This window comes from Breznakia sp. PFB1-19 (genome assembly GCF_029893935.1).
Classification (GTDB): Bacteria; Bacillota_I; Bacilli_A; order Erysipelotrichales; family Erysipelotrichaceae; genus Breznakia; species Breznakia blatticola.
In genome coordinates, this window is the sequence record NZ_JARXXJ010000010.1 from 1 (window position 1) to 57,671 (window position 57,671).

The window sequence follows — 57,671 nt, forward strand, 5'->3', positions numbered from 1 at the left end:
CCTCCTTTCAATTGTCCCGAAACATAAAGTCACTTATATTATACCTTGTATCATCTGATTGCAACGAGGTGTTGCAATTAAAAAAATAATTGAGGCTTTCTTACAATAGGTGAATTTTCTTCTTGATTTTTAATTTTAGAAATGATATTATTACGAAGCAGTTAAAAGTACGAAAGGAGGTTTTCAAATGTCAAGAAAATGTGCAATCACTGGAAAAGGGCCATTATCAGGTAACAAACGTTCACACTCATTACGTGCAACTAGACGTAAATGGAACGTAAACCTACAAACAGTTAGAGTGATGGTAGATGGAAAACCAAAGAAAATTAAAGTTTCCGCTCGTGCTTTAAAAACACTTAAAGCAAAACAAGCTATCTAATGAAACAAAAAGCGTGTTCATAATTGAGCACGCTTTTTTCTATGTATTTGCATCATCGCTTTCAATCACAATGACACGTCCACTATGCACTTCAAGTACCGCATATGGTTCTATAATCTCATTACTAACCGTATAAACATCTTTGCTGGAAAGCTTTCGATGCACTAATGGATATTTCACACCTTGCAAAGTAACTTCACTATCCTCGCAAGCAAAGAATGAAAGATATGTCGTACGTTTATCCATACGATACTCTCCTACTTCTAAAGGGTAGATATAATTTTGTGTATCAAAAATCGCAAAGTTCAGTTTTTGATATGCCATCAAATTATAGATTGCAATAAAGTGATCCATACGCCCACCAATCACACCAGTAAGCGCAACTTCATCATAATGTTCAAGTGCAAACTTTAGTGCATGTTCACTATCACTGTCATCTTTTTCACTTTCTAACTGAATAAGAGTTGTAGCTTCCTTAAGTTGTGCGAATTGTTCACTTGAAATAGAATCAAAATCTCCAATTGCATAATCCATTGGAATATTTTTCTCAAGTAAACTCAGAGCTCCTCCATCTACACCAATATAATGTACATCTTTATTGTAATGTACATCTTTTGTCATGTTTGCACAAAGGATTACACGTTTCATACTAATGATTGGATCCTCTCTTCAATATCACCTTCGAATACATAAGATCCAGCAACAAGTACATCAACACCAGCCTTTTTACAAAGTTCTCCAGTATCTTTATTAATTCCACCATCCACTTCAATTACATAATTCAAATTGTGTTCTTTTCGGTATGTATCAAAATATGCAATTTTATCTAATGCTTCAGGCATGAATGATTGTCCACCTTTTCCAGGTTCCACACTCATTACCAATACCAAATCAACAGAAGCTAAGTATGGCAAGATATTGGCAATTTGCGTACCTGGACGCGCAGTGATACCTGCCTTGCATCCTTGTTTTTTTATACTAGCAATCAATTGATGAATTTCATTTTCACTATCAAGGGATTCAACATGAAATGTAATCATATCCGCTCCTGCATCAATCATTTGTTTTGCTACTTTTACTGGTTGGTCCACCATAATATGAACATCCATAAATAAATTGGTTGCTTTCTTAAATCCTTTTAACACATTTGGTCCAAAGGTAATCGCATCAACAAAGTGACCATCCATCACATCAAAATGAAGCCATGGTGTGTTTGCTTTTACAACTTGTGCAAGTTGCGTTTCAACCTTTGCATAATCCAATGATAACACTGATGGTGCTACAATAACTTTTTTCATCTTTATTCCCCCTACCGTTTATTTTGAATCATCTTCATCACTTCTTTATAGTGATCATAACGATACTTTACAATTTCTTTATCTTCAACAGCTTCCAATACTGCACACTGTGGTTCATTTATATGAATACAATCATTGAACTTACACTTTCCCACATATGGCACAAAATCAGGTACGGTATGCGCAAAGATATGTACATCCATATTTTCTAAATCCAGTGATGAGAATCCTGGTGTATCAGCTACCCATCCATCATTGATTTCAAATAGTTGAGTATGACGGGTTGTATGTTTTCCACGTCCTAGTGCTTTTGAGATTGCTTGCGTTTTAATTTCTAAGCGATTATCAATACGATTCAACAAACTTGATTTTCCAGCTCCACTTTGTCCGGTTAGAACACTAATCTTCCCTTTAAATGCAGCCTCAATATCTTTTGTGTCAAACTCTTTACCGCTAACATATACTTCGTATCCACCTTTTTTGTAGTCTTCGATGTATCCATATACAGGATCACTTTCATCTTCAATCATATCCATCTTCGTGATAACTAAAACAGGTGTGATTCCTTCATAAGAAATCAAGAAAATCAAACGATCAATTAATACAGTAGAAAAATCGGGATCTTTGGCACTCATCACAATAATTGCCTGATCTACATTTGCAATCAATGGACGCACAAGTTGATTTTTACGTTCATGTATTTTTTGAATTCCATAAATGTCATCCATTTTTTCAAAATCTACAATATCACCAACAACAGGACTAACCCCTTTTCGTAGTTTTCCCATTGCTTTTGCATCATAGGTAACTCCATCGCTATAAATCTGATATTGGTTTGAGATAATTCGAATGATTGTTCCTTGTTTCATAGATCCCCTTTTCTTAATTAGTCTTGATAGTAATACAATGTTACAGTTGCACCATCTTTAATAGTCGAACCAGATTCTGGACTTTGTTTGATTACGGTGTTAATTGGACTATCGTCTCCATCTGGACGATCGATTACCTCCAGTTTTACAGAATACCCAGAGTTACTCAATTCACTTTTAGCAGCTTCAATTTCCCAGCCAATAACACTTCGTAAAGTAGCATCACCTTCACCTTTAGAAACAACAAGGGTAATTGTTGCATTCTTACCAGGTTCTACTAAGTCACCTTCTGATAAGCCTTTTTGTTCAATAATTTGTCCTTCTGCAAAATCAGAAGATTCTTTTTGCTCAACAGTAACCACAATTCCTTGTGCTTCAAGAATTGGTTTTACTTCACTAAGTTGTTTACCAACATAGTTTGTAATCATGAAGTACTTTCCTTTACTTACGGTAAAGGTAATTGTCTTCTTCTCGTTTGGTTTAATTTTTGTGCCTTCGCTAAGTCCACTTTGACTAAGAATGGTTCCTGCTTCATCATCTTCAGTAAATTCTTCTTTGACTTCCACTGTAATGTTGTTGGCTTCTAATTTTGATCGAATATCATCGATATTTTTACCAACATAGTTTTCAATTACAAAATACGTTCCACCACTAATTGTTATGTTAATCTTTGAACCTTTTGCAACTTTGTCTCCTGCTTTTTTCGATTGCTTGAATACTTCACCTTCTTGAATCGAATCATCTTCAGTTACTTCCGTAGTCACTTTACCAAGTTCAAGACCATACTTTTTCAATACATCTTCTGCTTGATCTTTTTCATATCCTTCTAGATTTGGCATTTCTATATATTCAGTAGGTCCAAATCCATCAATTGCTCCTGAGAAATATACACCTGCTGTAGTTGCACATGCAAGTAAGAATACTAGAGCTGCAATTGCAATGATTTTTGCTTTCTTTGATAGCTTTTTCTTTGCTGGTTTTACTTCTTGAGCAGCAGTTTGTGCATCATTTTGTGCAGGTATTTTTGCTTTTGCGGTTTCATCAAATACCACAGTTCCATCATTTGGTGAATCTGAGTCATCAAAGACAACCTTTGCGACATTGGCCATTTCTGGTGCCAAACATACTTCTAAATCAAAAAGCATATCATTTGCTGAAGCATAACGGTGCTTTTTATTTTTAGCTGTTGCTAGAATGATGATGTTTTCCACACTTTGAGGAATTTTCTTATTAAAATCACGTACGCTAGGAATGTCTTCACGCATGTGCTTCATCGCAATTTGTACTGGGTTTTCACCATTGAATGGAACATCTCCAGTAAGCAATTCATAAAATACGATTCCTAGTGAGTAAATATCCGTTTGTACAGTTGCTATTTCACCTCGTGTTGTTTCTGGCGCAATATAATGTGCACTTCCTAAAACAGAATCACTTTGTGTTAATTGCACTGCATCATGAGCTAATGCAATTCCAAAATCCGTAATCTTTACGGTTCCATCGTCTTTTACCAACACGTTTTGTGGCTTGATATCGCGGTGAATAATATTATTTTCATGTGCGTGTGCAACTGCGCTCGTCAGTTGCTTCATAATTGAGACTGCTTCATCAACTGGCAAAGCACCACGTTGGCGAATCAATTGTTTCAATGTTTTTCCACGTACATATTCCATTACGATATAACTTCGTCCATCATACTCTCCAACATCATATACTTCTACGACATTTGGATGGTGCAATTTACTTGTTGCACTTGCTTCTCGTTGAAAACGGACTAAGGCTACTGGATCTTTTCCTGCATCTCCTCGTAAAACTTTAATCGCTACTTCGCGATTTAGTATTGTATCAATTGCTAAATAAACATCTGCCATTCCACCTGATCCGATAGAAGAAACAACCATATAACGGTTGGCAATCATCGTTTGTTCACTCATTATGCACCCTCCTTTTCCGCAACGATAATCGTTACGTTATCATAACCACCAGTTTCATTACTTGCTAAGATTAGTTCATGTACTTTATCTTCAATCGAGATTTCTTGTTGTAGAATACTTTGGATTAATGCAGCAGACACAAATCCATGTAGCCCATCACTTGAAACCATAATTGATTGATAATTATTTTTTATTTTATTGATTGATGGATCCACTTTATTCCATACACCTAATGCGCGTGTAAGCATACTACCTTTTGGATGTGAACTTGCTTGTGAAACACTAACTTCACCTGCTTGTACCAAATCACTTGCTAAGTTATGGTCTTCAGTTAAGGCAATCAATTCTCCATCGTACATAGCGTACACTCGTGAATCTCCACAGTGGAAAATAAACGTTTCATTTTGCGAGAATAAGACACCTGCTACAGTTGTCCCCATTCCTTTATAATCCACGTTTGTAGTACTTGCTCGAAATACTTCATCGTTTGCTTTTTCAATTGCATAGCGTAACCACTCTTTGGTTTGATTTATGGTTTTACTGATTTCTTTATTTTCAAATTCTTTAGCAAGTACTTCTTTTGCCATAAAACTTGCAACGTCACCAGCATTTCCACCACCAATTCCGTCGCAAACAATCATGATGGATTCTTGATTCGCATTTGTTCCATAGAACAAACTATCTTGATTCATTGTTCGAACCTTACCACGATCGGTCGTTCCATACATTCGTATCATTGTTTACCTTCTTTCATTTCATTAGCTCTTAATTGTCCACAAGCAGCATCAATGTCTCCACCATGCTCCTTACGAATCGTACAACGTACCCCAAGTTTCATAAGTTCATCATAAAATGTCATTGCATGTTCTCTACTAACTCCTTGAAAACCTTGTTCATCAACACTATTATAAGGAATTAAATTCATATAGTAGTGATGTCCTTTCAATAGCTTAGCTAGTTGTTTAGCATGCTCTTTACTATCGTTTACACCTTTCAATAATATATATTCAAAAGTTAAGCGACGATTGTTGTATGTTTCATATACATCAAGTGCTTTCATCAACTCTTCTAATGGATACGCTTTATTAATTGGCATTAATTTATTTCGCAATTCATTATTTGGTGCATGTAGACTAATTGCTAGATTGTATTGTTTTTGTTCTTTTGCAAACCGTTCAATCATTGGCACAATTCCACATGTACTTATCGTAATATGACGTGCCCCGATTGCTAAACCATTATCATCATTCATAATGCTTAGAAACTTCATCACATGATCATAATTATCAAATGGTTCTCCAGTTCCCATAACAACAATATGACTGACACGATCTTCGTCTTCATCAAGTTCACGTTGAACATACATGATTTGATCAACCATTTCCGCAGTCGTCAAATTTCTTTGTTTTTTGAGTAGTCCACTCGCACAAAAAGCACAAGCCATATTACATCCAACTTGTGTTGTGACACAGACACTCTTTCCATAATCAAAACTCATCAATACCGTTTCAATTAACGCATCATCTACTAAAGCAAATAAATACTTTCGTGTTCCATCTTTCGATACTTGTTTTTTCACTAAACGTAAGTTCGAAATACTGTATTGCTCATTAAGGATTTGTCTTGATTCTTTATTTATATCACTCATTGCATCGAAGTTTGTTACATGTTCGCGGTATAACCAACGAAAGATTTGCTTTCCTCTAAATGGTTTCCATCCATGTGTTTTTGCCATCTCTTGCATTTCGAGTGCATCTAAATTGTAAATACTATCTTTCATATTTCTACATTTACCATTCTTTCCTATCAATGAAATCGTCCTTATTCTTCCATTTTTCGCATCTTACATATAAAGAAACCATCGCTATCATACGTGAATGGGAAAATCGTTTCCTCTGAAAGAATTTCCATATCTGGATGTGCTTCTATAAATGATTTAATCTGTAATTCATTTTCCTTTTTATTTAAGGTACATGTTGAATACACCATTTCACCACCTGGTTTTAAAACGATGTATGCTTGTGCTAAAATTCCTTTTTGTGTTTTGATAATACCATCCATATCTTCAGGTTCCATAAACATCTTAATCTCATTTTTGCGTTTTAAGGTTCCATATCCACTACAAGGTGCATCAACTAATATTTTATCAAAACGATTTGCTTCAAAGTGTTCACTTGCCTTTGTTGCATCCATTACTTGATAATCCACATTAATACATCCAAGTCGACGCATTGTTGCTTTTACTAATTCTAAACGGTGTGGATGTATATCAGTCGCGATTATTTTCCCACGATTTTTCATAAGTGCAGCCATATGCCCAGTTTTACTTCCCGGTGCACTACACATATCAAGGACAACATCATCTTCTGTTGGATTAAGTGTTAAAGCAACCATTTGACTAGCTTCATCTTGGACACTTGTACGTCCATATTTAAAATCTTCTGTAGCTGCAATACTTCCTTTTTTAAAATATAAAGCAACTGGTGAAAGTCTACCTTCTGTATATTGATTACTTTGCATCAATTCCTCTTTGGATGATTTAATGGTATTGATACGTACTGTCTGGTTAGGAATATGTAAGGAATCTTCGCATAATTGAATCGTTGTTTCCATTCCATATTGTTTTGCCCACATACGAACAATCCAGGTTGGAAATGATGTGCGAATTGCTAATTCTTCAAAATCATCACCTTCAATTGTGCGTTTTCCTTTACGTTGTACTTGGCGTAAGATGGCGTTCACAAATCCAACATATTTTCCTTCGTATTTTCCTTTTGCGATTTCTACTGCATCATCAATGATGGCGAAATCTGGAATACGGTCCAAAAAGAACATTTGGTAAACACTCATATCAAGCAACAACTTGATTTCTCGTTTTACTGGTTTTTCTGTATAGTCTTTCCATTGGTAATTGATGTATCGATAATTTTGCAATGTTCCATATACAATATTAGAAATAAGTGCTTTATCGCGATCATCAAATCCAACAAGTTCTTTCTTTAATAATAAGTTACTGTATTTACCATGAATGGCAATTTCAATTAACAGTTCAAATGCTTTTTTTCTAACGCTCATAGCCACCCTCATCCCGTAGGATTCGCCTTTCATTTTTTCTTACCTATCATACCACAAAACCATCCTTTATAGATAGCAAGCGATAGTTATTCCAAAAACAATGGATTGATATCTATTTCCAATTTGCTCTTGCATTTATTTCTTAATAATTCATTTTTTATAAAGTGCACAGATGCGATTAATTCATCAAGATTAGCACACTTTAAGATTTTACGAACACGTAATGTATCTTTTCTTTTTTGTAATTGCACTGCTCGTAAATGATGCACACTTGGATAATCAAACACTTCAAAACAAGTATCAATATCCTGATAAATTTGGTCCACTTTATCATTGGTAAAGATCAAACTTGCTAAATACGTGTATGGTGGATATTTCCCCAAATGACGAAATTGCATCTCTTTTTTAAAGAATGTATCGTAGTCTTGATTTTGCGCACAACGAATTGCATAATGCTCTTTTTGGTATGCTTGCATGATAACTTCACCAATTTTATCACCACGTCCACTTCGTCCACTTGCTTGTACAAGCAAATCAAAAGTGACTTCTACACTACGGAAATCTTCTCGTTGCAAACTTGCATCTGCATTTACAATACCAACAAGTGTCACATTTGGAATATCTAGTCCTTTTGCGATCATTTGCGTACCAACCAAAATATCATATTTATGTTGCTCAAATTCTCTTAATACAACTTCATGCATATCTTTTCTTCGCATCGTATCCTGATCCATTCGCACGACACGTGCTTGTGGAAATAATTCATCTAGATATTCTTCTAACCGTTGGGTACCAAAACCTGAAGTGGATATATTTTTGCTTCCACAACTCGAACAAACAAAATATGCTGGTTCATGATATTCACAGTAATGACAAACCAAACGATTGGTTTGTTTATGATAATTCAGTGCAATATCACAGTGTGGACATTTTTTAACTTCCCCACAATCTAAACAACGTAAAACCGGAGTATATCCTCTACGATTTAGTAGTAAGATTACTTGTTCATTTTTTTCTAAGCGCTCATAGATTGCATTTTTAAGTGAAACGGAAAGTAGTGCATCGTGATCGTGCTTCATACTTTCTTTCATATCCACAACATGCACAACTGGCATATTCTTATGAATACGTTCCTTTAATTCCAATAATTGGTAATTTCCTTTATATGCACGTGCATACGATTCTAATGAAGGGGTTGCACTTGCTAGTACAATTGGACAATCATGATATCTTGCACGCTCAATTGCTAAATCTCTACAGTGATAGCGTGGTTGACTATCTTGTTTGTAACTTGCATCATGCTCTTCATCTAATACAATAAGTCCTAGTTGTTCAAAAGGCATAAATACAGCACTTCTTGTTCCGACAACAATTTGTACCTTCTTTTCTTTTACTAACTTATATTGTTCATACTTCTGCTGATTATTTAAATTGGAATGATAAATAGCTACACTTTTTCCAAACCGACAGGTAACACGTTCTACCATTTGTGCAGTCAATCCTATTTCAGGAACTAATATCAACACTTGTTTTCCTTGTGCTAATACTTCACTAGCTAATTGTAAGAAAATCTCTGTTTTTCCACTACCCGTTACTCCGTGTAGTAAATGCACATGATGTCCTGCAATTGCCTTAATTTTATCAAGTGCTTGTTGTTGGGCTTCTTGAAGTTTGAAATGATCACATGCAAGATTGATTTGCTCAACTTCTGCTTGCTTTTCTTCTTCTTGCAACACAACAATACCTAACTCAATAAACCGCTGCAAACAACTGTATCGTTTGTTAAAATCTTGTCGTTTTATCTTTGGATGCTCTTGAAGATAGGCTAATGCTTCTTTTTGTTTTTGTCCTTTTACTTCTTTATCTTGTTGGTAGATCACATACACTTCTTTACGTATGTTTTGCTTTGTTGATTTTGGTTTTAATTTACTTGGCAACATTGCTTGAAAACAACTCATAACACTTGCTACACAGCGATTTGCCATAAATCTAGCCAAATGAAAAGCTTCTTCGTTCAACAAAACATCTTCATCAATAACACTATCAATTGCTTGTACCTTATATGGTAAAGCAAGAAGTTCTGCTTTTGACATCTCGTATACGCGATCGATGATTCCAACGATTTTCCTTCCAGCAAACATGATGTAAACACGCATCCCTTTTTCTACGTTGTATTGATTCACTTTGTATAAATAACTTTGATCTACAGCCATTGCTGTATATTCAATGTAAATATCTGCTACTTTTTCCATGAAAATATCTTACCACAAAAAAGAAGAATAGATGATTCTATTCTTCCCCATTTGTATTTGAAACCACTTCTTTTAAACTTGCAGCTAATCCTGTTAGTTTTTGAATTTCGCTTGGAATAATCAATTTTGTTGATTTACCGTTTGCAACTTTAGCAAGTGCTTCAAGTTCTTTAATTTTTACAGTTGCTGCATTTACATCAGCTTTTGATAATGCACTAAGTCCATCAGCAGTTGCTTGTTGTACTTCACGAATGGCTTTTGCTTGCCCTTCTGCTTCTAATACCATAGCTGCTTGACGACCTTCTGCTTCACGAATTTGACGCTCTTTAAATGCTTCGGCTTGAAGAATTGTACTTTCTTTTTCCCCTTCAGCAATAAGAATTTGACTTTTCTTTTTCCCTTCCGCTTGTAAAATTGCTTCACGACGTTCACGTTCTGCTTTCATTTGTTTTTCCATCGCATCTTGAATTTCACGCGGTGGCAAAATGTTTTTTACCTCAACACGGTTTACTTTAATTCCCCATTTATCAGTCGCTTCATCTAAGATTGCACGCATTTGTGTATTGATTACATCACGACTTGTTAATGTTGCATCTAAGTCCAATTCCCCAATTAAGTTACGTAATGTTGTAGCTGTTAAGTTTTCAACAGCCATCATTGGGTTTGTAACTCCATATGCATATAGCTTTGAATCCGTAACTTGGAAATATACTACTGTATCAATTTGCATCGTTACGTTATCTTTCGTAATTACTGGTTGCGGAGGAAAATCCACAACATGCTCTTTTAATGAGATTTTTTTAGCAACGCGTTCAATCAGTGGAACTAAGAAGTGTAATCCTGTTCCCCAAGTCACGCGGTATGCCCCTAAACGTTCAATAACATAAGACTCCGATTGTTTTACCACACGTACGTGTGCTCCTACCAATGCGATAATAACAATGATAAATACTAAAATCATAATTAATTCCATTTTATTTTTTCTCCTTATTTACGAGTACTGTAACACCTTTAATTTCGTGTACATACACTTCATCATCCTTTTTCAATGGCTGATGTCCGATGTTTTTGGCTGCCCAATCAACACCATCAAGTTGTACTCGACCCTCTTTTGTAAGTTCATTAAAGTCATGTAATACAATTGCCTTTTTACCTATCACATCATCTACGTTTGTTTTGATTAGATTTGGTTTGATTTTCTTCATCGCATATGGTCGTAATAACGCCATCGTTACTAACGAAACCACAATGAAAGCAATAAGTTGACCAGTAAAATTCACACCTGCCAAACTTAAAAATACGCAAACCAAACTACCTGTTGCAAACCAAATGGCGACAAGTTGTAAAGATGCCGCTTCTAATGCACATATGACAAGAAAAGCAATCATCCACCCTATTACGTATGATTCCATATGAAACCTCCTATGACCATTTTATGACATAATTAGCCAAAAGTACACAAAAACCATGCAATCACTCCAGTTGGAATCATTACATGGTCTGTTTTAAAGATTGGAATATCCCATCAAATATGTATCAACTGCTTTGGCTGTTTTCTTTCCTTCTTGCATTGCCCATACAACTAATGATTGACCTCGCTTTGCATCACCAGTAACAAATACACCATCAATTGCAGTAGCTGTTCCGTCAGTTGTCGCTAGTACACCACGTTCTGTTTGATCAAGCATAAATGCATTACTAACTGCACTCTCTACCCCAACAAAACCAGCAGCAATAAAAACAAGATCACAGTCAACGACGCGTTCACTATTTGCAACATGAACTGGTTGCATACGCTTGTTTTCATCAAGTTGCCATGCAACATCTACAATAATCGCTTGGCAAACTTCACCACCTTCGTTTTTAACAAACTCTTTGATTGTCGCTTCATAGACACGAGGATCTTGACCAAAAACTGCAATCGCTTCTTCTTGCCCATAGTCAGTCTTTTTAACCTTTGGCCATTCTGGCCATGGATTGTTTTCTTGACGTGTGCTTGGTAACTCTGGCATCATTTCGAGTTGCTTCACTGATGCACAATGTTGACGAATTGCTGTACCAACACAATCATTTCCAGTGTCCCCACCACCAATTACAAGTACGTGTTTGTTATTTGCATCAATAGTAGGTTTTGCATCGTCTGCATCAAGTACATGCTTTGTAACTGCTTGCAAATAATCAACAGCAAAATAAATACCTTTAGCTTCTCGATTTACAACGGATAAATCTCTTGGTTTACTTGCACCAACCGCCAAAACTACAGCATCGTATTCACTTTTCAACTTGTCCGCAGCTTCTAGTGTATCAATACTTGTTGAAAGGACAAATGTGATTCCTTCTTCTTCCATTAAAGCAATACGACGATTTACATATTGCTTGTCTAGTTTCATGTTAGGAATTCCATACATTAACAATCCACCTGCACGATCACTTCTTTCATACACAGTAACTTCATGACCACGACGATTCAACTGCCATGCTGTAGCTAATCCACTTGGACCACTCCCAACAATGGCAATCTTTTTTCCACTTCGCTTACTTGTTTTCTTAGCTTTTATGATTTGTTGCTTAAAGCCATACTCAATCAAGAATTTTTCATTTTCACAAATTGTAACCGCATCACCATGTAATGAACAAGTACATGCTTTTTCACAAGGTGCAGGACAAACCCGACTTGTGAATTCGGGAAATGGATTTGTTAGCAACAAACGTTTTAATGCCTCATCATAATTTCCACGATACAACAAATCGTTCCATTCTGGAATCATGTTGTGCAACGGACAACCACTTGACATACCTGCAATTTCTTGTCCAAACTGACAAAAAGGAACACCACAATCCATGCAACGACTTGCTTGTTTTTTACGTTCTTCTTCATTGATTGGAAGATGAAACTCAGCAAAATTACAAATTCTTTGTTTTGGACTTATATCGACACTATCTTTTCTACCATATTCCAAAAAACCACCAATTTTTCCCATGGTTATGCTCCTTTCTTTTCATAGAAGGCTTCAATTTGCGCTTCTTCAAGTGATAATCCACGTTCTTGATGTTTGTGGATTAAACTTGTCATTTCCTTATAATCGATCGGCATGATTTTCTTAAAACGGTTATGATACTTTTCATAATTTTCAAGAATATATTTTCCTTTCTCAGAATTTGTATGTGCAACATGTTCTTCAATCATCCCTTTAATCTCTGCTAAATCATGTTGTGATGTAACAACTTGTAATTCAACCATCTCTTTGTTGATTTTGGCATAAACTTCATTGTATTCATCAAGAACGTATGCATATCCACCACTCATACCAGCAGCAATATTTCTTCCACATCGTCCTAAGATGCATACACGACCACCTGTCATGTATTCTAGTGCATGATCACCGACACCTTCAACGATAGCTTCAACACCAGAGTTTCTAACACAAAAACGTTCTCCAGCCACACCAGCAATGTATGCTTTTCCAGATGTTGCACCATAGAAAGCTACATTCCCAACAATAATATTTTCACAAGCTGTAAATGTTGCTTCTTTAGGAGGCATAAGCACTAATTTTCCTCCAGATAATCCTTTACCAAAGTAATCATTACTATCTCCAGTTAGTTTTAAAGTAAGTCCTTGAGGAATAAAGGCACCAAATGATTGTCCTCCTGCACCACTAGCTTCAACAACATATTGATCTTCAGATACACTTGTTCCAAGCGTACTAGTGATATGACTACCAAGCATTGTTCCAAATGCACGATTCAAATTATCAACTTCAACTTTTGTGTTAGCTTGTTTGTTTTCTTTGATTGCACTAGCAAATTCTTCGATCAACTGTGCATCCATGGTTTTTTCAAGTTCGAAATCGTAACGATCTTTCGCATCAAAGATGACAGTTTTCCTTTCTTTATCTACTTGCGTAAGTAAATTTTGCAGGTTTATGTGATGCATTTGCGCTTTTGATAGATTTTTTTTCACTTCTAATAATTCATTATGTCCGACCATTTCATCAATCGTTCTAAAGCCTAACTGTGCCATGTATTCACGCAATTCTTGGGCAACAAAACGCATAAAGTTAATAACATATGCAGCTTTTCCTTCATAACGTTTTCGCAATATAGGATTTTGAGTCGCAACACCCACAGGACATGTATCTAGGTTGCAGACACGCATCATCACACAACCAATCGTAACTAGTGGTGCTGTCGCAAAACCAAACTCTTCAGCCCCTAACAAAGCGGCGATGGCAACATCCTTACCTGTTAACAATTTTCCATCGGTTTCTAGACGCACACGACTACGCAAACCGTTTAATAATAAGGTTTGATGTGCTTCGGCAAGTCCAAGTTCCCATGGAAGACCGGCATTATAGACAGAGTTTTTTGGTGCTGCACCAGTTCCGCCATCATAACCTGAGATTAACACAACTTCACTACCAGCTTTTGCCACACCTGCCGCAATCGTTCCAACTCCGGCTTCAGATACTAACTTGACTGAAATACGCGCCTCTTTATTGGCTGACTTACAATCGTAAATCAATTGAGCTAAATCTTCGATCGAATAAATATCATGATGTGGCGGTGGTGAAATTAACTGTACACCTGGTGTGGAATGTCGAGTTTTTGCGATCCAAGGATACACTTTACCCGCTGGAAGTTGACCCCCTTCTCCTGGTTTTGCACCTTGTGCCATTTTAATCTGAATTTCTTTTGCATTGACTAAATATTCACTAGTCACTCCAAAGCGTCCCGAAGCAACTTGTTTAATTGCTGAACATCGATTTGTACCAAAACGTTCCGGGTCTTCTCCACCCTCTCCGGAGTTACTTTTTCCATGAAGCGTATTCATCGCAATTGCAAGTGTTTCATGTGCTTCTTTTGAAATGGATCCATAGGACATTGCCCCTGTTTTAAACCGTTTTACGATTTCATCGACAGACTCAACTTCATGAATATCAATTGGTTGAGTTTCTTTGAAAGATAACAACCCACGAAGCGTGCTGACTTCCATTTCCTTTTCAATTGTCTTCGTAAATTCTTTAAATATATGATAATCACCAGTTCTTGTTGCTTTTTGCAACGTGTGAATGGTTTTTGGGTTATACAAATGACTTTCATGACCACTACGGTATTTATGCATACCACGACTCTCCAGTGTTGCTTGCACGGCTAAGCCAAGTTCATCAAAAACAGCTTGATGTAACTCATTTTGACGTTTTTCAATGTCTTTTAGCTCAATTCCACCAATACGGCTTACCGTTTTAGTAAAGTAGGTTGCAATGACATCTTCACTAATTCCAAGTGCCTCAAACACCTGACTTCCTTGGTATGATTGAATGGTTGATATCCCCATTTTTGATGCAATTTTCACAATTCCATGAAGAATTGCATGATCATAATCATCGACTGCAGCATAGTAATCTTTATCCAGCAGTTGATCATCAATTGCTTGAGCAATCGTATCGTGTGCCAAATATGGATTAATTGCACTTGCACCATAACCAAGTAATGTCGCAAAGTGGTGCACTTCTCTTGGTTCAGCGCTCTCTACAATCAATGCGGTTAATAAACGTTTTTTGGTGCGAACCAGGTGTTGGTTTAAAGCACTCGTCGCTAACAAGGAAGGGATTGCCAAATGGTTTTCATCAACCCCACGATCGCTTAATACTAGTAAAGTCGTTCCTTTACTTATGGCTTTATCTGCTTCATTGCACATGGCTGCAATAGCCTCTTTTAAACTTGTATTTTTATAATAAAGCATCGAAATGGTTTCGCAAGTAAAGCCATCTTTATGTAAGCTTTTAATTTTTAGCATATCGTTGTTGCTTAAGATTGGATTGTGAATTTTCAGTAAACGGGCATTTTGTGCAGTATCTTTCAACAAGTTCCCATCACTTCCTAAGTACACACTTGTACTCGTTACAATTTGTTCACGAATCGCATCAATTGGTGGGTTGGTAACTTGGGCAAATAACTGTTTAAAATATGAAAATAATGGTTGATATGTATGATCTAATACTGCTAAAGAACTATCCGTTCCCATCGCAATAACAGGTTCATTACCATGCAAGGCTGTAGGAATAATGTAGTCTTTTATATCTTCATAACTATAGCCATGCACTTTTTGGAGTTGCTCTAGTTCTTGTCCTTTGTATTCGATTGGTTTTTGATTTGGAATTTTAACATCTTTCAATTCAAGTAGGTTGGATTCCAACCATTCCCCATAAGGATTCCTTGTTGCATAAGTGTTCTTAATTTCATCATCATCAATCAGACGTCCAGTTTTTGTATCAACAAGTAACATTTTTCCAGGTTGCAAGCGACTTTTCTTTTCAATCATGCTTGGTTCAATGGTAAGTGCTCCAACTTCACTACTCAAAACAAGGTAACCATCCTTGGTAATATAATAACGTGATGGACGTAAACCATTACGATCAAGAATTGCTCCCATCACATCACCATCAGAGAATAAAATAGAAGCTGGACCATCCCATGGTTCCATCAAACATGCACTGTATTGATAGAAATCTTTTTTCTTTTGGCTCATACTTCGGTCATGTTCCCATGGTTCTGGAATGTTCATCATGATTGCTCTTGGTAAATCCATACCTGCCATGACCATAAACTCTAGTGCATTATCTAACATCGCTGAGTCACTTCCTGTAGCTTCAATAACCGGCATGATTCGTTTCATATCATCAGCAAGTTCACTTGAAACCATATTTTCTTCACGACTTAACATCTTATTTACGTTACCCTTAATCGTGTTAATTTCACCATTATGGACGATGAAACGATTTGGGTGGGCACGATGCCATGAGGGCATGGTATTTGTTGAAAAGCGAGAGTGAACCAGTGCAATTGCACTTTTAAAATCCTTATCTTGTAAATCTTTATAAAAGGTTCTAAGTTGTCCTACCAAAAACATACCTTTGTACACAATAGTGCGACTACTCAAAGAACATACATATGTTTCAGGACTGCTTTTTTCAAAAATTTTACGAACGATATACAACTTGCGATCAAAGTCGATTCCAGGATTCAAATTTTCTGGACGTTTGATAAAACACTGTACGATGGTTGGCATAACTTCTAACGCTTTATGTCCTAACACACTTTCATCGACTTTTACATCACGAAAACCTAAGATTTCTAACCCTTCTTTATTAGCAACAATCGTAAAAAGTTGTTTCGCTTTTTTGTATGCAAGTGCATCTTGTGGAAAGAAAAACATTCCCACTCCGTAATCACTTTTTGGTAAATCAAAAGAACACACTCGCTTAAAATATGAATGCGGGATTTGAGTAAGAATTCCTACCCCATCTCCAGTTTTTCTATCTGCATCCATTCCAGCACGATGTTCTAAGCGTTCAACAATGGTCAATGCATCATCAACGGTACGATACGTTCTATCACCGCGAATGTTGACAACTGCTCCAATACCACAGTTATCATGTTCAAAACTTTCATCATATAATCCGACATGTTTCATGTTTCATTCCCCCAATTAAAAAAGACGTTCTATGCAAAAAAGTGCATAAAACGTCTTTGTTTGTATTTTATTTTACCAAACCCTTTGTGATTGTCAAGAAAATTTTTACATTGCTATGAAACAATTTACATTTTCACTTCATAGACCTTGGTAAACACCTCTTGTTGAATTTTTTGGTACAAGTCATCATCAAGTGGTTTTGGATAACTCATGAAGCACAATGGATGTATATTTTTCTCAGTATTTATTTGCGGTTGTAAATATGTTGATTCATGGATTTGAAATTGATTTCGCTTATAAAATGCAACACGTCGAGCACTTGTATGATCAAAAGGTTCTTCTACTTCCAGAATCAGAGTTGTATGTAGATATTTCTCTTTTAAGGCATCTAGCATTTTCGAACCAATGCCCATTCCTCTTGTGTGTTTAGCCACTGCAAAATTTTCCACAAAGATACAATCTTGTAATTGCCAAAGTAAAAATACACCTACTAGTTGTTGGTCCTCGTATGCACCAAGTAATTCAACAAATGATGTTTTCATCTTTTCTTCAATGTATACGTATGGACGTAGCTCACTTATTGGAAATGCTTCTTGTAATAACGGATATGCTTCATCCAATGATTTCATTTTTAATAACTCCATAAGTACCTCATAAGCTATTGTATCAAATCTATTCAAAACAACAAGCAACAAACTCATGTTGTTCTATATATTTTATATTTCATAATCGTTTGAATGGACAACCGTGTTGGATTTGTTATGATATGGGTGAGAAATTACGAGGGGGGTTCACATGAAAGGAAAAGTCAGACTTATATTATTGGCATTTGCAGTCACTTTAGCTACTATCAGTATTGTGCAAACAGAATTAGTTATGTACGCAAGCGAAATCGAACATCAATCGAGCTTGCATATTGCAAATATTGCAAATAACTTCAATTTGATTTCACTGTGTATGGTGCTAATCATGGTTAGCGTCATTGCAATCGCTGGTTACTTTGCACGCAAGTATAAAAAGGAAAATAAGCACTCGTCAAATTAAACTGACAAGTGCTTATTTTTTATTTTTCTAATACGCTTGCGCAACGTTCACATAAACCATCTTCAGCATGTGAATCTGTAATGTTCCAACATCTTGGACATACACTACCTTCGCATTTTTCTACTTTTACTTCAATTACTTCGAATGCTTCAAATTCATCATCAGTAAATGAAACTTTTGATACAGTTAACCATTGGTGAATTTTATCACCTAATACTTCTTCAAGTAATGCTTTATCTGTATCTTTTGCATGTAAAATCACATGTGCTTCTAGCGGTTTTCCAATGACTTTGTCATTTCTTGTTTGTTCAATTGCTTTGAACACATCTTTACGAATCGCAAATAAGCGGTTCATTTTCTCTTTAATCACTTCATCATCAGCGATACGTTCGCTTTTGTTGAATGCAGTCAAGTGTACTGTACCTTCATATGCTGCAAAGTGATCAGAGATCTCTTCTGCTGTATGCACTAAGATTGGTGACCATAATTTTAATAATGTATCACACGCTTTATATAATACCGTTTGTACTTGGCGACGACGTGTATCATCTTTTTTCTCGATATATAGAATATCTTTTGTGAAATCTAAGTAATATGCACTTAACATGTTTGTCATGAACGTTGTAAGTTTTGATGTAATTGTTGAGAAATCAAATTTTACATATAACTCTTTTACTTCATGGTTTAGTTCATTTAATAGAACTAACATGTGTTTGTCTACAAGTGTCAATTTATCTTCAGGTACCATATCTGCTTGATTAAAGTCAGCTGGATTAATGTTTCCTAAGATAAATCTAAACGTATTACGAACTTTACGATATTGTTCAGATACTTGTTTTAAGATTGCATCTCCCATACTTACATCTTGTTGGTAATCCACAGTTGTTGCCCATAGACGTAAGATATCTGCACCATATTGTTGTGTGATTTTTGTTGGAGCAACTGCATTCCATTGCGATTTGGACATCTTCACACCTTTTTCATCCATAACAAACCCGTGTGAAAGAATTTGTTTGTAAGGTGCGTGACCATATACAGCTGTACCAATAATTAGTGATGAATTAAACCATCCACGGTATTGGTCAGATCCTTCAAAATATAAATCCGCTGGATAAGGAAGTCCACGTCCAATCATCGCTTCTGTGTGACTTGAACCTGAATCAAACCAAACATCCATTGTATCCACTTCTTTTGTGAACTCTCCATTTGGACTACCTGGGTGTGTATATCCTTCAGGCAATAAATCTTTGGCATCTCTTTCAAACCATACGTTTGTTCCAAACTCACCGATTAATGCAGCAAAATGTTCGAATAAATCATGTTCCATAATTGGTGTTCCATCTTCCGCATAGATAATTGGAATTGGTACTCCCCATGCACGTTGACGAGAGATACACCAGTCTCCACGATCACGAATCATGTTGTGTAAACGTTGTTCTCCCCAAGTAGGTGTCCAGAATACATTTGCAACTTCTTCAAGTAATTGATCACGAATCTTATCAATTGAGGCAAACCATTGTTTTGTTGCTCTAAAGATAATTGGTTTCTTTGTACGCCAGTCATGTGGATAACTGTGTGTGATGAATTCAAGTTTTAATAATGCACCAACTTCATCAAGTTTTTGCGTTACGACTTTATTTGCATCATCAACATATAGTCCTTCTAACCAAGAACCTGCTTCGGCCATCATATGTCCTTGTTCATCTACTGGACAGTATGGTGGAAGTCCATACTTCATCCCTACGATAAAGTCATCTTCCCCATGTCCTGGAGCTGTATGTACACATCCTGTACCTGCATCTTCTGTTACGTGTTGTCCGCAAATTACTAATGATTCACGATCATAGAATGGGTGTTGTGCTGTAATTCCTTCTAAGTGTTCCCCACGGAATGTTTTTAGGATTTTCTTTTCTTCTAGTCCTAATTCTTCCCAAAGGGTATCTACATTACTAGCAAGAACAACAAGATTTCCTTTTTCACTTTCGACAAGTGCATATTCTAAAAATGGATTCAAACAAATCGCTAAGTTCGCAGGAAGTGTCCAAGGTGTCGTTGTCCAAATTACAAACGCATCTACTTTTTCATCTAAGATACCTTTTCCATCAAGTACGTTAAACTTTACATAAATTGCTGGACTTTTAATATCTTTATATTCAATTTCTGCTTCTGCTAGTGCAGTTTCACTACTTGGTGACCAGTATACTGGTTTCTTTCCTTGATAGATTAAACCATCCGTAGCCATCTTACCAAAGATATTAATTTGATCTTTTTCAAATTCTTTTTGTAAGGTGATATATGGGTGATCATAATCCCCAATACAACCTAATGATTTAAATCCTTTCTTTTGGATTTTTACTTGTTCAAGTGCATAATCGTGACAGATTTTTCTAAAGTCTTCCACTTTCATTTCTTTACGGTTATACCCTTGTTTTTGAATTGCTGTTTCAATTGGCAAACCATGTGTATCCCATCCTGGAATAAACGGTGTCTTATATCCTTGCATAAAACGCGCACGTACAATCACATCTTTCAATGTTTTGTTTAATGCGTGTCCCAAGTGAATGTCACCATTTGCATATGGAGGACCATCGTGTAATACGAACAGTTCACTGCCTTCACGTTTTGCTAGCATTTGTTCATAAAGTTTTTCATCTTCCCAACGTTGTTGAATACCAGGTTCTTTTTTTACTAAGTTTCCTCGCATTTCAAAATCGGTTTTGGGCATTAATAAGGTATCTTTGTATTCCATCTCTTGCTCTCCTTCTAAATTAAAAAAACGTCCTTACAAATCATATAAGGACGTGATTACGCGGTACCACCTTACTTCATGTATATTCATACATGCGCTTCATTAACTGTAACGTAGTTTATACGTCTTATCCTACTCATTTCAGATAAGCTACTCCTAAGTGATATCTATATATATTTCATGTTTGTCTTTCACCAACCGACAACTCTCTAAGCAATCCAAATATATAGCATGTCTTATTCTTTGTATTTCTTTTCAATCAATTCTACATTAGGAATGGGTGGAATGTCAAACCCATCTATCGTTTCTGATAAAATTTGCAGCTGTTCATTCAAATTAATCTTGATTTCGTGTGCTTCAATTCCTAATTTTGAGATATTTAGCAATATCGTTTTTGCATTTTGCAACGCTTCTTTGACAATCATATCTGCATTACGATTTGCTGTAGTTAAAATTCCATTTGCTTCATCTAATGCATTTCGTGTCATTTCACGTATTGCTCTTTCTTTTATATCTAAGTCTTGTAACAACTTCGTATATTTTCTACCAATTTCTTCAATTTTTCGATCATTTTCCTCATTTTGTTTTTTATAAGCAAGTAACTTTCTTTGAAGTTCATCAATTTCTTGATTTTTAGCAGCTAGTTCACTATCGACTTGATATCGATTATATCCATTTTTTACGCGATCAAATTCCATAGTGAGCCCCCTTTCCATCATTCATACTTGCCGATTTCTAAAACAAAACGATTGTTTTTTGTTTTTCGCCCGGTATCATTTACCATAAAGCGACCATACCCTCGAATCGAAATGAGTATGGATTTATTATCACATATGTGAGCCAAATCTTCAACCACTAGATGATCGACTTTTACTCTTCCATCATGTACTAAAGCTTGTGCTTTTTGTCTAGCTAGATGCGTAATACTTGCAACAAGTGCATCCAAACGCAAAGAAGAAACCATATGTGTTTTATATTCTAAATGGATTTCTTTTTGAATTGGTGCTTCACTTTCTTCCAATTGAATTGGACAGCGTCCGATTTTTTCAAGTTCACGTTTGATATATCCTGCTATATCCTTACTAACAAAGATATAGATATCCCCATGTTCAACAATTAAATCACCAAATGTTTGGCGTTCAATGCCTAGATTCATCATTGCACCAAGTGCATCACGATGACTTAGATTATAGTATTTTGTATCATATATTGCATGTAAGCACACAATAGGTAATGGTATTTGTTTATCCTCATAACTTAATAAACAACGTTTATATTCTGCATCTGGATATCCTCCATCAAAAGTCGTATATACTTTTTTACCAACATAGCGTTGAAGGATTTCTTGTTCAGCAGGGCTTAAAAAAGGAGTGAAAACTTTGTGGTAAATAGAAAGTTGATCCAAATAATCATCTATCCTAGCCAGAAAATCCTCATTCCCTTTAAAGTGTATTTGTTTTTGCTTATTCACTAACTTCTGAAGCGCTCTCAGGTGAAATTTTCCCGTGAACTCCCATTGTTCTTGGCGTACAAAGGATTACATTTGTTCCGATTTTTTCAATAGATCCATCAAGTGCATAAATTACCCCTGATAAGAAGTCAATGGTACGTTGTGCATAGTCTCTTGTTAATTTGTGTAAGTTAACAACAACTGCACGATTTTCTTTTAAACGTTTCGCAACTTCATGAACTTCATCATAAGCTCTTGGTTCGAATAAAACCATTTTTGTATCATTACTTAACTTTGATACAGCTTTTGATTTTGGTGATTCATATTCTGAAATTGATTCTACTTCGTTTTCCTCGTATTCAATTACTTCCTCTTCATCCATCGGTGAAATGAATTCCTTTATTTTTTTACCAATACCCATAGAAAGATACCTCCTATACTAAATATAATTATATCACAATGAATATGCCTTAACAATTAGAAACATCATGAGAACTACGCATTCCTGTAAATGTTGTATATACGTAATTAATATCCTACACTTGCAACGCCATATTCCGCCTCAGCTTGACTATATCCTTCAAAAACCAACTGTTCAATCAAACCATCTCTTGAAAATGACATTAAATCCATATACGATTTTGCAGCTTTTGCAGCTTGTTCGTTCCAGTTTGCACCACAATTACTTACACCGTGTGTTGCCTCTGCATTTGAATAGCCTTCAAATTCTAGTTGTCTTACTAGCCCAGAATATGAAAACGGTGAAGTATTCAGGTAATTCTTTGCACCTTTTACCGCTTGTGCATTCCAGTCGACACGTAAACTATCTACAGCATAAGTCGCATCCTCTGTAGTATAACCTTCAAATACTAGTTGATTCACAAGCCCCGTTCTTGAAAACGCCATAAAAGAAATATAGCTTTTTGCAGAATCAATGGCATTTTTTTGACCTGTTGATAATGATGTTTTTTGTTCATTTTCACTTTTTCCAACAGAATCATTCACTTGATTTGAAGGAGTATCATCTTCAGACTCATTTTGTTTTTCAGAAGACAGTTCGTTCTCCTTAGCTACAGTTTTCTGTACATCTTCAGTTGATACATCACTCTTCTCTTTTTCATCTTCTTTCGCAGTCTTATGATTCGAAGATTCATTTATTTTACTTTTATTCTTGCTTGTTACTTCATAGTCATTATCCGATGTATTATGTTTATTAACATTTGATATCCCACTCACTATAACAAGCAAAAGTAGAAATAGTGCAATTCGTTTCCACATCTCTAACTTTAAGAACCTATTTTTTAGCATGTCTAAATTTTTAACTATATTATTTTTCATTGTTTTATTTCCTCCCTTTACATAAACACAATAATATTTCATAACAAAAAAACATTCCCATGAATTTCAGTAATTTGTTACAACATAAATATTATACCATACAATTGAATGATCACCATTTGATAATAAAAAAGCCTTTCTGGCTATTCAATTGATAACAATCGAACTTTGGAAAGACCTTTGATTTCTTGTAAGCGATTAATCAATTCTTGGATTTCGCCTTTCATATCTTTAACGTCAATACTTGTTACAACATTGGCACGTTTGGCAATTGGAATGTTTTGGTTAATCGTTAAGATATTACAACCAAATGCAGAAAATGTAAGTAATGCTTCAGACAAAATGCCCTTTTCATCACTTAATGTAAATGCAATTAATGCCTTACGTTCTAATAAATTGGTGTTACTTGGTTCAAAGACATGATCTTTATATTTATAGAATGCACTACGAGAAATGCCAACTTCACGAGTGACATCACTGACTTGCGCATCTTCCTTTGTTTCTAAAATCTTCTTTACCTCAATAACTTTTAAGATTACTTCAGGTAACACTTCTTTTGAAACAATTAAATAGGAATCTAACATATTTGTACTCCTTGTTCATCTACAACTAGTGGAATACATTGCCATTTATATTGTAATGTATTCAGTTGTTTTTGAATTTCATCTACTTTACTTGCATCACACATCACATTCATCAAAGTAGAACCACTACCAGAAATATAGAAACAAGCACTTTCGATTTCTTGACACAGCTTCTTAACTTGTTCATATTCAAAAATCAGTTGTTTGCGGTATGGTTCATGGAGTTCATCTTCCATTGTTGCTTGTAATAAAGCTACATCACCTAACTCAAATCCTTTTAAAACTAAACTTAACTTTGATGCATTGCTAACAGCAGTAGTAAATGGTACCTGTGTAGGTAATACTTTGCGTGCATCACTTGTTTTTGTCTCAAAGTTTGGAATACAGGCTAAAAATGTAAATTGATTATGTACTGAATAGCTAGCATGATACACTTGTTGATTATCATCTACATAACTAGCAATCAAACCACCATATATCGCTGGAGCTACATTATCTGGATGATGTTCAATCTCTGTACATAGACGTAGCACTTCTTGTTTATCAATTGGTGTATTGGTTAATGCATATGCACCAACAACACCACCAACAACACATGTTGCACTACTCCCTAACCCTCTAGAGACTGGAACATGACTATCAATATGAATATGTAGTTGAAATGCATCTTTACCTAAATACGCTAATGCTTTTTGAAATGAAGTATATACAAGATTATCTTCTGTTGCAAAACGTTCTTCACATCCAGTAATTTGAAACGAATCACTTCTTTCGAAAGTAAAGTACGTATACAAGTTTAGTGCAATCCCTAAACAGTCAAAACCGACACCAACATTAGCACTTGTAGCAGGTACTTTCACTTTCACCATGATTAAATCGTTCCTACCTTATCTAATACGTATGCTTCCATTTCGGTTTTATCAATTACATCTTCATGTAATACTTCTTTTTTATCTAAATCGACTAAGTTTGTTGGAATTGGAACTTGTGTTTCTTCATGAAGTTTTTCCATTAAGACAAACTCATCATCGCTTGTTGCTCCATGTAGTGCTTCATACACTGAATTCGTAAATTTGTATGGACTTGCTGTCGATAATACAACATTTTTATGTTGTGTATCTACATCATCCAACAATACTTTATATGCAACTGCTGTATGTGGATCTAATAAGTAATTATCCTTTTCATAAATATCACGAATGGTTTTTGCCGTTTGCTCGTTAGTAGCAAAGCCTGCTTTAAATTCCTTTTGGATATTTGCAAGCACATCTTCACGTACTTTATATTTTCCATCTCTTGCAAGTTCATTCATGATTTCTTTAATATATGCATGATCACATCCACTTGTGTAAAACAATAGACGTTCTAAGTTAGAAGAAATCAAGATATCCATTGATGGAGAAATCGTTTTTAAGAAATCACGTTTGCGATCATAAACTCCAGTTTGAATGAAATCATAAAGTACATTGTTGTCATTTGAAGCACAAACAAGTTGATGTACTGGTAATCCTACTTGTTTTGCATAATATCCTGCTAAGATGTTTCCAAAGTTTCCAGTTGGGACAACAAAGTTGATTTTCTCACCAAGAACAATCTCACCACTTTTTACTAAACTTGCATATGCATAAAAGTAATACACCATTTGTGGCAACAAACGACCGATATTGATTGAGTTTGCACTACTTAATTTAATATTTTGTTTTGCTAGTTCTGCTTTAAATGTATCATCAACAAATAATTTCTTTATTCCACTTTGTGCATCATCAAAGTTTCCTTCAATTGCACAAACCTTCACATTTTTTCCTTCTTGTGTTTTCATTTGCATTTCTTGCACTTTACTAACACCATCATTTGGATAGAACACCATGATTTTTACATGATCCACATCTTTAAATCCCTCAAGTGCAGCTTTACCAGTATCACCTGATGTTGCTGTTAAAATTAATACATCATAATCCGCATTTGTTTTCTTTAAAGCTGTTTTTGTCAGTTGTGGTAACATTTGCAAACCTACATCTTTAAATGCACTTGTTGGTCCATTGAATAATTCTAAGACATATCCATCACTTAGTTTTACTAATGGAGTTACTTCCTCATTTGAGAATTTACCTTTATATGCAGCTTGCACACATGCACGAATTTCTTCTTTCGTGAAATCAGGCAGGAACAACGCAAATACTTCCTCTGCGATTTCATAATAGTCTTTATTAACAATCGATTGCATATCGATTTGACGTTCATTTAGGTCACTTACAACAAATAGACCCCCATCGTTACTTAATCCTTGTAAGATTGCTTGTGCAGGGCTTAATGTAATGCTAGCATCCCTTGTGCTTTCGTAATATTGATTCATACAATTCTCTCCTTGATTTCTTTATTTTCCTATGATACAATGTTTCTCAATTAAATACAAGTGTTTTTTGTACAAAGACACAGAGGGGGACTTATGAAAATTGCAATCTTAGGATTTGGAACTATAGGGACTGGAGTTTACGAGATTATTAGTACCTATAAAGCAAAGAGTTTAACAGATGTTGAAGTTGTGAAAGTTTTAGATTTACCACAGAATAAAGATAAACTCGACATCATCACAGATAACTATGATGATATCTTACAAGACAAATCCATTGACTGCGTGGTAGAAACCATGGGTGGATTACATCCTGCATATGAATTTATCACTGCAGCAATGAAAGCAAAAAAACATGTAGTAACAGCAAACAAGGCAGTTGTTGCTAAATACATGGAAGAATTCATCGCACTTGCACTGGAAAATAAAGTACGTTTCTTATTTGAAGCAAGTACTGGTGGTGGAATCCCTTGGATTGCTTCATTAGAAAAAGCAAAACGTGTCGATGATATTAGTGAACTATATGGAATCTTTAATGGAACAAGCAACTATATACTAGATGCAATGACAAACCAAGGAAAAGACTTCGATGAAGTACTAAAAAAAGCACAAGAGTTAGGATATGCTGAAGCAGATCCTAGCGCAGATATTGATGGATATGATGTACAAAACAAAGTTGTTATTTCAAGTGCAGTTGCTTACAATACAAAAATCAACATGGAAGACTTCCCTTGCTATAGCTTACGTACAATTAACCGTATCGATATTAACTACTTTAAAAAGTTAAACCGTACAATTAAATACATTGGTGAAGCAGTTGTAAATAATACGGGCTATGAAGCATACGTTATGCCAAATGCATTAGCAAACGATACCGTTGAAGCAAACGTAAATAGCAACTTCAATATTGCGACATTATATGGACAAAGCATTGGTCCATTAAAATTCTATGGACAAGGAGCTGGTAAATTACCAACAGCTAATGCAATTGTTCAAGATATTCTTGATATTCAATCACCAATTGGTTCATTGATTGATTTTAGCAATAAGCTTGCTTACCAACCAACACAAGAAAACGTATATGTCATTCGTAGTACAAATACCGTCGATATGACAAACATTGAAACAAAAGAAGAATTTGAAGGACAAACTTACTACACAACAAAACCAATAGTTGCATCAACTTTGGTAGAACTTGTAAAGTCTGTTGACGATAGTCAAGCATTTGTCGCAAAACTAGCGGCGTTTAAGGGGTAACATATGATCAAAATTGTAAAATTTGGGGGGAGCAGTGTTGCAAGCGCAACGCAGTTTCAAAAAGTAAAAGGAATTGTTCAAGCCGATGAAAGCCGTCGTTTTGTTGTTGTTAGTGCAAGTGGTAAAGCAAATAAAGACGACAATAAAATTACTGACTTATTATATTTATGTCATGCACATTTAAAATATAATATTTCTCCTGAGCCAATCTTCAACATGATTGAACAACGATTCTTAGAAATCAAAAAAGAATTACAACTGCAATATGATATTCAAAAAGATTTAGATGCCTTACGCAAAGAACTCGTAAAAACCATTGATGTGGACTATTTAGTCAGTCGTGGAGAATACTTAACTGGATTACTGATGGCTGAATACTTAGACTATCACTTCGTTGATGCTAAAGATATCGTATTCTTTAATTATGACGGAAGCATTGACTATCCAAAAATCAAACAAGCCTTCGAAGAACTTGTTGTAGAATATCCAAAACTTGTGATTCCTGGTTTCTATGGTTCATTACCTGATGGAACCATTCGCATCATGTCACGTGGTGGTGGAGATGTTTCTGGAAGTATTATGGCAAATGTCGTCGATGCAGACGTATATGAAAACTGGACAGATGTATCTGGAATTCTTAAAGCAGATCCACGCATCGTAAAAAATCCAAAACAGATTGAAATCATTACATATGCAGAACTTCGTGAACTAAGTTATATGGGAGCTAGTGTATTACATGAAGAAGCCATCTTCCCTGTTAAACACAAAAACATTCCAATTCACATTTTAAATACAAATGATCCTGAATCGAAAGGAACCATCATTGTTAACCAAGTTGATGATTCAAAAGATACAACAAGTACAATTACTGGAATCGCTGGAAAAAAGGATTTCTCAATTATTACAATTAAAAAATCTCATATGTCTACAGAAGTTGGAACGATTCGTCGTGCTTTAGATGTTATTGATAAATATGGATTAAGTGTAGAACACTTACCTACTGGGATTGATTCATTTTCAATCGTTTTAGAAAGTGCACCATTAAAACCAATTTTGTATGATGTACTTGTACAAATCAAAGAAAAATGTAAAACAAGTGACATTCATGTTATGGATAACGTTGCTTTAATTGCAACTGTTTCACGTTTTATGAAAAGTAAAACTGGAATGTCTGGACGCCTATTTACAACACTTGGTAAAAAAGGAATCAATATTTCAATGATTTCACAAACAAGTGATGAAATGAATATTATTGTGGGTGTACATAATGATGACTATGGTCGTACAATTGATGCGATCTATGAAGAATTCGAGGGAGAATAAAAATGAAAACATACAACGTTGCTATATTGGGTGCAACTGGAGCAGTTGGTCAAGAAATGCTAAATGTTCTTGAAGAACGTGACTTTCCAGTTAACGAACTACGTCTACTTGCTAGTAAACGCAGTGTCGGAAAAGAAATGACATTCAAAAATCAGACATATACACTTCAAGAAGGAAATGAACATGCATTTGAAGGAATGGATATTGTACTTGGTGCTGTCGAAAATGATGTTGCTGAAAAAATATTACCATATGCTGTAAAAGCGGGTGCTCTAGTTATCGATAACTCAAGTGCATATCGCCTTGATGAAAACGTGCCACTAGTTGTACCAGAAGTAAATCCCGAAGACATTAAAAACCATAATGGAATTATCGCAAATCCAAATTGTTCAACAATCATTGCTTTAGTTGCAATCAATGCATTGCATGAATATGCATGTGTTGAAAGTATTGTTGCTAGTACCTATCAAGCCGTTTCTGGTGCAGGTAATCCAGGACAAGCTGAACTCGAAACGCAAGTACAAGAAATTCTTGAAGGAAAAGAAGTTCAACCAAAAGTATTTGCTTACCAAATTGCATACAATGTAATTCCACAAATTGGTGGATTTGATGAAAATGGATATACAAGTGAAGAAATGAAGATGCAAAATGAAGGTCGTAAAATCTTGCATCACGATGATTTAAAAGTTACTTGTACTTGTGTTCGTGTACCAGTTATGCGTTCACACTCTGAGTCATTAACCCTTACATTTAAAAATGATATTGATGTTGCTAAAGCAAAAGAATTACTAGCAAATGCAAAAGGGGTAAAACTTGTTGATAACCCACAAGAAAACCAATACCCTATGCCACTTGATTCAAGCAATCAAGACTTAGTATATGTAGGTCGTATTCGTAAAGACTTAACAAGAGAAAAAGCATTAACGCTATGGTGCTGTGGAGATCAAGTACGTAAAGGTGCTGCCACAAATGCTGTCCAAATCGCCATTGAATATGTAAAACAAAACGCTTAGATTCAAATGAATCCAAGCGTTTTTGTTTATTACTTAATTATTGTTGTTCGAACATGTCTTTTCCAACACCACAAACTGGACATACATAGTCTTCTGGTTCAGCGTTGAAATCAGGTCCATCGTACACGTATCCACATACTGTACAAACCCAGCTTTTGTCATCTGCCATAATAATCCTTTTCCTCCTTATTTCTTACTAATTAAATTATATACAACATCATACATATAATCCAATGAAATGCACGGCAATACTCAATAAATATTTAACTGGTAAAAGAAAAAAGCCGCAACGCGACTTTTTACTATTCAACTCCAATAATAAATGAGTATACAGGTTGTCCACCCATACTTGCTTCTACTTCAACACCTTTGTTTTCAGCATAAGCAACAATTTCATCTAATTGTTCTTGTGTTGTATCTTCTCCTGCAATAATTGTGGCAATTTCACTATCTCCATCAATCATTAAATCAAGCAATTTACGTGTTGCTTCCATTTTGTCAGGCACACTACATACGATATCTTTTTCATTAATACCCATGTAATCATTTGCTTTGATCTCTAGTCCTTCAAAGACTGTATCTTTAATTGCATATGTTACTTGTCCAGTTTTTACTGCTGCAATTGCATCTTGCATCTCAGCAACATTACTGTCAATATCCACTTCTGGATTAAACATCAAACAAGCACTTAATCCTTGAGGAATTGATTTTGTTGGTAAAACACGAATGTCAATATCATCAAGTACTTGTGCAGCCTGTTGTGCAGCCAAAATAATGTTTGAGTTGTTTGGCAATATAATGATGTGTTCCGCATTCACTTGTTTGATTGCTTCAATGAAATCTTCAGTTGAAGGGTTCATCGTTTGTCCACCAGAAATGATGTGATCAACTCTAAAGTCTTCAAACATTTTTGTTAGTCCATCTCCTGCTGCAACAGCAATCATGGCATATTTTTGTTTTTCTTTTTGTGCTGGTTGTGCATTATCCATTAAATGTTCGTGTTGTTCTTGCATGTTTTCAATTTTTAACTTCACGAATTCACCATAGCGCTGTGCAACATTTAGTGCATCACCAGGTTTTAATGTATGAACATGTACTTTTACAATATCATCGTCTTGAACAACAACTAATGAATTACCTAATTGTTCTAAACGTTCTCTTAATTTATTTTCGTTGAAAGTTTTCATTGATTGATCATTTAGACGCACAATAAATTCCGTACAATATCCAAATTCATCACTTTCCATCGCAGCTCCTGCTGCAACAGTTGATGCTTCTTTTTCATTGCGCTCTACTTTTTGTCCATCTAATGCATGTAAAAACCCTTCAATGATGTAGCATAAACCTGCCCCACCACTATCAACTACACCTACTTCTTTTAATACAGGAAGTAAATCTGGTGTACGTTGTAATGAAGCACGACTTTCTTCTAATAATTTAGCAACAACATCGCGACACGTAATATCTACATGTTCACTAGCATACAACAAAGTATAATCACTAGCTTCACGAATCACTGTTAAAATCGTACCTTCAACTGGACGCATAACTGCTTTATATGCAACACGTGAACCATTCACGAATGCATTTGCTAATTTCAGTCCATTTACTTCATCTTCACCTTCTAGCGATTGGTAAAGTCCTCTAAAAATTTGAGAGGTAATAACTCCAGAGTTTCCACGAGCTCCCATCAATAATCCTTTTGATAAAGCTTTGGCTACATCACTTACACTATCGCTATTTACTTTTAAAGCATCATTCATTCCTGCTGTAAAAGTCATTGACATATTGGTTCCTGTATCACCATCTGGTACAGGGAATACATTCAATGTATCTACTTCTTGTTGGTGATTGGCAAGTTGGTTTGCACCACTTTCAATCATTTCCTTAAATAATTTCCCGTTTAAATTTTCCATACATTCCACCTATTGCATGACCTTGACACCTTGAACGTATACGTTAACTGTATCAAAATCTACATCAAGGGATTTTTCCATCATATATTTAACTTTCTTTTGAACTTCTACTACAACTTCTGAAATCTTAACACCATGACTTACCACAATGTATAAATCCAATTCAAGGTGTCCGTCTTTTTCGTTGACGACAACTCCTTTAGCATAGTTTTCTTTACGTAATAGTTCAGCTAATCCATCTTTTAATAACTTTTGTGAGGCCATTCCAACAACACCATAGCATTCGGTAGTAATCCCACCAGCTAATGTTGTGATGGCTTCTTTGGAAATATTAATATCTCCAAATTGTGTATTCTTTGTAATTGACATGATCATCACTCCTTATCATTTCTTGGAACTTCATCTATTCTAATCACAATTACTTGTAAAAACTGAATTGCTTGATTCTTGTATATTTATACAACGAAGTTTATCATTCAATCCTTCAAGTATCTTGCGATAGTTTTTTAATAATGCCAAACCGTCATAAGATGATCTTACAATATGTCCATCACTCATCACAAGTTCTAACATATTATCATCATACGATGTTTTATAATAGCGTATTTCTGATATTAATGCAAGATTTTCGGCATCAATCTGTGCAAGCATGTTTGCTAAATTTGCTCGTTGTGTCTTATTTAAATCTTTTATATAAGGCGAGCTAATTAAAGCAAGTTGGTTATCTTTCATTTCTACGCTTTTTCCATTGGCAAGTAACACGTATGATTTTCCATCTTCCTCATAGTGTCCAATGACTTTTGCTTCTGTCACATCGATATATATCGCCCCTGTTAGATAGTTTTTACTCACACTAACATCATCGATAAATTCATCTTCTTTCAGTTTATGTTCAATCCACATACCTGGATGCATAATCATTTTACTGTCGTAGCTTAAATTCGCTTTTTTTAGTATTTCTTGTTGCGTATAAATCACATTGTTGTTTACTTTCATCACGCGAATATTGGAGAAATCACTCACCATATATCCAACGATTACAACAATAAGTATAACAATCGAAAAACGCTTCAATCGTTTTCGTCTTAGTTTTCTTTTTCTTCTATTTTTCAGTACGTTATCGCGACGTATTTCCTGTTCATCTTTTCGTAGTACACCATCTAAATCAATCGTATCATCTAAATCTTCTAAATGTCGTTTTCTGGCCAATTGAATTTCTCAACTTCCGTATGTAGATGAACGTTAAACTTTTCGCGAACTTCGTTTTGAATATGTTCAATTAGAGCTGCCACATCTTTTGCACTAGCTTTTTCATCATTTACGATAAAATTGCAATGCTTTTCACTCACTTTGGCACCTCCGATTTGTTTTTCACGTAAGCCACAGGCTTCTATAAGCTCCCAAGCTTGATGGTTATCCGGATTACGGAACACACTTCCAGCACTTGGTTTTTCAAGTGGCTGACTTTCTTTACGACGCGCACGTCGCGTGTCCATTAAATCACGGATGTCTTTTTGGTCTTTTGGTTGCAATTGCAATTCTGCTGCAAGAACGACCCAATCTGGATGTTCGTGGAAAATACTATGACGATATGCATAATCGATCTCACTAACATCCAACCATTCGATTTTTTGATTACGTAAGACACGTACTCTTTTCACAATTTGTGAGATATCACTTTTATAGGCTCCTGCATTCATTACAAGTGTACCACCAACAGTAGCTGGAATTCCACTTGCAAACTCAAGTCCTGATAAACTTGCTTTCATTGCTTCATTAGCAAGTAAGATAACAGAGCATCCTGCTTGCACAAAACATTTTCCATCACTTTCAAATTCAAAATCAATAAAGTAACGATCTAGACAAATAATCACACCATCATAGTCTCGATCATGACATAATAAATTGCTACCTTTTCCGATAATCTTATATGGAAGATTTGCTTCCATACATGCTTCTATAATTCTTGTGAGCGATAACTCACTTTTGGGATATACGAAGTATTTTGCCTTCCCACCAATTCGAAAGGTTGTATGGTGACATAAAGGCTCGTCAATACACATATCTCCATGTTTACTCAACACTTCTTCAATATTCATTGGCTCTCCTAGATTTTTTCAATAACTTCGACAATATTCTGACAGGCATCCTGAAAGCCATGTGCAATTGCCGCTTCTTTCATCTTTTTTGCAAGATCTGGCTTGCAAATGTATGTTTCAATATAGTCTTGCAGATGTTTTTCATCTACATCTTTTTCCTCAATCATAAATGCGTATCCATCATCAACCATTGCTTTTGCATTATAGTATTGATGGTTATTTGCTACAAAGGGACTTGGGATGAGAATACTCAGTGTCCCACTTGCTGCAAGTTCAGCAGCAGTTGTAGCTCCTGCTCTACAAATAACAAAATCAAATGCATCAATAATCGCTAATTGATCTACATAATCAACAACTTTAACATTGTCTGCCACAAGTTCTTGTGCACTTTCTATGTTATTTTTTCCTGCAACATATAAGAAATTAACATCTTGAATGTTTGGTAGAATTTCCTTTAACTTATGTGCAACACTACTACTACCAAGTGAACCCATAACAATTAAACCAAGTGGTTTTGATGAATCTAAACCTAGTGCATCAAAACTAGCTTGATTAAAAGCGTGTTTACTTGCAAGCGTTGCTCTTGGATTTCCAAGTAACAATACTTTGTTATCTGGAAAATCTTTCCGTGCATTCTCATAACAAATTATGACACAGTCTGCATACCGACTTGCCATTTTATTTGCCTTTCCTGCAATTGAATTTTGCTCGTGAAGAATGACTTTCTTTTTTAATTTCTTCGCAGCGATACATACGGGTAAACTCACATACCCACCAAAAGCGATAATCACATCCGGGTTTTCTTTTTTTAAAATGGCTTTTGCTTTATTGATTGCACGTAAACTTTGGAAAACTGCCTTTCCCTTTTTTACGATACTACCTGCAAGACCACTTGTTTTTAAACCATAAAAAGCATACCCTTTTTCCGGTATGAGTGTTGCTTCCATACGGTCTTCATTTCCGATAAAAGTTACCGGATACCCTTTGTGTTCCTTTATATAATCTGCCAGAGCAAGTGCTGGATAAATATGTCCTCCAGTACCACCTGTCACCATGAGTATTTTCAATATATCACTCCTGGTGAATATTATATCATAAAATGCGTGTAGAAATGCATAAAGGACAAGAAAAAACCAGAAGCTTTTACTCCTGGTAATTTTTACTATATTTCGTTAGTCTTTGGTAAATCACCTTTTAAGGCTTTGATGATTTTACCATGAATAAAGTAACGATCTTCAATATCTGATGTATTTGTATTTGATGGGTTTTGTCCCGACTCGTATGAACATGTATATAACGTAATCATATGATCATCTGCACTCATTTCCACATCTGTTTGCACGCGACTTAATGATTTTACATAATTCAAATAATTTTGATATGCATTATCATCTGCATAACTTAATGTATAACTATCTGAAGTTCCCTTATCTACATATGCGCTATATACCTCAAGTTTGTAGTTTGCTTCAGGCGTATAGTAATAGAAATAACGGTGTTCATTTAAAAATGACTGATCCATGTAATTAGCTAATTCAGCAAACATGGTTCCGTGATGCACATTATGTCCATAAATAAACGTATTTTTTGCAGATAAATCTGGATTTTGACGATAATCCATGAAGATTGCTCCTGCATAGTTATTTGTATGATATGCCGTATGTGTTAAGTAATATTCATTATCTTGTCCTTTTACGACTGGATATGAAATATCTGTATCTAACACGACAATCCATCCAACAATATCCGGATTTATTTCTCTTATTCCTGCAAAATCAGGTTCAAATGTATCCAGCTTTTTCTCATCTTTTGGTACATTAATAATTTCTTGTAGTTTTTCGGTTTCTTTACTTTCTTCCCAGTTTTGTGAATAAATTTTATATAAATTGAATCCTGCATAGATAAATACACATATTGCCACAATCAACAACAGCGTTTCGATCAGTCGACGTACAGGTCCAACTTTCTTTTTCTCTTTTTTAACCTTTTCTTTTCTTGCCATGTTTCCCTCACTTTTCTACACTTCATTATATGCAAAAATCACATCTTGTACACCTATTTACATTATGTATTTTATTAATACGATAACCATACCAAATCTTTGACTTTGAAACAATCCCAAATTGTTCTAAACATGAAACAAACCGGATATAAAATCCGGTTTGCATGTTATACTAAATGCTTATTTTCCACTGCAACTTTAATAAACTCACGGAACAGTGGGTGTGCTTTATTTGGACGTGATTTAAATTCAGGGTGATATTGTACACCGATATGGAATTTATTATCACTAAATTCTACTGCTTCTACCAGCATATTGTCAGGACTTGTCCCAGTAATATGCATTCCATTTTCTTGGAATCGTTCACGATATGCATTATTAAACTCATAGCGATGACGGTGACGTTCACTAATATCATCACTTTGGTACGCTTTATGTAAAATACTATTTGCTTGGATATGACAAGGATATGCACCTAAACGCATCGTTCCACCTTTAGATGTTACATCAACTTGACTTTCCATCAAGTCAATTACATTGTTTGCTCCTGCAGGTGTAAACTCACTTGAATTTGCATCCATTAAGCCTAATCCGTAACGCGCAAACTCAATGGATGCAATTTGCATTCCTAAACAAATACCAAAATATGGAATATTATTCACACGTGCATAGTGACATGCTGCAATCATACCTTCAATACCACGGCCACCAAAGCCACCAGGTAAGATAATTCCATCCATACCTTCGAAATATTTCGAGCAGTTTTCATCCGTTAGTGCTTCACTGTCTACCCATGTAATTTTTACATCCGCATCATTTTCATATCCACCATGTTTTAATGCTTCAACAACAGATAAATAGGCATCATGTAGTTTTACATATTTACCAACTAAAGCGATATGCACTTCTTTATTTACGTGTTTAATACGTTTTACTAGATTTTTCCATTCACTTACATCCGGTTTCTTTGTCTTTAAATGTAACTCACGACATACAATATCCGAGAAGTTTGCTTCTTCAAGCATTAATGGTGCTTCATATAACACAGGTAGTGTTTTATTTTGAATTACACAATCTTGCTTTACATTACAGAATAGTGAAATCTTTTGTAAGATACTTGGTTCTAAATCTTCATCTGCACGACAAACGATGATGTCTGGTGAAATCCCTAAACTTTGCAGTTGTTTTACACTATGTTGGGTTGGTTTACTTTTGTGTTCTCCACTACTTTTAATGTAAGGAACAAGTGTAACGTGAATAAATAATACGTTTTCACGTCCAACTTCTAAACCGACTTGACGAATTGCTTCCAAGAATGGTTGCGATTCAATATCTCCTGTTGTTCCACCAATTTCTGAGATGACAATATCTGCTTCATCTTCATCACCTACAGCATAAATAAAATCTTTAATTTCTTGCGTAATATGTGGAATAACTTGAACTGTATCTCCTAAGTATTCACCTTTACGTTCTTTGTTTAATACATTCCAATACACTTTTCCACTTGTTAGATTTGAAAATCGATTCAGATCTTCATCGATAAAACGTTCATAGTGTCCTAAATCCAAATCGGTTTCAGCACCATCATCGGTAACAAACACTTCCCCATGTTGGTATGGTGACATGGTTCCACAATCCACATTGATATATGGATCCATCTTTTGTGCGATGACTTTCAACCCACGTTCTTTCAACATACGTCCTAAACTTGCTGCGGTTATCCCTTTACCTAATCCACTTACTACTCCACCGGTAACAAATATGTATTTTCTCATCTTAACTCCTTCTAACCATATGTTTTTAATATATCTTTCGCAACTTCTTCTTTGGAAATTCTAGCATCCATCGCTTTCTTTTCTATATAACGATGTGCTTGCGCTTCTCCCATATTCAAATACTCCATCAGTGTGTATTTTGCACGACTGATCAATTCTAAATTTTCCACTTTGGCATGTAATCGCAAATTCTCTTTTTCTGCTTGTGACAAGCGTTGATGTGTGGATAATCCCATACGAACCGCTTGTGTAAACATATGACGATTCAACGGTTTTCCAATAACCATAACACCATGTCTTGTTAGTTTTCCACTCAGTTCATCAACCAGTTCATTTTTCACCAGAAAAAGGACACCACTTGTAGAGTTTTCTGTAATTTGTAATGTCAATTCATGTCCAAATTCATCTGATAATGGAGCATTGATCAACACCATATCAAATGCTTGTTTTGCAAGAACCACTCTTGCTTCTGCTGCACTTTTTACACATTCTATTTTCTTTAAATCGATACTTGATAAAAGTTTCGTCAGTGCATCTAAACTTTTATCCAAACTCGATACAATTAAACAACTTGGCATACTGTATCCACTCCTACTAAATCAGGCGGAAGTACGGATCCAAGGCAAAAGAAGCTTCTTTATCAAATTGTTCTACTTCTTCTTTTTTGGCACGAATAAATGTCTCAAGTGTTTTCTCATTTAAATACGTTTTAATAAACTCTGATGTCTCTAGTTTCTTAATTGCTTCTTTTAAACTACCTGGTAGCATTCTTGGGCTTTTCGTATTTTCATGAAGTTCTTCATGATTTTTCATTCCTTCGACTCCAGCAAACAACAATAAGGCAAAACTGATATATGGATTGCATGCTGCATCAGGTGAACGTAGTGTAATGAATGAATATTCATCATTTTTCTCACTAACACGAATTAATTCACTTTCATTTTCTTTTGACCACGTTATATATTTTGGTGCTTTTTCACGTCCTAGACGTTCATATGAATTATGTATTGGATTTAAAAACGCACTCATATCATCAATTCGATTTAATATTCCAGCGATGAAACTTCTTTGTTCTTGAATATTAACTTCAAATTCATCATCAAAAATATTACGATCATTTTTACTTAAAATCACTTTAATACGAAGTCCACTACCAGCCTCATTTGCCATTGGGCGTGGCATAAAACTTGCATACAAATCATTTACCAACGCAATGCTTTTTACCGCATTTTTAAAGGTGATAAAATTGTCAGCACTAGGTAGTGCATGGTCTTTTTGAAACATAATAACATTTTGTCCAGGACCTTTTTCATGATAGGAAAGAGTTGTTTTTACCCCCATTTCACCAAGAGCCAAACATACATCACGACGAATGTTTTCACACTTATCAAGTGGTGTAACATCTAAATACGATGCATCATCGACTGGAAGATTTGTCGGTTTCCCATCTTCATCATTTTTAAAAACATAAAACTCACTTTCAATTCCAATTCGTGGTGTATATCCATAGGCTTCACAAGCTTCCATCGCTTGCTTTAAAATATAACGACCATCACCTTCAAATGGACGGTGATCCACATGACGAATATCACAAAAAAAACGAACAACTTTCTCATGATTGCTGCGCCAAGGCAGTACTGTCATGGTTTCCAAATCTGGAAACAAGAGTAAATCCGTTTTTTTGAAGTTCATAAAACCGTTAACTATAGAAGCATCCAAGTTAACTCCAAATGTTGTTGCATCTTCGAAGTCTTCTGCATTAATTGAGAGATTTTTGAGGGTTCCAAAAATGTCGCAAAAAGCGAGTCGCACAAATTTCACATGATGCTGTTTAATGTATTGCAAAATATCTTGTAGCTCCATAGTCACACTCCTTCTTCAAAATCTATTTTATGATTATAGTTTACAACTAAATCCCTGTCAATAAAAGATTTCATACTTGTAACTCTTTCTATTCATATCACACTTTTTACATTATGCAAAATAGATTACTAAAAATTGTATGTAATTTACATATACTTTACATATAGCACTTCTATCAAGGAATCCTGTAGGGTTAACTCTTTTATGTGTATGTGCTACACTTGTCTTAGAAACACAATCATAAGCGTAAAGGAAAGGAGTTTATCATGTACAAATTTATCTATGATGTTATTCAATTGATGTTATTACTTTACATTGCAATCAAAGTAAGTGATATTGGTAAAAAAGATTCAAATTAACCTTGACTTATACGTAATTATTGATTAAACTCATGGTAACAGCAAGGGTGCTGTAGATATATTTTTGTCTACGGCACCCTTTTTGTTTATTCAGGAGGAGAACTATGAGAACTAACGTTACTGAGATTTTCGGATCGAAGGTTTTCGACGATCGTTGTATGAAGGCAAAACTGCCTAAAGACATTTACAAGAAATATAAAGCAACGATTGAAGAAGGAAAACCGCTTGATCCAGAATGTGCGAGTACGATTGCAACTGCCATGAAAGACTGGGCAATTGAAAATGGTGCAACGCATTACACACACTGGTTCCAACCAATGACAGGAATTACAGCAGAAAAACACGATGCATTCATTACCCCTAGTGGAGATGGTAGTATCATTATGGAATTTTCTGGTAAGGAATTAATCAAAGGTGAACCAGATGCTTCAAGTTTCCCAAATGGTGGACTACGTGATACATATGAAGCTCGTGGATACACGGGTTGGGATCCAACCTCATGTGTGTTTATCAAAGAAGGAATTCTTTGTATTCCGAGTGTATTCATGTCATACAATGGAGAATCACTTGATAAGAAAACACCATTACTGAAATCACAAGAATTACTAAATCGTCAAGCGTTACGTATTCTTAAACTTTTTGGCAAAACCGATGTAAAACGAGTGAATACAACTGTTGGTGCTGAACAAGAATACTTCCTTATTGATAAAAATCTATGGGATAAACGCAAAGATTTAATTTATACAGGACGCACCCTATATGGAGCTCGTCCCCCAAAAACACAAGAACTTGATGACCATTACTTTGGTGTATTAAAACCAAAAGTTGCTCGTTTTATGGATGACTTAAACGTTGAATTATGGAAACTTGGGGTTCTTGCCAAAACGCAACACAACGAAGTTGCTCCTGCGCAACATGAGCTTGCACCAATCTTCACACTTACTAATGTTGCTACAGACCAAAACCAACTAACAATGGAAATTATGAAGAAAGTGGCACTTCGTCATGGACTTGTTTGTCTACTTCATGAGAAACCATTCGCAGGTATTAACGGTTCAGGAAAACACAATAACTGGTCAATGGCTACTGACCAAGGTGAAAACTTATTAGAACCAGGTGCAACACCTGAAGAAAACGCACAATTTTTATTGGTTCTTGCAGCTTTAGTTAAAGCGGTTGATGAAAACCAAGATTTATTGCGAATCTCAGTTGCAAGTGCTGGAAACGATCACCGTTTAGGGGCACAAGAAGCACCTCCTGCAATTATCTCTATTTTCACAGGTACAGATTTAGAAGCCATCATTGAATGTATCATTGAAGATAAACCTCAATGTAACCACAGTGCTGGAAAGATTGAAATTGGTGTTGACTCACTACCAGAATTTAAAAAAGACAATACGGATCGTAACCGTACTTCCCCTTTTGCCTTTACAGGGAATAAATTCGAGTTCCGTATGCTTGGTTCTCAACTATCTATTTCTTGTCCAAACATCATGTTAAATACGATTGTTGCACAAGCATTTAAAGAATTTGCTGACCGCTTAGAAGCATCTAGTGATCTTCAAAAAGATTTACATGATTTAATCAAAGAAACATTCACAAAACACAAACGCATCATCTTTAATGGAAATGGATATGATGATAGTTGGGTAGTTGAAGCACAAAATCGTGGTTTACTAAACTTGCGTACTACATATGAAGCACTTCCTCACTATATGGATGCTAAAAATGTAGAACTCTTTACTTCAAATCATATCTATACTGTCAATGAAATGAAAGCTCGTATGGATGTATTAATTGAGGAATACTCAAAAGCAATCAATATTGAAGCAGAAACAATGGTAAATATGGCAAAGAAAAACATTATCCCTTCCGTCTTAAAATACATTAAGGACTTAAGTGAAACTGTCGCTGTAAAAAAATCAATTGTTGCTGATTTAGATTGCATTACTGAAGAAGCTATGATTAAAAAACTAAACAAGTTAATCCATGAAGTATACACAAAAACCGAGTTATTAGCAGATGATATTGTTGCCGCAAACGGCATTAGCGATAACATTAAAAATGCGACATACTATGGTGAAAGTGTATTAGCAAAAATGGTAGACTTACGTGCAGTGGTCGATGAAATTGAACAAAACTGTTCAAAAGAATACTGGCCATTCCCATCCTATGGAGATTTACTATACTCAGTAGCAGATTAATCTTAAATATATAAAAAAGTCTCGCTTTATTGCGAGGCTTTTTATATGTCTACACTGACTGTTCGTTTAAACACTAAATTATACTCATTATAATTAAAACTCAAGGAGAACACATATGTTCCTGAATTCACTTGAGACAGATCAAATGTATAATAATCTTTTTGCTGTTGGTAATCACCTTCAACTTTTACAGTTTCACTTTTCACATACTCAAATGGAATAACTCCCTTTTGATTTAGTGTATAAGAAACCATTGGTGTGCGTGGCTTTTGATCTTTTTGCACATAATATGTTGTTTCCATATATAAAGTAGTTCCTTCAAGACGATGTTCCTCCTTGAAATTCAATACCTCATCGATATAACGATACAAACGTTTTTCTAGTACTTTCCCATTTCCTAACGTTACTTTTAAATTAAACTCATTATTTCCTGTTTTAATTCCACTTTGAAATAATGGAGTTGAGTAAACTGCTTGGCTAGTGACATCTTTTAATAAGGTTGTATCATGAAAAATCTCAATCTTTGAAATTGTTTCAACACCTTGATTTATTTCCCAATGAAACGTTAAGTCATTTGCAGAAGTCAACTTTAGCGAGAAATTAGAAATGCTTGTAGTTTTCTCACTATCATTTCCTGCAACAACCGTGTTTGGGGTGTTACTTGGCTGAACAAACTCATAAGTCAATATTGCAATCAATAGCAAAAGCACTGATGCAAGTGCAACAAAAATTTTATTTCGTTTCACAAACTCCATAGACCTCACGCTCCTTGCATTGATTATACCATACAAATAAGAAATGCTTGTCTATTATTGATTCATGCACATAAGAAAACCCAACAGATATTCTCTATTGGGTCAAAATAATTAATCAAAAGCTGGAATAACTAAATCACCAAATGTTTCTTCAATGAATGTTTTAACTTTTTCTGTTTGTAACGCTTTAATTAAGGCTTTTGTTTTTGCACTGTCTTCGTTTCCTTTTTTAACAGCAAGGATGTTTGCATATTTTAATGCACCTTTTGAATCTTTTGTTTCAGCAACAATTAGTTTATCTTCTACTTTATTTGTAAGTGCATAGTTTCCATTAATTACAGCGTAATCAACATCTGGCAGTGTTGCTGGAATTCCAGCTGCTTCCACTTCTTTAATTTCTACATTTTTTGGATTCTCAACAATATCTACAACTGTTGATTTTAAGTTGTTGCTATCTTTGATTTTGATAATTCCTTTTTCTTGTAATAATAGTAATGCACGGTATTCATTTGATGGATCATTTGGAATGGTAATAACTGCACCTTCTTTTACATCTGCAACTGAAAAATCAGAGTTAGTTTTTTCATTATCTTTTGCATAAATTCCTAAAGGTTCAATGTGAATATTTGCTACAGCTACTAAATCTGTTCCATTATCTTCATTAAAACTGATTAAGTATGGTTCGTGTTGGAAGAAGTTTGCATCGATTTCTCCATCATCCACAACTGTATTTGGTAAAATGTAATCATCAAATACTTTTACTTCTAATTCATATCCCGCTTCTTTTAAATCTTCTTTTACTTCTTCTAAAATCTCAGCATGTGGTGTCGCACTTGCTGCAACCGTAATCTTTTCTAGTTTGTCATCAGCATCTGCACTATCATCTGATCCTCCACATCCTGTTAAAACCAATAAACCAACAATTAAGCTTGCAATAATTTTTTTCATCTTCTTATCCTCCTTAAGATACACTTTTAATGTGTTAATTTTTTTGCGAAATAGTTTGCACTTGATTCAATAATTACAACAATAAGTAAAATAATTACTACTGTTGTCCATGTTGCATCAAGTTCATGTCTTTGATATCCATAACGAATAGCGAAGGCACCTAATCCTCCACCTCCAACTTGTCCTGCCATTGCGGTAAGTCCTAATGCAGAAACAAGTGTCATCGATATAGAACGTATCAATCCTGGAATACTTTCTTTAATGTAAACTCTTGTAATAATTTGTAAGGGGGAATCCCCCATTGAGATACTTGCCTCAATTAGTCCAGAATCCACATCTGCTAATGCACTTTGTACTTGCCTAGCAAAGAATGGAATAATCCCAAAAACAAGTGTCACAAGCATTCCTGTGGTCCCTGTTGCTGTACCTACAAGTACTCTTGATAATCCCATCATCAATGGAATCAAAATAACAAATGGTACGGCTCTAAAGAAATTGATAAATTTATCAAATACAAAGTAGACACATTTGTTTTCTAACAAGCCATCTTTGTTTGTAACTGTCACAACCACTCCAACAAGTAGTCCAAGTAATAATGCAACAATACCTGATGCAAGTAACATCCATATGGTTTCCCAAGTTGCATTAACTAATTCTTTCACCATAATTGGATCATTCATAAATTCCATTGGTAGTATATGATCAACTAATTCAATAACTTTACCAATGATCAATTCAAAGAATTGTGAAATTTGACTTCCCATTAATTTAACACCTCAACTTTCACACCTTGTTTTTCAATATATGAAATAGCATCGTGTCTATCTTTGGTTTCACCTTTTAGTTTTACAACAAGATTTCCAATTGGAGTTGCACTTAGTACTTCAACATTCGCAAATACGATATTAAATTCTAAATTAAACTGGTTAACCAATTCTGACATGATTGGTTCATCGGTGTTAGTTGAACCATAGGTTAAACGAAGCATCGTTTCATTTTCTTCCAACTTAACAAGCGGATTTTCTTCTTCAATCATTTCATATATTTCATTAATCGATGTTGTCGTATTAATGAAGTTCTTTGTTGTCTGATTTTGTGGGTTACTGAAGATATCCACGATATTTCCTTGTTCAACCACAACTCCATTTTCCATAATCGCAACACGATTACAAATTTGTTTTACAACCGCCATTTCATGCGTGATGATAATAATTGTAAGTTTTAACTTCTCATTAACTTCTTTTAGCAATTGCAATATCGATTGTGTTGTTTGTGGATCCAGTGCGCTTGTTGCTTCATCACAAAGCAAGATACTTGGATCATTTGCAAGCGCTCTTGCAATGGCAACTCTTTGTTTTTGTCCACCAGACAGTTGACTTGGATATGCTTTTGCTTTATCTGATAATTCTACAAGTTCAAGTAATTCACTTACTTTTGCTTCGATTTCAGCTTTACTTTTTCCACTACCTTTTAATGGATAGGCAATATTTTGTGCAACCGTTCTTGAACGCATCAGATTGAAATGTTGAAAAATCATTCCGATTTTCTTACGTTCTTCACGCAATTGCTTTGCTGGTAATTCAATTAAGTTTTTCCCATTTACCCATACTTCACCACTCGTTGGTCTTTCAAGCAAATTGATACAACGTATAAGTGTACTTTTTCCTGCTCCACTAAATCCAATGACACCAAAGATATCACCTTCATCCACACTTAGCGATACATCTTTTACTGCATGCACATCATGTGTTTTTACTTGAAACGTTTTCGAGATGTGTTTTAAGACAACCTTTTCCATATATCCTCCAAAATCATAAAAAAAACATTCACCCATAAGGACGAATGTCATCGTGTTACCACCTTAGTTCATTATTGCATCACTACAATAACCTCTTCAAGTTCTATCAAACTCTAGCACGTTAACGGGTGCACACGGTACAATCTAAAGCAAGCTCTCAACTGTACTACTCCAAGACCATATTCAAGTTCGACTTATCTTATCCTTTTTCACCAACCAGGACTCTCTATGAAGACTTTTGAAACTCTACTCTTCTTTTCATCGTATTTGTTTTGTATTGAGTTCATTTTATGCTATTCATTTTTTATTGTCAACAGATTTTACATATCTTTTTTTCAAAAATTGTGACGACACATTACTTTTATGTCATAATATACCTATGATTCAATTTATAAAGAAATGGTTCCATCGTCGCTTTTATAAGAAACCTGTGATTCTTTGTATCCATGGATTTGGGCGTCGACGTTCACACGAATATGATAACTTTAAATTATGGGGACAAAAGGATTATGAGTTTGTGACTTTTGATATCTTTGACTACAAAGATGAAGCAGATACCAATGCAAATCAATGGATTCAGCGATGTGAAATACAAATGGAACAACTCCTTCTAAAACATCATGAAGTATATGTTATCGGCTTTTCTATGGGTGGTGTACTTGCAAGTCATATAGCAAGTAAATATCCAGTAAAGAAGTTGATACTGCTTGCCCCTGCATTTGAATATATTAGTGCAAAAACGGTTTTAGAAGTTGTCGGAAAATTACTCTCGCAACAGAAAAACCCATCCGATATGTCAGTGAAACATACACAAGCATTTCGTGAGGTCGTTAGTGCATGTAAGGATGATATTGCAGCAGTCACTTGTCCAGTTCTATTTGTTCACGGTGACAGTGATCCTGTAATTCCATTACGCAGTAGTATTAATGCATACAATAAGATAAAACACGAGGAAAAGCGTTTATACATCTTACATGAGGGTGTTCATCGCTTAATGCTAATGACAAATACAAACAACGAGGTCTATGAATTATTTGATGCTTTTATGCATGATCGAATCGTGACAAAACTTCGACCACAAGCCTTTGATCCGTATGCTGAAAACAATGAAGAACAACCTGTCGATATACAAAACAAAAATGAAGCAACTTGATGATTCAAGCGCTTCATTTTTTATAGACACATACTTATAAAAGTTTTGCATTTTTAAGTAATTCTTCAATATATGTTCCATCTATTTTCTTCATGAAATGTTTAACCAAATGTTTTTCAACAAATGGTAATTCCATTTCACTAAGTTTCTTTTTATCTGATAGATAATATACTGAATTGGCAAGTTCACGAAGATCATAAGCTGATGCAAAGACCTCAGGAACACCACGTTCAATATCAAGCAATTGATATACAGCTTCCATTGCCGTACGAACTGAATATTCAGTTGTGAAAACGGTATCTCTTTTTGTATCCGCAAAATTTCCAATAAAAGCTAAATTCGCTGCATCTTTTGGTACGACAAGTGGACGGTCACCTTCTTTACGTACCATAAAATACGAAGTGATAAATGGCATATACACTGGAATTGAGACACAACTATTTACCATTGCATCAATTTGATTTTCTGGTACACCTAAGTGATACATCAACTCCGCAGCAATTTCTTTACCCGAACACTCTTCAACTGGTTTTTTGATGTAGTTTCCTGGAATTCCAGAATATAGCGCATATACCCATGCAACACTTTCATTATCTTTTTGTTCCTTGAAGTGTGGTTGTCTATGCATTGTAAATGATAACATCCAATTTGAATCTTTCACTGTTACAATTCCACCAGTCACCACTTTTCCTGAGCGCATTTTACGGTGTGTCAAACGTTCTAAATATGGTTCGATATCAAAGTTTTTAAACGTTACTGTTGCTGAAACATACCAACTTCTTTCTGGTAGATTTTCACAGAACACATCTGGATTCCCAAACTCTTTACTTTGACTCGCTAAGTTTTTCCATAACTTCCAACTTCCACCTAATTCATGTGTGATTCGTGCAGGTGTGTTGTGATCCCCTTGCGTTGAACTTTCAGTGATAGAACCATTTGTTACAAAGACTAAATCATTTTCTGATAGTACAACTTCCATAGGTTCGTCATCCTTAACAAGTTTTAAAATTTTTGCGACTTTCTTATGATCTGTTATATCAACAAGTACATTATCCACTCGTGTATTCATCTCAAAATGTACACCTTCTTTTTCCAAGTAACTCAATAATGGTTTGACTAATGACTCATATTGATTATATTTCGTGAATTTCAATGCAGTGAAATCAGGTAATCCTTTAATATGGTGAATAAAACGCATAATGTAGCGACGCATTTCAATAGCTGAATGCCATGTTTCAAAAGCAAACATGCTACTCCAATAAATCCAGAAATTCGATGCGAAGAATTCATCTGTAAATACATCTTCTATTTTCTTACCAATTAGACGATCTTCACTTGTCATAAATAATTCAACTATCTCTTTTTGGGCTTGTTTTGTTAAAGTAAACATACCATCATCAGCAACTCTTTGTCCGCGGTTTTCGATAATTCTACAATTTGAAGAGTTTGGATCATCTTTATCTAACCAGTAAAACTCATCAAGTACAGATGCATTTTCTACTTCTAGTGATGGCACAGAACGAAATAAGTCCCATAAACACTCAAAGTGATTTTCCATTTCACGTCCACCACGGACAACAAATCCATCGTGTGGTATAAATGTTCCATCCAAAGAACCACCATTGATACCTAACTCTTCATAAATATGAATATTACTACCTTTCATTTGACCATCACGAATTAAGAAGACCGCAGCAGCAAGTCCTGCTAAACCTGCACCTACAATATGTGCAGACTTATCATCAACTCCTTGTGGCTTTCTTGGTCTAGCAAATGCTTCATAATTTCCATTTGTATATTTCATTTCTTCCTCCTGTATCTCAACATTCCTGCATACATTTCCACTATATAATTAATTAGTTCATGTGCATTAGTTGCATGCTCCTATTATATTTAGCGTACAATAGAGGTACAATAACCAGATTTTAAAATCTGGTGTGTGTAAAACAATTGACGAACGAGGTAGAAAAATGAATACATCACAAATTGAAAAAGGATTAGAGACAAAACATCACATTGATCAAACACTGAAAGAGATGATAGTAGAAATGCCCTTCCACAAAATTACCGTTCAAGAAGTAACTAAACGCTGCAAAATTCATCGCAAGACCTTTTACATACACTATCCATCCCTTGATGATTATTTCATTGAACTGCAAGATACCATCTATAATCAATTGATGATGGTCAATGATCGCAACTTCAAAGATGTTGATGAAATAAATTATGAACTGCTAATGCAAGTTGTATATGATTTCATCAATTGTGATCAAGCGTTTTATAATTACCTAATGCAAGCAAACTCCTATATGTTTATATTCAACGGTGTAAAAAAGCGATATGCAAAACACGTGAAAACATATATTCTAAAGAAATACCATTGCAACGATAAGGTTGCACAAATCATTTCATCTTATGTACTTGAAAATATCGTACATTGTTATCGCATGTGGCTTGAACAACCAGATGAAATCAGCTTTCTTGAATATCAAAAACTAACTGCAAACCTTGTATACCACGGTTTGAAAAGCTTAAATGAAATCCCAAAATAAAAGAGAATCCACGATTCTCTTTTATTTTTTTCGTACACTTTCTAACAAGCTTAGTTTCAAGTCTAACAATTCCTTCGATAAATCTACATAGTATTCTTGTGGATATTCAAAACGTAAGATTTCATCCCACATCGTTTCTCTACTTGCATCTGCATGTTTGCGAATATCTTCTAAACTTGGGCAATCATAAACAAGATTTCCATGTTCAATAATTGGAACCAATAAGCGTTCCAAACGATACGTTCCTTTTTCAATAGTTTTAAACTTCCAAACATCTTGCGGGTGATAAATCACAAGATCTTCTTTTTCATTTAACACTTCATGAGAGAGTGTTAATAAATCAGCAAGTGCTTTTCCATTTTTTAAGCAATATACACGATATAATTCTTTCTTTCCAGGATTTGTAAGCTTGATAGCATTATCTGATACTTTAATTTTTGGCGTATAACTTCCATCTTCTTCTTTAATTGAACTTAGTTTATACACTCCTCCAAAGACTGGAGAACTTTTTGAGCAAATTAAGTTTTCACCAACTCCAAAAACATCAATTTTAGCACCTTGATCAATTAATGACTTAATAATATATTCATCAAATGAGTTAGATGCGATAATTTTTGTGTCCTGCATTCCTTCTGCATCCAAACGTTCACGAATCCGTTTTGATAAATAGGCAATATCCCCACTATCAATTCGAACACTTTGTAAGTAGTTTCCTTGTGGTAGCAAAACTTCTTTATGCACACGAATAGCATTAAGTAGACCACTGTTTAATGTGTCATAAGTATCTAGCAATAATGATGTTTCTTTTGGAAAGTGTTTTGCATATGCAACAAACGCTTCGTACTCACTTGGATAGCTTTGAATAAAACTATGCGCCATTGTTCCTGAGACAGGCATATGAAACATTTGTCCTGCTTTTGTATTACTTGTTCCAAATACCCCACCAATATATGCTGCTCTTGCTCCATAGTTTGCAGCATCAAAGTTATGTGCACGTCGTGCTCCAAACTCTAATACACTTCTACCTTTACTTGCACGAACGACACGATTTGCTTTTGTTGCAATTAAACTTTGATGATTACAACATAATAGCAAAGCCGTTTCAACTAACTGTGCTTCGATAATCGGTGCTTCGACACGAATAATTGGTTCGTTTGGAAATACGACAGTCCCCTCTTTTACTGCATATACATTACCTGTAAAAATAAAGTGACGTAAATAATCCAGAAACTTTTCATCGAAACGTCCCAATGATTGTAAATAGAAAATATCTTCTTCATTAAAATGCAAGTTTTGAATGTAACCAATCAATTCTTCTAGTCCTGCAAAAATTGCAAATCCTCCATTATCTGGATTTTTACGATAGAAGTAATCAAAAGTTACTACTTGATCTTGTCTTCCTTCATTAAAGTACACTTGCGACATCGTTAACTCATAGAAGTCCATCACAAGTGATAAATTACGTGCATCACGTAAATCAAATTTTAAATCGTATGTTTTCATAATATTACTCCATTACCACAACTTGAATACCATTGTTTATCATTAATTCACAAGCAGTTTGATTTGCCTTGTCACGAGAATGTACTTCTGGAATATCATACGTTTCCACCATATTCATAGGTACAATAACACGTTTATCACTTAGATTATGTTCATTGATAAATGTTTGTAAACTTAATGCAAAGTGTAAAATGCAAATATCTGTACAACAACCAACTAAGACAAAATCATCAAATTGACTTAATAAGTCAGGTAATTGATCTTGAAATTCTTTTGCCATAAATGTATTGGTACTATTTTTATGAATCAATCGTTTAACTAGTGGTTGCAATTCATCAATCACTTCACTTTCACTAGTATCCTTAATACAGTGAATTGGGTAAGCATCAAATTCTTTTGCATCCAAATTGTGAGAATCACATATAAATGTCGTTGCATGTGCTTGTTTTACAAGATCTTGAATTGGATTTGTAATATGCATAATGTAAGAATCACTAAGTGCTCCTTCTTTGATAAAGCCATTAATCATATCCACAACAAACACATGTGGTCGCTGCAATTCAGACAAAGATGTCCTTGCCAAGGTGTCCATTGTTTCTGGTTTTAATTTTGCCATAAACTTCCATCCTTTACTTTATGATTACTATTATACACCAAACTGTGAACTTTACCTGAAAAATATCAACAGCCCTTGTATTATTCTTTAACAGGAATATAATATATCTTAATACAAAAGAGGTAGACATGAATAAATTAAAATACAAGTTATATCAATTTATGCAAGGACGTTATGGAAATGACCAACTAAACACTTTCTTGTTGGCATTTGCAGTAGTCTTCAACATTGTAATGGCATTATTTGTGGGTAGTAATTGGATTACTGCAACAATAACGTGGATTCCGCTTATCATTTTCTGGTTTCGTTTCTTCTCACGTAAAGTATATCGCCGTCGTATTGAAAACAATAAGTTTTTAGGAATGTGGTATAAAATCCGTGCTCCTTTTAGACGCACAAAACGCAGATTTGAAGATAAAAGTCATAAGTACTACAAATGTCCTAAGTGCAAACAAGTTGTACGTGTGCCTAGTGGAAAAGGTAAAATTGAAATCACTTGTCCAAAGTGTAAAACAAAATTTTCAAGGAGAACATAAAAAAAGCCCTTAAATTGGGCTTTATTAATTAGGATGTAAAACAAGGTAGGAAGATAGGAAAGGGATATTTAACCTCGTTTTACTTAGTTCATTATAGCAATAGGTCAAAGAAATGTAAATATTAATTTGAATTTTTTCATAAATGTAAATAAATCGAAAATAAAAAGCAATCATGCGTGTCGATGATTGCTTTTTATTTTGAGTAGACGCCCTTCCTACAAAGCGTATGTCAAAATTAATGTTTCGGGGGGATAACAATGAATTTTAGACAAAAACTCGACATTTCCTACTTTTATAGTAGGAAAATAAGATATTAATTTGTCCACCCTTCCCTGATGAACGTTTTGGTATGTATACCTTTCCTATCCTGTCTATATAATACCATATAAGAAAACAATGTCAAGCATTTCCTACACATTTAGTAGGATTATATAATAATAAATAAAAAATCACCTAAATATAGATGATTTCTAAATTCCCAAGAGATACTTCTCCAGTAATAAGGAGTTTTGGTAGATTGTAGTCTCTTTCATGAAAACCTTCATCTACACCACCTAAACTAGAAGACACATCAACTTGTGTGTTCCATTCTTTCGGAATATATAAAGTAAGAGTAGCAAGAGACACATCAAGTTTGATTGTCGCTCCCTCTGGATCTAGTTTTGCTTGTTGTAAATATAATTGAAGAGAACCTAAACTAACTTCTGCTGTAATTAATCGTAGATTTTGTGAATGTATATATTGTGCGCTTCCTGATAATGCAGTATCAATATTGATCACACTTTCATCATGACTACTTTGTTTTGTATAATCTGCATGTTTTCCGCTACGGTGATAGCGAATATGATTGTAACGATATGAGTGATCTTTGAATATAATAGAAAGTCCAATGCTTACAAACACCCCAGCACCCATTAATGGAAAGAAGCTTAAGACATCTTCAATTTGTAGATAGGAACGATTGATCCATACTGCCAAACATAGTGGCATTACAATTAAAAACCAGTTTCTGTATTTAATATTACTTACAACACATAGTAGTAATAGTACAGTCCAAATCATATGCATTAGATTGATAGATAATCCTAACATAGGAACAAGTACAATCATGACCCCCACTGCTATAAACACAATTCCCCATAGCCAATTTGTTTTTTTATTCATAATAACTCCTTTCGTGAAGACGTAGCTTCAATTCTTTGTAATACATTCTTGAAACATAAACTTCTTTTACACTATTCGTGAACCGAACCAAACTGCTGCTTGTGAGGTTCTTTTGAATCGACATCACTTTAGTGATATTTATAATCGTCGATTTACTTACTCGCATAAAGTAATCTGGTAATTCTTTTTCTAACTCGTATAGTCGATGCTTGACCATATATGCATCATTTTTCGTGTGGGCATACACGCTATCTTCTGATGTTTCAAAAAAGAGAATATTTTCCACTGGTACATACAATTCTTCTTCACCCTTGTATAGTACCAACCGTTTTACCCCTTTGAGTCGATTTTGGATGAATTTTTGTATATCTTTTATTTCTTTAGTTATATCTTTTGTTTTAATGACAATTTCTTCATCATTATCATCTTCAATTAACTCAATGTGTATCTTCATAAAATTCTCCTTACATGTATTATACTAAACTCAATGAAAAAACATAGGCTTTCACGCTAAGTGGTAAGAATTTACAGTTAAGATGCAACAATTGAGCATCATGCACGCTTTTAAGCAGTTATCTGCACTTAAGATTATAAAAATGACATACATTGTATGCCAAATGTATGCCAAAAATCAAATGAGCATAATAAAAACCTCTATTACTAGAGGTTTATTGCTTTATATGGGGCGACCGATGGGCAAAATGTAAATACAACGACTCATTTATGAGTTGTGTTGAATTATCCTTTATTCATGCATATTTATCGTATTTTTATGTTGATTTGTTTTACAGTCATTTAAGTCGTTTTTGGCAATTTTTTGTACGATTTCTGTACTTTTTCCTAATTCAATTCAGCATCATGTTATGTGCTATCTCAAGAAATATGCACAAAGCAAATTCAAAACGTGTAGCTGGTATCTTCATTACCTATCACTCCCTTCAATTATATAGATACAAATAAAATAGAATGCTTCAAAAAAAGCCCTATATAATAAGGAAAAGGAAAACCACTAAAAAAAGGACCCACCCACGCAAGTGAGTAGGTATTTTCTTATACTTCGATTAATGATTCAGCACGTACCCAGAACTCGTGTTCTTTTACATAGATTAGTTGACGTTTAACATCAACACCTCCAACAGTGAATGTACCTTTAATTGTAAAGAATTCTCCAATTTCAAGTAACTGGTCATTATTTCCATTGATTTCAGTACAAATAGTTCCGCTGATCCATCCACCTAAAACTTTATTGTAAATCAAGTTTCTTTTAATATCGATATCATCAACTCTATAGATGTTTCCATATTCAAAAGTTTCCATTTCTTCAAGAACTTGATCAACTTCTCTTTTTGGTGGTTCAGCAGGTTGAATTGGAGTAGGTGCAGGTTGACTTGTTTCTTTTAAACCAAACCCTTCAGCTAAACCATTTACAATAGCATCTGCAATCGCGTTCTTATTTTCTTGGTATTTCTTAATATCATTAATATTATCAATGAAACACACTTCTAGCAACGTTCCTGATACCCCTTGATTTTTAGCTGTTTGAATTACCAAGAAATTAGTTCTCTTAACTCCATCGAAAATACTATCGTTATCTCTAAGAGTAAAGAATTTGCTCATACCCTTCATTACTAGTTGTTCAACTGTAATACCTTGTTCAGAAGATGTTACATAGCATTCACTTCCATATGCTTTTCCATTGAATGCATTAAAGTGAATCTCAAACACATAATCATAACCCTTCGCACTAAATGTACCCTTTTGGGCATCATAGAATGCATTACGATTAGTATCTCGCACATCTACTGTACAATACTTTCTCATTTTTGGTGCAATGAGTCCAACTAGTTCTCGTGTTAAATCCGCTTCACGATATCCGTTTCCTAAAGCTCCTGAGTCACCAGCTCCATGTCCTGCAATAAATAAAATTTTCATAAATTAAATATCCTTTCCGTGCTTTTGCACATAAAAAGAGAGTTCCTATTCAGCACCCTCAACTTCTTCTACTTCTGTTTCTTCTTCGATTGTTTCTACATCTTCTGCCTTATCTTTTAGTTGTTCTAATGCTTTTTTTAATTTACCTGGAATAGGCAAGCCTAAGTTTCCTGCATTTTCAATTAACGAAATACCTTCATTAGCGATGTAGAAGTAACAAACTAAAGTTCTAAAGATCCATTGGCCTGTTCCTTGTAATCTATCTAATTGAACAGCTCCTATTAATATAAGGATGATAAGCATCTTTTTTGCTAATCCCTTGAACCCCACTGCGCTGGATAATTTATCATTAGTAAATCCAACAATTACTCCAGTTGCATAGTCTAGAGCCATAAATGCGCATAGTGTGACTACTGCGACATCAGCTCCCCCAAATAAATACGTTAAAAAAGTAGCCACACAAGCGACTACCGAATCAAATATTGTCTGCATTTTTTTCATTTTTCCTTCCTCACTCTCTTTTGGTGATATACAAAATGGTTTATAAATCGAAAAATACCCCTTAGTATTTTGTCTAGGAGGTATTTTATGTTATACGAAACTTTAATTAATGAATGGCATCATGCCATTGTGCGTGACGTAAAAGAAACTACTCACGCTAGATACTTTAATATGATTGAAAATCACATTGTGCCAGACTTAGGACAGTTTGAAGCCAACGATTTAACAAACACACAAATAGAGCGCTATGTTGACTATAAACTGGAGTCTGGAAACCTTGTAAATCAAGGTGGGTTAAGCCACTCGACAGTGGACGATATTCTTACCATAGTTAAATCCTCTCTCAAATATGGAGTTCAACAAGAACTCGTGGAAAAAGACATCTCTGCATTAAACGCTAAGATGCCTAAAGGTATTGCTGTAAAGCCAATAGAAATATTTAGCAAACGTAATTTTAAACGCTTGATCAAGTATCTTATTTCTAATCCTACAAGTAAGAATATTGCTATCCTTATCTCGTGTGTTACTGGTGCTCGAATTGGTGAAGTGTGTGCTTTGCAATTCAAACACTTCTCTTTTCCGATGGAAACCGCCTACATTGAAAAGACTTATCAACGCATCTACGAAAAAGGCAAAGGCAGTCGATTAATCATGTCTGAACCTAAAACCAAGCACTCAATAAGATTCATTCCAATTCCAACGGAAGTCATGAAGCTCATCAAACGTAACTTTCAATCTTTAGAAACGTATATTGCAAGTGGCACAGATAAACCATGCGAACCAAACAACTTACGCTCATACTACAATAGACTGCTAAAGCGACTACGCATCAAACATCTTAAGTATCATTGCACACGTCATACGTTCGCAACCAATTCTATGGAGATTGGTTGGGATGTTAAGGCGTTAAGCGAAGTTTTAGGTCATGCTGATGTTGCAATCACTTTACGTCTATACGACCATCCTGCACCAGCTTATAAACGTAAAATGAGTAACAAAACTTTCAACAAGATTTTGAGTTAACGTGAACCCTTGACACAAACATTTACAGGGGAGCAATTGAATGAAGTAACAAGCGAAAATACGTATATTATCAATCAATATGCTACAGCCTACAAGTTTGGAAAACTAGTTATTTTAGTTATAAATGGGGATAACTTTTGGCAAAATAGTGTGTATCAAGTCTATATTAACTTGCCTAGTGAGATTAAGCCAAATGCTACTTATCCTGGTATCTTGGCAGGTAATGCTGGAGCAGCTACACTAAATACCAGTGTCGCAATGCAAGTACGAACTGATGGGACAGTGACCATGTTTAACCCATCAGCCGTTACTGCTTTTTATGGATCCATTATTTACTTCACTGAATAGATTACATTACTAATCAATTACATATTCATCAAATATTGTGATTGATGTCCCATTAGTAATGTTGACTAGATTTCGCAATGATCCATCGGGCATAACTGCACATTCTTTTGTACCTTGGCTTATGAAAACAGGAAGATTTGTCTTGTTTGGTAAAGAACCAGCGCCAAACAACAAAGCACCTGCAGAATAGTCGCCACCTTTTACGATAAATGAAAATTGCACATGACAAATATTG

The 57,671-nt window shown here is 35.0% G+C and carries 54 protein-coding genes and 2 other annotated features; of the genes, 11 read left to right on the forward strand and 43 right to left on the reverse strand.

Going from position 1 to position 57,671, the window contains the following annotated elements; all coding sequences use genetic code 11:
• Window positions 1-187 precede the first annotated feature (187 nt).
• A complete protein-coding gene (rpmB, locus tag M2098_RS06165; RefSeq protein ID WP_134169777.1) occupies window positions 188-379 on the forward strand; it encodes a 50S ribosomal protein L28 in 192 nt (63 codons plus the stop codon).
• Window positions 380-418: 39 nt separating this feature from the next.
• Here the strand turns inward: rpmB and M2098_RS06170 are convergent, their stop codons facing one another.
• The 13 genes from M2098_RS06170 to M2098_RS06230 all read right to left on the reverse strand — a co-directional run bounded on the left by M2098_RS06170 (window position 419) and on the right by M2098_RS06230 (window position 17,925).
• Window positions 419-1,027: a thiamine diphosphokinase gene (locus M2098_RS06170; protein WP_280682796.1), complete on the reverse strand. Its 609-nt coding sequence runs from the start codon at window positions 1,025-1,027 to the stop codon at window positions 419-421.
• Window positions 1,024-1,677: a ribulose-phosphate 3-epimerase gene (rpe, locus tag M2098_RS06175; RefSeq protein ID WP_280682798.1), complete on the reverse strand. Its 654-nt coding sequence runs from the start codon at window positions 1,675-1,677 to the stop codon at window positions 1,024-1,026. Before rpe ends, M2098_RS06170 begins: the two co-directional genes overlap by 4 nt.
• An 11-nt stretch (window positions 1,678-1,688) precedes the next feature.
• Complete coding sequence (gene rsgA / locus M2098_RS06180) at window positions 1,689-2,546, reverse strand: ribosome small subunit-dependent GTPase A (RefSeq protein ID WP_280682800.1); 858 nt, start codon at window positions 2,544-2,546, stop codon at window positions 1,689-1,691.
• A 17-nt stretch (window positions 2,547-2,563) separates the two neighbouring features.
• Window positions 2,564-4,477: a Stk1 family PASTA domain-containing Ser/Thr kinase gene (gene pknB, locus M2098_RS06185; RefSeq protein WP_280682802.1), complete on the reverse strand. Its 1,914-nt coding sequence runs from the start codon at window positions 4,475-4,477 to the stop codon at window positions 2,564-2,566.
• Window positions 4,477-5,214 (reverse strand): Stp1/IreP family PP2C-type Ser/Thr phosphatase, encoded by a 738-nt coding sequence (locus M2098_RS06190; RefSeq protein WP_280682804.1) that lies wholly within the window; start codon window positions 5,212-5,214, stop codon window positions 4,477-4,479. The genes pknB and M2098_RS06190 overlap by 1 nt, the downstream gene beginning before the upstream one ends.
• Window positions 5,211-6,257 (reverse strand): 23S rRNA (adenine(2503)-C(2))-methyltransferase RlmN, encoded by a 1,047-nt coding sequence (gene rlmN, locus M2098_RS06195; protein ID WP_280682806.1) that lies wholly within the window; start codon window positions 6,255-6,257, stop codon window positions 5,211-5,213. The genes M2098_RS06190 and rlmN overlap by 4 nt, the downstream gene beginning before the upstream one ends.
• Window positions 6,258-6,298: 41 nt before the next feature.
• Window positions 6,299-7,552, reverse strand: coding sequence for a 16S rRNA (cytosine(967)-C(5))-methyltransferase RsmB (gene rsmB, locus M2098_RS06200; RefSeq protein ID WP_280682808.1), 1,254 nt, complete (start codon window positions 7,550-7,552; stop codon window positions 6,299-6,301).
• Between the two features lie 86 nt (window positions 7,553-7,638).
• Window positions 7,639-9,804: a primosomal protein N' gene (gene priA / locus M2098_RS06205; RefSeq protein WP_280682810.1), complete on the reverse strand. Its 2,166-nt coding sequence runs from the start codon at window positions 9,802-9,804 to the stop codon at window positions 7,639-7,641.
• A 37-nt stretch (window positions 9,805-9,841) separates the two neighbouring features.
• Window positions 9,842-10,777 carry an SPFH domain-containing protein gene (locus M2098_RS06210; RefSeq protein ID WP_134169759.1) on the reverse strand — a complete coding sequence of 312 codons (936 nt, stop codon included), beginning with the start codon at window positions 10,775-10,777 and terminating at the stop codon, window positions 9,842-9,844.
• Between the two features lies 1 nt (window position 10,778).
• Window positions 10,779-11,216, reverse strand: a complete 438-nt coding sequence (locus M2098_RS06215; RefSeq protein ID WP_280682814.1) for an NfeD family protein — start codon at window positions 11,214-11,216, stop codon at window positions 10,779-10,781.
• Window positions 11,217-11,309: 93 nt separating this feature from the next.
• Window positions 11,310-12,785, reverse strand: coding sequence for a glutamate synthase subunit beta (locus M2098_RS06220; RefSeq protein ID WP_280682816.1), 1,476 nt, complete (start codon window positions 12,783-12,785; stop codon window positions 11,310-11,312).
• A gap of 2 nt (window positions 12,786-12,787) precedes the next feature.
• Window positions 12,788-17,281, reverse strand: coding sequence for a glutamate synthase large subunit (gltB, locus tag M2098_RS06225; protein ID WP_280682818.1), 4,494 nt, complete (start codon window positions 17,279-17,281; stop codon window positions 12,788-12,790).
• Between the two features lie 125 nt (window positions 17,282-17,406).
• Window positions 17,407-17,925: a GNAT family N-acetyltransferase gene (locus tag M2098_RS06230; RefSeq protein WP_280682820.1), complete on the reverse strand. Its 519-nt coding sequence runs from the start codon at window positions 17,923-17,925 to the stop codon at window positions 17,407-17,409.
• A gap of 151 nt (window positions 17,926-18,076) precedes the next feature.
• Between M2098_RS06230 and M2098_RS06235 the strand changes: the two genes are divergently transcribed.
• Window positions 18,077-18,325 carry a hypothetical protein gene (locus tag M2098_RS06235; RefSeq protein WP_280682822.1) on the forward strand — a complete coding sequence of 83 codons (249 nt, stop codon included), beginning with the start codon at window positions 18,077-18,079 and terminating at the stop codon, window positions 18,323-18,325.
• 19 nt (window positions 18,326-18,344) lie between these two features.
• Here the strand turns inward: M2098_RS06235 and ileS are convergent, their stop codons facing one another.
• The 8 genes from ileS to thrC form a co-directional block, all read right to left on the reverse strand.
• A complete protein-coding gene (gene ileS, locus M2098_RS06240) occupies window positions 18,345-21,074 on the reverse strand; it encodes an isoleucine--tRNA ligase (RefSeq protein WP_280682824.1) in 2,730 nt (909 codons plus the stop codon).
• 43 nt (window positions 21,075-21,117) lie between these two features.
• Window positions 21,118-21,327, reverse strand: a binding site (T-box leader).
• The gene (locus M2098_RS06245; RefSeq protein ID WP_280682826.1) at window positions 21,311-21,772 is read right to left on the reverse strand and encodes a DivIVA domain-containing protein; all 462 of its coding nucleotides are present in this window, start codon (window positions 21,770-21,772) and stop codon (window positions 21,311-21,313) included. It overlaps the preceding feature by 17 nt.
• A 17-nt stretch (window positions 21,773-21,789) precedes the next feature.
• Window positions 21,790-22,479 (reverse strand): YlmH/Sll1252 family protein, encoded by a 690-nt coding sequence (locus tag M2098_RS06250; protein WP_280682828.1) that lies wholly within the window; start codon window positions 22,477-22,479, stop codon window positions 21,790-21,792.
• Between the two features lie 58 nt (window positions 22,480-22,537).
• Window positions 22,538-22,945: a cell division protein SepF gene (locus tag M2098_RS06255; protein WP_134169742.1), complete on the reverse strand. Its 408-nt coding sequence runs from the start codon at window positions 22,943-22,945 to the stop codon at window positions 22,538-22,540.
• Window positions 22,946-23,052: 107 nt separating this feature from the next.
• The gene (locus M2098_RS06260) at window positions 23,053-23,862 is read right to left on the reverse strand and encodes an Ltp family lipoprotein (protein WP_280682831.1); all 810 of its coding nucleotides are present in this window, start codon (window positions 23,860-23,862) and stop codon (window positions 23,053-23,055) included.
• A gap of 143 nt (window positions 23,863-24,005) precedes the next feature.
• Window positions 24,006-24,446 (reverse strand): ACT domain-containing protein, encoded by a 441-nt coding sequence (locus M2098_RS06265; protein ID WP_134169740.1) that lies wholly within the window; start codon window positions 24,444-24,446, stop codon window positions 24,006-24,008.
• Entirely contained in the window at window positions 24,440-25,315 is an 876-nt protein-coding gene (gene thrB / locus M2098_RS06270) for a homoserine kinase (protein ID WP_280682834.1), read from the reverse strand. The genes M2098_RS06265 and thrB overlap by 7 nt, the downstream gene beginning before the upstream one ends.
• A 2-nt stretch (window positions 25,316-25,317) precedes the next feature.
• Window positions 25,318-26,799 (reverse strand): threonine synthase, encoded by a 1,482-nt coding sequence (gene thrC, locus M2098_RS06275; protein WP_280682836.1) that lies wholly within the window; start codon window positions 26,797-26,799, stop codon window positions 25,318-25,320.
• 93 nt (window positions 26,800-26,892) lie between these two features.
• Between thrC and M2098_RS06280 the strand changes: the two genes are divergently transcribed.
• From M2098_RS06280 to M2098_RS06290, 3 genes are read left to right on the forward strand one after another with little or no spacing between them, the layout of a single operon-like run.
• Window positions 26,893-28,053 carry a homoserine dehydrogenase gene (locus tag M2098_RS06280; RefSeq protein ID WP_280682838.1) on the forward strand — a complete coding sequence of 387 codons (1,161 nt, stop codon included), beginning with the start codon at window positions 26,893-26,895 and terminating at the stop codon, window positions 28,051-28,053.
• Window positions 28,054-28,056: 3 nt separating this feature from the next.
• Complete coding sequence (locus M2098_RS06285; RefSeq protein ID WP_134169733.1) at window positions 28,057-29,376, forward strand: aspartate kinase; 1,320 nt, start codon at window positions 28,057-28,059, stop codon at window positions 29,374-29,376.
• A 2-nt stretch (window positions 29,377-29,378) separates the two neighbouring features.
• Entirely contained in the window at window positions 29,379-30,389 is a 1,011-nt protein-coding gene (locus M2098_RS06290; protein WP_280682840.1) for an aspartate-semialdehyde dehydrogenase, read from the forward strand.
• 37 nt (window positions 30,390-30,426) lie between these two features.
• Here the strand turns inward: M2098_RS06290 and M2098_RS06295 are convergent, their stop codons facing one another.
• From M2098_RS06295 to M2098_RS06340, 10 genes are all read right to left on the reverse strand, one after another.
• Window positions 30,427-30,558, reverse strand: coding sequence for a rubredoxin-like domain-containing protein (locus tag M2098_RS06295; protein ID WP_134169718.1), 132 nt, complete (start codon window positions 30,556-30,558; stop codon window positions 30,427-30,429).
• A 133-nt stretch (window positions 30,559-30,691) separates the two neighbouring features.
• Window positions 30,692-32,305 (reverse strand): DAK2 domain-containing protein, encoded by a 1,614-nt coding sequence (locus M2098_RS06300; RefSeq protein ID WP_280682842.1) that lies wholly within the window; start codon window positions 32,303-32,305, stop codon window positions 30,692-30,694.
• A gap of 9 nt (window positions 32,306-32,314) precedes the next feature.
• Entirely contained in the window at window positions 32,315-32,674 is a 360-nt protein-coding gene (locus M2098_RS06305; RefSeq protein WP_134171407.1) for an Asp23/Gls24 family envelope stress response protein, read from the reverse strand.
• A gap of 39 nt (window positions 32,675-32,713) precedes the next feature.
• Window positions 32,714-33,514, reverse strand: coding sequence for an FtsQ-type POTRA domain-containing protein (locus M2098_RS06310; protein WP_280682843.1), 801 nt, complete (start codon window positions 33,512-33,514; stop codon window positions 32,714-32,716).
• Window positions 33,493-34,404, reverse strand: a complete 912-nt coding sequence (gene murB / locus M2098_RS06315) for a UDP-N-acetylmuramate dehydrogenase (protein WP_280682844.1) — start codon at window positions 34,402-34,404, stop codon at window positions 33,493-33,495. The genes M2098_RS06310 and murB overlap by 22 nt, the downstream gene beginning before the upstream one ends.
• 8 nt (window positions 34,405-34,412) lie before the next feature.
• Complete coding sequence (murG, locus tag M2098_RS06320) at window positions 34,413-35,471, reverse strand: undecaprenyldiphospho-muramoylpentapeptide beta-N-acetylglucosaminyltransferase (RefSeq protein WP_280682846.1); 1,059 nt, start codon at window positions 35,469-35,471, stop codon at window positions 34,413-34,415.
• Between the two features lie 95 nt (window positions 35,472-35,566).
• Complete coding sequence (srtB, locus tag M2098_RS06325; RefSeq protein WP_134168700.1) at window positions 35,567-36,406, reverse strand: class B sortase; 840 nt, start codon at window positions 36,404-36,406, stop codon at window positions 35,567-35,569.
• A 167-nt stretch (window positions 36,407-36,573) separates the two neighbouring features.
• On the reverse strand, window positions 36,574-38,181 hold the full coding sequence (locus M2098_RS06330) for a CTP synthase (RefSeq protein WP_280682847.1): 1,608 nt from the start codon (window positions 38,179-38,181) through the stop codon (window positions 36,574-36,576).
• Between the two features lie 11 nt (window positions 38,182-38,192).
• Complete coding sequence (locus tag M2098_RS06335; RefSeq protein ID WP_280682848.1) at window positions 38,193-38,759, reverse strand: ANTAR domain-containing protein; 567 nt, start codon at window positions 38,757-38,759, stop codon at window positions 38,193-38,195.
• A 16-nt stretch (window positions 38,760-38,775) separates the two neighbouring features.
• Window positions 38,776-40,044 (reverse strand): glutamine synthetase family protein, encoded by a 1,269-nt coding sequence (locus M2098_RS06340; protein WP_280682849.1) that lies wholly within the window; start codon window positions 40,042-40,044, stop codon window positions 38,776-38,778.
• Between the two features lie 463 nt (window positions 40,045-40,507).
• On the opposite strand from M2098_RS06340, the gene M2098_RS06345 reads away from it, so the two are divergent.
• Window positions 40,508-42,607: a glutamine synthetase III gene (locus tag M2098_RS06345; protein WP_134168690.1), complete on the forward strand. Its 2,100-nt coding sequence runs from the start codon at window positions 40,508-40,510 to the stop codon at window positions 42,605-42,607.
• Between the two features lie 41 nt (window positions 42,608-42,648).
• Here M2098_RS06345 and M2098_RS06350 read toward each other — a convergent pair whose 3' ends face one another.
• The 4 genes from M2098_RS06350 to M2098_RS06365 all read right to left on the reverse strand — a co-directional run bounded on the left by M2098_RS06350 (window position 42,649) and on the right by M2098_RS06365 (window position 46,108).
• Entirely contained in the window at window positions 42,649-43,353 is a 705-nt protein-coding gene (locus M2098_RS06350; RefSeq protein WP_280712712.1) for a hypothetical protein, read from the reverse strand.
• Between the two features lie 120 nt (window positions 43,354-43,473).
• A complete protein-coding gene (locus tag M2098_RS06355; RefSeq protein WP_280682855.1) occupies window positions 43,474-44,310 on the reverse strand; it encodes a MetQ/NlpA family ABC transporter substrate-binding protein in 837 nt (278 codons plus the stop codon).
• A gap of 26 nt (window positions 44,311-44,336) precedes the next feature.
• A complete protein-coding gene (locus M2098_RS06360; RefSeq protein WP_280682857.1) occupies window positions 44,337-45,074 on the reverse strand; it encodes a methionine ABC transporter permease in 738 nt (245 codons plus the stop codon).
• Window positions 45,074-46,108 (reverse strand): methionine ABC transporter ATP-binding protein, encoded by a 1,035-nt coding sequence (locus tag M2098_RS06365; protein ID WP_280682858.1) that lies wholly within the window; start codon window positions 46,106-46,108, stop codon window positions 45,074-45,076. Before M2098_RS06365 ends, M2098_RS06360 begins: the two co-directional genes overlap by 1 nt.
• A gap of 33 nt (window positions 46,109-46,141) precedes the next feature.
• Window positions 46,142-46,379 (reverse strand) — a binding site (T-box leader).
• A gap of 108 nt (window positions 46,380-46,487) precedes the next feature.
• On the opposite strand from M2098_RS06365, the gene M2098_RS06370 reads away from it, so the two are divergent.
• On the forward strand, window positions 46,488-47,261 hold the full coding sequence (locus M2098_RS06370) for an alpha/beta fold hydrolase (protein WP_280682859.1): 774 nt from the start codon (window positions 46,488-46,490) through the stop codon (window positions 47,259-47,261).
• 34 nt (window positions 47,262-47,295) lie between these two features.
• Here the strand turns inward: M2098_RS06370 and M2098_RS06375 are convergent, their stop codons facing one another.
• A complete protein-coding gene (locus tag M2098_RS06375) occupies window positions 47,296-49,065 on the reverse strand; it encodes an oleate hydratase (protein ID WP_280682860.1) in 1,770 nt (589 codons plus the stop codon).
• 166 nt (window positions 49,066-49,231) lie between these two features.
• On the opposite strand from M2098_RS06375, the gene M2098_RS06380 reads away from it, so the two are divergent.
• Entirely contained in the window at window positions 49,232-49,813 is a 582-nt protein-coding gene (locus M2098_RS06380) for a TetR/AcrR family transcriptional regulator (protein WP_280682861.1), read from the forward strand.
• 21 nt (window positions 49,814-49,834) lie between these two features.
• Here M2098_RS06380 and M2098_RS06385 read toward each other — a convergent pair whose 3' ends face one another.
• Entirely contained in the window at window positions 49,835-51,316 is a 1,482-nt protein-coding gene (locus M2098_RS06385; RefSeq protein WP_280682863.1) for a nicotinate phosphoribosyltransferase, read from the reverse strand.
• A 4-nt stretch (window positions 51,317-51,320) separates the two neighbouring features.
• Window positions 51,321-51,932 (reverse strand): isochorismatase family cysteine hydrolase, encoded by a 612-nt coding sequence (locus tag M2098_RS06390; RefSeq protein WP_280682865.1) that lies wholly within the window; start codon window positions 51,930-51,932, stop codon window positions 51,321-51,323.
• Window positions 51,933-52,060: 128 nt separating this feature from the next.
• Here M2098_RS06390 and M2098_RS06395 point away from each other — a divergent pair, with 128 nt between their 5' ends.
• Window positions 52,061-52,468 (forward strand): hypothetical protein, encoded by a 408-nt coding sequence (locus tag M2098_RS06395; RefSeq protein ID WP_280682867.1) that lies wholly within the window; start codon window positions 52,061-52,063, stop codon window positions 52,466-52,468.
• 453 nt (window positions 52,469-52,921) lie between these two features.
• Here M2098_RS06395 and M2098_RS06400 read toward each other — a convergent pair whose 3' ends face one another.
• From M2098_RS06400 to M2098_RS06415, 4 genes are all read right to left on the reverse strand, one after another.
• Window positions 52,922-53,632, reverse strand: a complete 711-nt coding sequence (locus M2098_RS06400; RefSeq protein WP_280682868.1) for a hypothetical protein — start codon at window positions 53,630-53,632, stop codon at window positions 52,922-52,924.
• On the reverse strand, window positions 53,625-54,086 hold the full coding sequence (locus tag M2098_RS06405) for a LytTR family DNA-binding domain-containing protein (protein ID WP_280682869.1): 462 nt from the start codon (window positions 54,084-54,086) through the stop codon (window positions 53,625-53,627). The genes M2098_RS06400 and M2098_RS06405 overlap by 8 nt, the downstream gene beginning before the upstream one ends.
• A gap of 596 nt (window positions 54,087-54,682) precedes the next feature.
• Window positions 54,683-55,564 (reverse strand): N-acetylmuramoyl-L-alanine amidase, encoded by an 882-nt coding sequence (locus M2098_RS06410; RefSeq protein ID WP_280682870.1) that lies wholly within the window; start codon window positions 55,562-55,564, stop codon window positions 54,683-54,685.
• Window positions 55,565-55,609: 45 nt separating this feature from the next.
• Entirely contained in the window at window positions 55,610-56,065 is a 456-nt protein-coding gene (locus M2098_RS06415) for a phage holin family protein (protein WP_280682871.1), read from the reverse strand.
• Between the two features lie 87 nt (window positions 56,066-56,152).
• Here M2098_RS06415 and M2098_RS06420 point away from each other — a divergent pair, with 87 nt between their 5' ends.
• Window positions 56,153-57,088 carry a site-specific integrase gene (locus M2098_RS06420; protein ID WP_280682873.1) on the forward strand — a complete coding sequence of 312 codons (936 nt, stop codon included), beginning with the start codon at window positions 56,153-56,155 and terminating at the stop codon, window positions 57,086-57,088.
• 36 nt (window positions 57,089-57,124) lie between these two features.
• Window positions 57,125-57,436, forward strand: coding sequence for a hypothetical protein (locus M2098_RS06425; RefSeq protein ID WP_280682876.1), 312 nt, complete (start codon window positions 57,125-57,127; stop codon window positions 57,434-57,436).
• A gap of 9 nt (window positions 57,437-57,445) precedes the next feature.
• Here the strand turns inward: M2098_RS06425 and M2098_RS06430 are convergent, their stop codons facing one another.
• Window positions 57,446-57,658, reverse strand: coding sequence for a hypothetical protein (locus M2098_RS06430; RefSeq protein ID WP_280682875.1), 213 nt, complete (start codon window positions 57,656-57,658; stop codon window positions 57,446-57,448).
• Window positions 57,659-57,671: the final 13 nt, after the last annotated feature.

Bases quoted from the DNA above. Each gene is read 5' to 3' on its own strand.
- M2098_RS06360 (WP_280682857.1), bottom strand. From the start codon at position 45,074: ATGGGAAGTCAAATTTCACAATTCTTTGAATTGATCATTGGTAAAGTT.
- priA (WP_280682810.1), bottom strand. From the start codon at position 9,804: ATGGAAAAAGTAGCAGATATTTACATTGAATATACAGCAATGGCTGTA.
- M2098_RS06385 (WP_280682863.1), bottom strand. From the start codon at position 51,316: ATGAAAACATACGATTTAAAATTTGATTTACGTGATGCACGTAATTTA.
- rlmN (WP_280682806.1), bottom strand. From the start codon at position 6,257: ATGAAAGATAGTATTTACAATTTAGATGCACTCGAAATGCAAGAGATG.
- rsmB (WP_280682808.1), bottom strand. From the start codon at position 7,552: ATGAGCGTTAGAAAAAAAGCATTTGAACTGTTAATTGAAATTGCCATT.
- M2098_RS06400 (WP_280682868.1), bottom strand. From the start codon at position 53,632: ATGAATAAAAAAACAAATTGGCTATGGGGAATTGTGTTTATAGCAGTG.
- M2098_RS06305 (WP_134171407.1), bottom strand. From the start codon at position 32,674: ATGTCAATTACAAAGAATACACAATTTGGAGATATTAATATTTCCAAA.
- M2098_RS06335 (WP_280682848.1), bottom strand. From the start codon at position 38,759: ATGCCAAGTTGTTTAATTGTATCGAGTTTGGATAAAAGTTTAGATGCA.
- M2098_RS06395 (WP_280682867.1), top strand. From the start codon at position 52,061: ATGAATAAATTAAAATACAAGTTATATCAATTTATGCAAGGACGTTAT.
- M2098_RS06390 (WP_280682865.1), bottom strand. From the start codon at position 51,932: ATGGCAAAATTAAAACCAGAAACAATGGACACCTTGGCAAGGACATCT.
- srtB (WP_134168700.1), bottom strand. From the start codon at position 36,406: ATGGCAAGAAAAGAAAAGGTTAAAAAAGAGAAAAAGAAAGTTGGACCT.
- M2098_RS06410 (WP_280682870.1), bottom strand. From the start codon at position 55,564: ATGAAAATTTTATTTATTGCAGGACATGGAGCTGGTGACTCAGGAGCT.
- M2098_RS06355 (WP_280682855.1), bottom strand. From the start codon at position 44,310: ATGAAAAAAATTATTGCAAGCTTAATTGTTGGTTTATTGGTTTTAACA.
- thrB (WP_280682834.1), bottom strand. From the start codon at position 25,315: ATGGTGAAAGTGAAAGTACCTGCTACAAGTGCTAATGTTGGTGTCGGT.
- M2098_RS06405 (WP_280682869.1), bottom strand. From the start codon at position 54,086: ATGAAGATACACATTGAGTTAATTGAAGATGATAATGATGAAGAAATT.
- thrC (WP_280682836.1), bottom strand. From the start codon at position 26,799: ATGAATCAATATTACGAAAGCACAAGGGATGCTAGCATTACATTAAGC.
- M2098_RS06210 (WP_134169759.1), bottom strand. From the start codon at position 10,777: ATGGAATTAATTATGATTTTAGTATTTATCATTGTTATTATCGCATTG.
- M2098_RS06190 (WP_280682804.1), bottom strand. From the start codon at position 5,214: ATGATACGAATGTATGGAACGACCGATCGTGGTAAGGTTCGAACAATG.
- M2098_RS06260 (WP_280682831.1), bottom strand. From the start codon at position 23,862: ATGAAAAATAATATAGTTAAAAATTTAGACATGCTAAAAAATAGGTTC.
- M2098_RS06345 (WP_134168690.1), top strand. From the start codon at position 40,508: ATGAGAACTAACGTTACTGAGATTTTCGGATCGAAGGTTTTCGACGAT.
- M2098_RS06245 (WP_280682826.1), bottom strand. From the start codon at position 21,772: ATGGAATTTGATCGCGTAAAAAATGGATATAATCGATATCAAGTCGAT.
- M2098_RS06170 (WP_280682796.1), bottom strand. From the start codon at position 1,027: ATGAAACGTGTAATCCTTTGTGCAAACATGACAAAAGATGTACATTAC.
- rpmB (WP_134169777.1), top strand. From the start codon at position 188: ATGTCAAGAAAATGTGCAATCACTGGAAAAGGGCCATTATCAGGTAAC.
- gltB (WP_280682818.1), bottom strand. From the start codon at position 17,281: ATGAAACATGTCGGATTATATGATGAAAGTTTTGAACATGATAACTGT.
- M2098_RS06235 (WP_280682822.1), top strand. From the start codon at position 18,077: ATGAAAGGAAAAGTCAGACTTATATTATTGGCATTTGCAGTCACTTTA.
- M2098_RS06290 (WP_280682840.1), top strand. From the start codon at position 29,379: ATGAAAACATACAACGTTGCTATATTGGGTGCAACTGGAGCAGTTGGT.
- murB (WP_280682844.1), bottom strand. From the start codon at position 34,404: ATGAATATTGAAGAAGTGTTGAGTAAACATGGAGATATGTGTATTGAC.
- rsgA (WP_280682800.1), bottom strand. From the start codon at position 2,546: ATGAAACAAGGAACAATCATTCGAATTATCTCAAACCAATATCAGATT.
- M2098_RS06265 (WP_134169740.1), bottom strand. From the start codon at position 24,446: ATGTTAGATTCCTATTTAATTGTTTCAAAAGAAGTGTTACCTGAAGTA.
- ileS (WP_280682824.1), bottom strand. From the start codon at position 21,074: ATGGAATACAAAGATACCTTATTAATGCCCAAAACCGATTTTGAAATG.
- M2098_RS06420 (WP_280682873.1), top strand. From the start codon at position 56,153: ATGTTATACGAAACTTTAATTAATGAATGGCATCATGCCATTGTGCGT.
- M2098_RS06375 (WP_280682860.1), bottom strand. From the start codon at position 49,065: ATGAAATATACAAATGGAAATTATGAAGCATTTGCTAGACCAAGAAAG.
- M2098_RS06330 (WP_280682847.1), bottom strand. From the start codon at position 38,181: ATGAGAAAATACATATTTGTTACCGGTGGAGTAGTAAGTGGATTAGGT.
- M2098_RS06365 (WP_280682858.1), bottom strand. From the start codon at position 46,108: ATGGAAAAGGTTGTCTTAAAACACATCTCGAAAACGTTTCAAGTAAAA.
- M2098_RS06370 (WP_280682859.1), top strand. From the start codon at position 46,488: ATGATTCAATTTATAAAGAAATGGTTCCATCGTCGCTTTTATAAGAAA.
- M2098_RS06285 (WP_134169733.1), top strand. From the start codon at position 28,057: ATGATCAAAATTGTAAAATTTGGGGGGAGCAGTGTTGCAAGCGCAACG.
- pknB (WP_280682802.1), bottom strand. From the start codon at position 4,477: ATGAGTGAACAAACGATGATTGCCAACCGTTATATGGTTGTTTCTTCT.
- M2098_RS06340 (WP_280682849.1), bottom strand. From the start codon at position 40,044: ATGGAGCTACAAGATATTTTGCAATACATTAAACAGCATCATGTGAAA.
- M2098_RS06415 (WP_280682871.1), bottom strand. From the start codon at position 56,065: ATGAAAAAAATGCAGACAATATTTGATTCGGTAGTCGCTTGTGTGGCT.
- rpe (WP_280682798.1), bottom strand. From the start codon at position 1,677: ATGAAAAAAGTTATTGTAGCACCATCAGTGTTATCATTGGATTATGCA.
- M2098_RS06220 (WP_280682816.1), bottom strand. From the start codon at position 12,785: ATGGGAAAAATTGGTGGTTTTTTGGAATATGGTAGAAAAGATAGTGTC.
- M2098_RS06300 (WP_280682842.1), bottom strand. From the start codon at position 32,305: ATGGAAAATTTAAACGGGAAATTATTTAAGGAAATGATTGAAAGTGGT.
- M2098_RS06295 (WP_134169718.1), bottom strand. From the start codon at position 30,558: ATGGCAGATGACAAAAGCTGGGTTTGTACAGTATGTGGATACGTGTAC.
- M2098_RS06380 (WP_280682861.1), top strand. From the start codon at position 49,232: ATGAATACATCACAAATTGAAAAAGGATTAGAGACAAAACATCACATT.
- M2098_RS06215 (WP_280682814.1), bottom strand. From the start codon at position 11,216: ATGGAATCATACGTAATAGGGTGGATGATTGCTTTTCTTGTCATATGT.
- M2098_RS06230 (WP_280682820.1), bottom strand. From the start codon at position 17,925: ATGGAGTTATTAAAAATGAAATCATTGGATGAAGCATATCCGTTATTA.
- M2098_RS06255 (WP_134169742.1), bottom strand. From the start codon at position 22,945: ATGGGTATTGGTAAAAAAATAAAGGAATTCATTTCACCGATGGATGAA.
- M2098_RS06280 (WP_280682838.1), top strand. From the start codon at position 26,893: ATGAAAATTGCAATCTTAGGATTTGGAACTATAGGGACTGGAGTTTAC.